The sequence below is a fragment of the Neptunicoccus sediminis genome (assembly GCF_001719615.1).
Lineage (GTDB): Bacteria > Pseudomonadota > Alphaproteobacteria > Rhodobacterales > Rhodobacteraceae > Amylibacter > Amylibacter sediminis.
The window spans coordinates 172,580-230,250 of sequence record NZ_MDVX01000008.1 but is presented as its reverse complement, the minus strand read 5'-3'; the positions used below and the strand labels follow the sequence as shown (position 1 = coordinate 230,250).

Below are 57,671 nucleotides of genomic sequence, written 5' to 3'. Positions count from 1 at the left end.
GGTGCCGCTGATCGGTTTTGCCGGTTCGCCGTGGACCGTGGCGACCTATATGATTGCAGGGCAGGGCACGCCCGATCAGGGGCCGGCCCATGCGTTGATGAAAGAGAACACGGCGCTGTTTGAAAAGTTGATTGATCTAATCACCGAAGCAACGATCCTCTATCTGTCCAAACAGGTTGAGGCCGGTGCAGAAGTGGTTAAGCTGTTTGACAGTTGGGCGGGATCTCTCGACGGGTTGTCTTATGCGAAATACTGTATCCGCCCCACGGCCAAAATTGTGTCCCGCCTGCGCGAACGCTGGCCCGATCTGGCCATCATCGGTTTCCCGCGCGGTGCGGCGCCGGACGGATACGCGGCCTATGCCAAACACACCGAAGTGGATGGTCTGGCAATTGGCGGCGAAATGGATGCTGACTGGGCGGTAGAGAACCTGCAACCCTTTGTTTGCGTTCAGGGAAATCTTGACCAGACCCTATTGGTAGAGGGCGGCCCGCGTCTGGTCTCCGAAACCAAACGCATTGTCAAAGCCTTCTCCCGCGGTCCCCATATCTTTAACCTCGGTCACGGGATCACGCCGGATGCGGACCCTGACAACGTCAAACGGATGATTGCTGCGGTCCGCGGGGGTTAAAACCGGCGCATCAACCAGTCGGGCGCCGGAGCGTCCGGCCGGTTCCGCCCCAGGCCTGCGCCTGGCTCGGGGATATTTATCTGCCAGAAGAAGCGGGGCGGCGCGGTCCGTCCTGTGTTTGGATCCACTCTGTCGAATGCGATTGACGGGTTTTGAACTGTCGCGCTAACGTCGCGGCAAATCGCCCGTAATGCTTTGAAGGAGTGAATATGAAACGGATTGACAACCACCTGCCCACAGCCGACCTGCAGCGGTTGGATGCGGCCCATCACGTCCATCCTTTCACCCACGGCGCGGAACTGGCCGAGAAGGGTGCGCGGGTGATCACGCGGGCCGATGGTGTCATGCTGACCGATAGCGAAGGGATTGAGATCCTCGACGGTATGGCCGGATTGTGGTGCGTCAATCTGGGCTACGGGCGCAAGGAACTGGCCGAGGTTGCTGCGGCGCAAATGGCGCAACTTCCTTATTACAATACGTTTTTTCAAACCACCCATCCCCCTGTAGTGGCCCTGTCCGCGCGGCTTGCCGAACTGGCGCCGGGTGATCTGAACCATGTGTTCTTTGCCGGATCAGGGTCGGAAGCCAATGACACCAACATCCGTCTGGTGCGCCATTACTGGGCGTTGAAGGGCAAGCCCGAGAAGAAAACCATCATCAGCCGGAAGAACGCCTATCACGGCTCGTCAATGGGCAGCGGCTCGCTTGGCGGTATGGTGGGGATGCATGCGCAGGGTGGGATGCCGATCCCTGACATCACCCACATCGACCAGCCCTACTGGTACGGGGAAGGCGGCGATATGGACCCTGCGGAATTCGGTCTGGCCCGCGCCCGTGCGCTGGAGGCAGAGATCGACCGGATCGGGGAAGACAAGGTTGCCGCCTTTATTGCCGAGCCGATCCAAGGGGCGGGCGCGGTGATTATTCCGCCGGAAACCTACTGGCCGGAAATCCAGCGCATCTGTGACGAGCGTGACATCCTGCTGATTGCGGATGAGGTGATCTGCGGTTTCGGGCGCACTGGTAACTGGTTCGGGTCCCAAACTTTCGGCATCCGGCCCGACATCATGACCATCGCCAAGGGACTGTCGAGCGGCTACCAACCGATTGGCGGTTCTATCCTGAGTGATGAGGTGGCCGGGGTGATCAGCTCGGATGAGTTCAACCACGGCTACACCTATTCGGGTCATCCGGTGGCCTGTGCCGTGGCACTGGAGAACCTGCGCCTTCTTGAAGAAGAAAAAGTGATCGAGCATGTGCGCGACACGGCCGCGCCCTATCTGGCGCAGAAATGGCGCGAGATCAGCGATCATCCGATGGTTGGCGAAGCGCGCATTATCGGAATGATGGGGGCGCTGGAACTGTCACCGGACAAGGCCAGTCGTGCACCGTTCAAAGCGGAGAAAGGCACCGTGGGACTGCGTTGCCGCGAAAGATGTTTCGCCAACGGTCTTGTGATGCGTCATGTGGGAGATACGATGATTATTTCACCGCCGCTGATCATGACCAAAGACAATATTGACCAGTTGTTCGAGCGGGCGGTGAAATCGCTGGATGAGACCCTTGCGGGTCTCAAATCCGACGGTTTATGGGCCTGATAGCGCTGTTTCAGGGGACCAGTTTGTCACGGAAAACGAATGATACGATCTGGTCCCGTGAAATATTGTAGCGGCTGCGCAGGGTGTCGTCGTCCATATCCTGCATTGCGGTGATGGTATCGGCGCGGGATGCGGCGAGTGTCAGATCTTCAAAGAAGCGCAGCACAGCGGCGCCGGCGGTTTGCAGGGCGGACCAGATAGCGCCGCCGAGGGTTGGTTTGGTGTCTGAAATATAAGCCATGTTCGTTCCTTTCACTCCGTGTCAGGAGCCTGTCATACTGTTGGGGTTTAAATGGGAGCTGGAAGGCGTTTGGACAACGGACAATCTGTTAAAGCCGATATGTGTCTCGTGCATGGCTCTGGCGGAATTTCCGGATAAACGCGGGAACGGGTTGAGCCTGACGCATGGATGCGGCAGGGAGGGCGCAAAGGAGACAGCGCATGCTGGAAGCAGGAATCAAGGCCATTCTGAACGCGCTGGGCGTTGCGGTATTTGTGGTGGACAGCGACCAGACCATTGTGTTTCGCAATGAATCCGCGGTCAGCCTGTTCGGGACCGGCACGCAGGGGCGCAAACTGGCCCATTACGTGCCGAACAAACGCTGTATCCGCGCGGTCGAAAGTACGATCGACGAAGGCGGTCAGGCCAAAGTGGACGTGCGGTTGCAACTGGTTGTGCCCACGACGTTTTCCATGTCGGCGGTGCGGGTTGATCCGGATGCCAGCCGCTCTGACGCGCTGGTTGTTGTCAGCTTTGAGGATGTCAGCCACATTGAGGAAGCCGAGCAGATGCGTTCTGAATTTGTGGCAAATGTCAGCCACGAGTTGCGATCACCGCTTACGGCGCTCTATGGATTTATTGAGACACTTCAAGGGCCTGCACGGTCTGATCCAAAGGCGTCGGACAGGTTTCTTTACCTGATGGAGAAAGAAGCGGCGCGGATGGCGCGGTTGATTGATGATCTGTTATCCCTGTCCAAACTGCAATCCGAAGAGAAATATGCGCCGACAACGGTGGTCGATTTGCGCCCTATTCTGGAACGGCTGAGCGCCTCTCTCGAACCGATACTGGACCGCGAGCAAACTACGGTCAGGCTTGATATTCCGTCCGATCTGCCAGAGGTGATCGGGATCACGGACGAGCTGACACAGGTTTTTGCCAATCTGATCGAAAACGCCGCGAAATATTCCCGAAACGGTGCTGTGGTGTCCATTGAGGCCGGCGTGGACGAGATGGAGCCGGACATGGTGCGTGTGACCGTCAGCGATCAGGGCGAAGGTATCGCGCCAGAGCATATCGCCCGTCTGACAGAGCGGTTTTACCGGATCGACAAGGGGCGGTCCCGCGACAAGGGCGGCACCGGATTGGGGCTGGCGATTGTAAAGCACATCCTGATGCGCCACCGCAGCCGGTTGCAAATTGACAGTACTGTTGGTGTCGGAAGCCGGTTTTCCGTGGTGATCCCCCGCGCGATCTGACTTTGCCATGCAGGGTGTGAATAATCCGTTAATCGCGCCGCGGCCGATAACTTGTGTTTGACACAAATGCCGGTTCTACCGTCTGATACTCCGTATTAAGCGCAATTTTTATTGTTTACGGAGGTATCGGGATGGATTTCAGCTGGGGCACACCGCAGGAAACGTCTGTGGTGGACGGGTATCTCGACTGGTTCGATCACGTTTACCAGCCTGCGGGTGGCGGGGCGCTTGGCTATCGGCCTCTGCTGGTTCGGGTGAAACCGACAGGACGACCGGCGACCTTGCTAAAAACCCTGCGCTGGATCAAACGTAAACTCGACGCTGCGGGGCAGGGTGCGGATTTTCTGATAGACGGGATCGAACGGGCACATCTCGACCGGTTGCTGGCGCATCCTCCGGCGGAAGATGCAGCGCCTGATCTTTTCTTGCATGTCTCCAAATCGCTCGGGGATTTTGCCGCGGTCTACGGCAGATGGCTGGAGCCGCTCCCAAACGGGGGGGCGCGCCCGCCAGAACCATCCACCCGCGCCCCCGCTGGCGGCGCCCCCCATCCTGCACCTGTTGTGGCGGTGATTGACGATGCGATTGGCTATCTCAATGCGCGGTTCACCACCGGAACCGCGCCCCAACGCAAGACGCGGCTGGCGGCAATCTGGTTGCAATGCGAGGACAGCATCACCGACACCGATGGCCAGATCGGGATAAACTGCGGGCGGGTTTTGCAGGCGGGCGACATCGACGCGCTGCTGGCGCAGGGTGACAGGCTGGACGAGCCCGCGGAATACAGCGCGATGAACAAGGCGCTATACGACCGGCAGATCAGCCCGGTCTGGCATGGCATCACAGCGGGGGGCGGCTCCGAACTGGCCAGCACGCACGGCACGATTGTCGCGGATATTGCGGCGGGGGCCGATCCGCTGGACGGGGCGGACACCCTGTGCGCCTGTCCGATGCTGGCCGCGCAACTGCCCCCCCAAGCGGTAGAGGATACCTCTGGTGCCACATTGCAGCCCTATGTGCTGCGGGCCTTGCGCTGGATAATCTGGCAGGCGGACAGGTTGCAGGTGGACGGGCAGCACCGCCCGCTGGTGGTAAATATCTCGCTTGGTGTGCTGGCAGGGTCCAAGGACGGAACCAGCCTGATCGAACGGCAGATCGCCGCCGAGGTCTACCGGCGGGAAGCCCGCACAGGCCGTCCGATGCGGGTGGTGTTTGCCTTTGGCAATGACGGGCTGACGCGGCAGGTCGGCACCTTTGATCTGGAACCGGAGGCACCGCAATCGGTGACTTTGCGGGTGCAATCAGAGGATTACACCCCGAGTTTCGTTGAACTTCGCCCCGAAGATCCCGACGCCCTGTTGATCGGGATGGACAGTCTTTTGTCCCAACCTCTTGTGCTCGGGACAGTTCCGCTTGGTCACAGTGTTTCACTGGCGCGCGGATCGGCGCCGGCGGTGGCCCGCATCTATGCAATTGCGCCGCAGCAACTGGACGGGGGCGGGCAAACCTCTGCGTCTTATCTGCTGGCAATCGCCCCGACCGCCGCGTTTGAGGCGGGCAAACCGCTCGCCCCGAGCGGACCGTGGCAGATCACGCTCGGGACCAACGCAGCCGCGCAAACAGTGCGGATCGAAGTGCAGCGGGACGACCGGCCCTTGGGGTTTCAGGCACTGGCGCGGCAGTCCTATCTGGACGACACGGCGTTATGGGTCTGGAAACCGCCAGTAAAAACCAAATACGCCCCCAAAGCAGACGGGCCGGTGACGCGGATCGGGACGGAATCCGGCTGGCTGTCGGCAGGGATGCCCGAACAGGTTTATTGTGTCGGTGCGGCCCTGTGCGATACGGGATTTGCCGCGCCATATTGCGCAACGGGCGGTCCTTTGTCTGCCAGAGAACCCGGTGTTTCGGCCATTGGGGACAGTAGCTGGACCCTGCGCGGCGTCTTGGCGAGCGGCACGCTCAGCGGTAGTGCGACGGTCATGTCAGGCACATCGGTTGCGGCGCCCCAGATCACGCGGCAACTGGCTGTTTTGTTTGCCAGTGGTGCGGACATCGGGCCGTGGCATCCGCCATCAATCAATGCAAAGCGGGAGATGGCCGCGCTGTCAGCGCTCGACTGGTCTTATGTGCCGCAATACGAGCTGGACCAGCTCGGCCCGCTGGCTGTGTCAGCCGAAGCAGGGCTGCGTGCGCGTCTGGATAACGGCTATCGCCCCTGATCGGGCAGGGCGGTTAGGCCCATTCCTTTGCGGCGGCATCCCAGAGCTTTGACAACAGGTTTTCCCGACCGGCTGCGGGCAGCGAAATTTCGGTGCGGGTGATGGTGGGATCACTGCTGCCGGGCATGGTTTCCCCAAGCAGCGACAGGTTGAAATCCCCCCGAAACGCGCCGCCGTTAAAGGCGTATGCGGATGTTTTATCCGCCTGACTGCAATAGTTGATGATGAATTCTGCAAGCGCGATGCCAAGGGTGGCACCGGCTACGCTGTCCGTGGGAAAGTGGACGCCAGCCACCGTGCGGTTCAATGCAATCCGCGCTGACAGCCGGTAGGCGGGCAACTGGTCCTGCACGCCTTGCACGGGCGTCTGAAACTCCGGATCGCTAAGCCGGGCAAGCAGGGTGGCGGCGGCGAAACTTTCGGTGGCGTGACCGCTTGGCCATGCGGGGTGGTCCGGTGAGGTAATCATCGGCTGGACCTCTTGTGCAAAGGCAATCGGGCGGGGACAGTCAAACAACTGCTTCAGCCGCATTTCGCAGACCTGACAGGTCCGCTGCACCAGCGCCAGCAGTTCCAGCGTCCATTTATGGGTGTCGTTGGACAAATAGCTGAGCGCACCGAAATAAGGGGTCAGATCCCCCACTTGCGACAGGATTTCCGCCTGTCGGTCAAAACGCAGGTCAGCAGCGGTGCGCAGGTAGTAAAGCTGTTCCTTGAATTGGGTGAGACTCGGACGTGTCAGCGTGACCAGCGGGGTATGGATGGTCCCGCCCTGAAAGCTGACGCCGGCCTCATTGTGGGCAACGGTGTTATCGACCCGCAAAAGCCCCATGATCTCTGCAAGAATGGCAGCGGAGCGGGGGTAGCTGCCCATCTTTTTGAAGGTGCGCCATTGCCGATCGGCGGTGCTGCCATTGCCGGTTTCATAGGACACAGGGCGTTTCGGGGTGCCGTCCCAGAACCGCTGCGTGCCGTCCCGCGTAGTGATCAGTCCGGTGCTGAGATAGGGGGAACCGCCTTGGCCTTGTGGTCCCTGTGGACCTTGGGGCCCTTGTGGACCCTGAGGCGTTTGCGGCCCCTGCGGACCTTGTGGTCCCTGCGGGCCTTGTGGACCCTGCGGACCTTGAGGGCCTTGTGGTGTATAGATCGCCATAAACCAAACTCCTTCAATCAATGGCTACATTGAATGAACTGAGGAGGATTATGTCAAATCATCGCTGCAAAATGCCGGATATATTCACGATTAATTCACATTATCGCGAAACTCCTGCTAAGATACCACCATTGGGTGCAGGCTCTGACGGTGGGGGCGTGTCCGAGGGGAATTAAAGGCGAATTTTAGTGTTGTGACCAATCCATTAGCGATCCAGACCATAGGGCCACTGCAAATTACCGGCCCGAACGGAGAGAATCTGACACCCAAAGGGGCAAAGTCCTGCGCTTTGCTGGCGATACTGGCGTTAACCGATGGAAAGGCGCGGCCAAGGCGGTTTCTGGAGGAAAAGCTGTGGAGCGGGCGGGATCCCGAGCAGGCCGGACAAAGCCTGCGCCAGGAGCTGACCCAGATCCGCAAGGCGCTCGGGGCGTATAAATCCTGCTTTGTCGTGGATCGCACCACCGCCTGTCTGGATGTGAATGCGGTGGTCGTTGACTGGGACAATGCAGAGATCCGCACAGATGAAACACGCGAATTGCTGGAAGGGCTCAGCGTGCGCGACCCTGCCTTTGAAGACTGGCTGGCGGAATTGCGTGACGCATTTGAACGTCGCAAGACAGCCTATGCTGCGCGCAACCACGGCTTGACCCTGCGCACCCGCAGAAGCGAAGGGCTGGGCGGCTCTCAGAGCATCCTGAGCGATGTTCTTGCGGATCAGATCGGTCAGAACATTGCCGAGCAAGTAAGGGCATGGCGTCAGGTCGATGTGCGCATGGCCGAAAGCGATCACGACGAGGCCGAGATCGAAATAACCGCCCATGTCGCAGAGGAAGACGGCAAGAGTCTAGCCTTCATCCGTTTGATCCATCCCGGAACAGGGCGGGTGCTGCACACGCAAAAGGCGCTGGTCAACAGTGGCGCACTAAAGGCGGCGAGCGAGGATTTACTGGCCGACATCACCATTGAAGCAGCAGAGAAAACCCTTGATGCGATGGGTAAGGCGTTCCCGTCCGAACGCCCGGAGCTGGCCTCTGCTGCGATGGCGCGGCGGGCCGTGCGCGAGATGGAAAGCTTTGAGGCGGGTCGTCTCGACGTTGCGGACCGCCTGTTCCAGAATGCCTTTGATATTGACCGCAACGGGTTGTTTCTGGCGTGGCAGAGCCTGTTGAAAACCATCCGCCTGACCGAACTCCTTAGCCGGGACGCGCAGGCCGATCTGGACCAGATCGAAGAATTGAACCGCAAGGCGATGGAACTGGACGGGGAAAACCCGCTGGTGCAGGCGCTGGTCAGTCAGGTTCAGGTCTTGATGTTTGCCGACCTCGGGGCGGCCAATGCGGTGGCGCAGCAGCGGCTCGACCCGAACCTGTCGGGTGCGTTTTCAATGGTGTCTCTGGCCAGTGCAAATATGTGGGACGGTGACAGCGAAGCCGCCTATGCCCTGACCAAAAAGGCCACTTCAGTTGCGGGGCGTTCCAGTTTTCACCACTGGTGGGACACCTTCCATTGCATCAGTTGCATTGCCTCGGGGCGGTATGACGAGGCGATCCTCTTCGGGGAATCCGCGCGCAAGGCCGCGCCGAACTTCCGTCCGCCGCTGCGCCATCTGCTGGCCCTTTTCGCCCATACCGGAGAACGGGAAAAGATGCACATCGTTGCCGATCAACTGAAGCGGCTGGAGCCTGATTTTTCGCTGGAGAAATTCAAATCGGACGAAGCCTATCCGGTGCGTACCCTGCGCCATGCCAACCTGCTGGACTTCCCGACCGACGAGTGATGGTGCGCATTTTCTGACGCTGGGGAATTTCCGGCTTTGGTGGCAAAGCGGGCTTGTTTTTTGTGTGCCTTGTGCAAATGCTGTGGCAAACACACGAAAGGCGCATCATGGCACTGGAAGACGCAGCAAAAGTCATTGACGAAGGCATCACGCGACAGGGGTATAAGGGACACGGGTTTGAAGCAACCTACGCCGGTGTGACCTCATTTTTGCGCCGGACCTACAGCAAGGATCTGACCGGGGTTGATCTGGCAGTGACGGGCATTCCTTTTGATTGCGCTGTGACCAACCGCCCCGGAACAAGGCTTGGCCCTCGCGCCATCCGCGAGGCATCCAGCCTGCAATCCCCCGATGCACCCTATGGCTGGGATGTGGACCCACTGGTGGAATTTAACGTGGCCGATTATGGTGATGTGGCTTTTGATCATGCTAAAACGTGGGAATTTCCCAAGGCGTTACAGGCCCATATCGCCGGTATTCTGGCGACGGATACCGCCTGCCTGTCCCTTGGCGGTGATCACTATGTGACCTATCCGATCCTCAAGGCCCACGTGGAAAAACACGGGCCGGTGTCCTTGCTGCAATTTGATGCCCATAGCGACACTTGGGTTGATGACGATCCGGAACGCATCGACCACGGCACCATGTTTTACAAGGCCGTGAAAGAGGGTTTGGTTATTCCCGAACGCTCTGTTCAGGTGGGCATCCGCACCACCAATGAAGACACGCTTGGCGTCAATATCATCGACGCGCCCGAGGTGCACCGCATCGGTCCCGAAGCGACCGTGGCGCGGATCAAAGAGGTTCTGGGCGATCATAAAACCTATGTGACCTTTGACATCGACGCCCTTGATCCTGCCTTTGCACCGGGAACCGGCACACCCGTCTGGGGCGGCTTGTCGAGCGCACAGGCCGCAGCGATCCTGCGCGGACTGGCAGGAATCAATGTCATCGGTATGGATGTCGTCGAAGTCTCGCCCCAATATGACGTTAGCGGCGCGACAGCCATCGCAGGTGCCCATGTTGCCGTTGAACTGATGTGCCTCTGGGCCCATCGCCAGAAATTCGGAGCGTAAGATGTATAATCAACCGATGGGTGGAAACGAAATGCCCCGCTTCGGCGGGCCGGGGACTTTTATGCGCCTGCCTGTGGCGGACACCGCCGAGGGGCTGGATGTAGGGTTTATCGGCATTCCGATGGACATCGGCACAAGCTGGCGGTCGGGCACGCGGTTCGGCCCCAAGCAGATACGCGCCGAAAGCAACATGCTGCGCCCCTATAATATGTGGACCAAAGCCGCCCCGTTTGAACATCTGCAATGTGCCGATCTGGGGGATGTGGCGATCAATACCTTTGATCTAAAGGACACGGTCCGCCGGATCACCGCCTATTACGACGATGTGTTGCAGCATGATGTGATCCCAATGACCCTTGGCGGGGATCACACGCTCAGCCTGCCGGTGCTGCGGGCGATTGCCAAAAAACACGGGCCAGTGGCGCTGGTGCATGTGGATGCCCATGCGGACATTAACGAACATATGTTTGGCGAGGACATCGCCCACGGCACCCCGTTCCGCCGCGCCCATGAAGAAGGGCTGTTACAGGATGACAAAGTGTTCCAGATCGGCCTGCGCGGCACAGGCTATGCCGCTGACGATTTTGACGAGGCGCGGCGCTGGGGGTTCACGGTGGTTCAGGCCGAAGAAATCTGGCACAAATCCCTCTCACCGCTGGCGAAACGCATCCGCGAAAAGATTGGCGATACGCCCTGTTACATCACCTATGACATCGACAGCCTCGATCCGGCCTATGCGCCGGGAACCGGCACGCCGGAAATCTGCGGGTTGACCCCGCCACAGGCCGTGGAGCTGATCCGCGGGTTGAAAGGGCTGAATATCGTAGGCACCGATCTGGTTGAGGTCTCGCCCCCCTATGACCCGAGCGGGAACACCGCGCTGGTGGCGGCGAACCTGATTTATGAAATGCTGTGCATCCTGCCCGGCGTTTCTGCAAAATACTGACACAAAAGGATAATTCCCATGAAAGCTGCCGTCTGCCGTGAATTTGGCCAGAATCTGAGCATCGAAGAAATCACGCTGTTGCCCCCCGAGGCGGGGCAAGTGCAGGTGAAACTCGAAGCCTGTGCCATCTGCCATTCGGATATTTCCTATATCGAAGGCGCTTGGGGCGGGCATTTGCCTGCTGTCTACGGACATGAGGCCGCGGGCCGCATCTCGGCAATCGGGTCGGGGGTGGCAGGCTACAGCATCGGAGATCCGGTGTTGGTGACGCTGATCAAATCCTGTGGCACCTGTCCCACCTGTGCGGACGGCCATCCGGTGAATTGCGAAACCGGAACCGACCGCGTGGCGCAATCCCCGATCCGACTGGAAGAAGGCGAAGTGGCGGAACACGGGTTGCTAACAGGCGCTTTTGCCGAAGAGGTAGTGGTGGATCAGAGTCAGATCGCCCCGCTGCCCGATGACATCCCGATGGATGTGGCCAGCCTGCTGTCCTGCGGTGTGATCACCGGCCTTGGCGCCGTGGTGAACACCGCTGGCGTGCGGCCAGGCGCATCTGTGGTGGTGATTGGCGCGGGCGGTGTCGGGCTGAACACCATTCAGGGCGCGCGGATCGCGGGGGCCAGCACGATCATCGCGCTGGATCTGGAAGACGAGAAACTGGACGGAGCGCTGGAATTCGGCGCGACCCATGCGCTGAATGCAGGGACTGACGGGCTGGTGAAACGGGTGCGCACCATAACCGGCGGGCGCGGGGCGGATTACGTCTTTATCACTGTGGGCGCCATCAAGGTCTTTGAAACCGCGCCCCGCTATCTGGCGGCACGGGGGCAAATGGTGATGGTCGGCATGCCGCCCTCTGGCGCAAAGGCGAGCTATGAACCCGTCGTGCTCTCGGCGCTCAGCCAGTCGATCACAGGGTCGTTGATGGGGGGCACGGTGCTGAAACGGGACATTCCGTGGATGATTGATCTCTACCGGCAGGGCGGTCTCAAACTCGACGAATTAATCACCAACCGCTACCCGCTCGACCGGATCAACGAGGCGATTGCAGACACGAAAGCCGGAAAATCCCGGCGCAATGTGATTGTATTTTAGGAGGAGTTGCCACCCAAGCGCGAGGGGCTGATGCCCCCCACGTTTTAAGGGGTTAAGCCGCCTCCAGACGCCACGCCGGTAGGCGAATGACGGCTCTGGTATAGTCGTCGCTTTTCTCTACTTCAAACTCGCCGCCGTGCAGTTCCACCAGCTTGCGGGTCAGCGGCAGCCCCAATCCAAGCCCGCCGCGGGTGTCGCGGTTCTGGATGTCTCCGCCAACAAAAAACGGTTCGTAAAGCGCGCTCAGTTCAACGCTTTCATCCAGTTGGCCGTTGTCCGTCACCAAGAGTTCGACATTCCCTTCCGCATCCTGACGGCTGCCCACTGTGATCTCTGCACCACCGTGATTGATCGCATTCAGCGCAAGCGCGTGCAGCGCGATTTTGATCTGGTTCGGGTCAAGCAGGATCGGGGCGACGAAGCGGTTTTCCTCCATCGAGATCGTTTTCAGCGTGCCATCCTGACCGGGCAAAACCAGATCGGCTGTGTCTTCAAGAAGACTGTTCAGATCGCAGGTTTGTTCATTCAAACGAAGTTCGCCGGTGGCTGCGTTACTGAACTGGATCACTTTTTCGACCAGTTCCGTCAGATGGGCGGCGGACTTGCTTGCGGAACTGATCAGTGACGTGTTGACCCCCCGCTGTGCTGTCGCCTCTAGCAGTTTGATACTGCCGAGCAGAACAGAAAGCGGGGTGCGCAATTCATGTCCGACAAGGGTGATGAATGTCGATTGAACAGAAGGATCTTCGCTCCGGTCCACCGGCGTGGGCGGCACCCCTTCAAGCGCTGCGACAACGGCGCGGCCCAAATCCTCCAGCACGGCCATCTGCTCTTCGGCAGGGGCGTCATGGGGCACAAAATCCAGACCGCAGAGGCTGCCGAATCGCTGGCCGGATGACAGGATCAGCGGCACACCGGCGTAAAAACGGGCACCCGGACCGCCCTCTACCACCATCGGATGTTTCGCAAATCTGGGATCCTTGCTGAGATCGGGAATGACCATCGGCTCACCGGACATGATGGTATGGGTGCAGAAACTGTTGTTCTTCGGCATCCGTTCAAGCTCTATTCCGACAACGGATTTATACCACTGGGTCTCTTCCTCAACAACGCTGATATGGGCGACCGGACAGCCCAGAATTTTTCGGGTCGCATCGCAAATTGCGTCGAAAACCTTGTCGTTCGCCTCTTGCATGCCCGGCACCGCATGCACCGAGCGAACCCGCGCTTCTTCGTTGAATGGTATGGGATATGTCCGCACCTAAACCTCTCCGTGTTAATATTTAACAAGTTGTAGACTCGCGAGAGATTCCGACAAACGCCTGAGTGTCCGACATTCGCTAAATTTTGGTTAACAGCGGTAAACGTGTAACAGTAAAAGCCGCGGTGTTGTGGTGACCGTTCCGGTTGGCACCTTGCGAGGGGAGGGCTGTATTTCGGATAATGGTCACAAGAGTGCGGGAGTCACGCATTTCCGTTTCACGTTTGGTCATTACTAAATGGGGTGGCCATACTCGTTGCCAAGCCCGTTAAGAGACGGAATCCCTATCCGCGCTACGTGAGGGGTACCGCTCTCGGGGCAGTTGGTCGCGTCCCGCTACAATGCGGGACGCGGAAGCGCTCTTAGAATGTAAATTCACGCCATGACAGTTCTGCCAATTGGATTTCTTCAATCAACAATGAAGATTCCGGGCTGATTTCGATCAGGACCCCTCCATCGGTATCAATTGCAAAGTTTTTCGCCAGATCCCTGAAACTCTTAATATCCGCGCTTTCCGAAAGATCAATTTTTTCACGACCTTTGACACTGAAATCGGTGATCCTGTCATGCCCGAAGTCGCCGGCGAACACGAACTGATCAGCAGAGGAGCCACCAGTTAGGATGTCATTGCCGGCCCCGCCGTTGATCAGGTCGCGACCTTTTCCGCCGTCGATCAGATCATTGCCGCTCCCCCCGTAAAGCGCATCGTGGCCATTGCCACCTGACAGGGAATCATCGCCTGACCCACCGAAGATGTCGTCCTTGCCGCCGTCGCCCGAGAGGTTATCCTCACCATCGCCGCCATACAATCGGTCAGCGCCACCTCCTCCAAACAGGATGTCATTACCCGCTCCGGCGGACAATTCGTCTGCGCCTTTTCCGCCTTCAAGGGTGTCGTTGCCGGTTCCCCCGTCAAGCTGGTCCGAACCTTTCCCTCCGACAAGACGGTCGTCTTCAGTGCCGCCATTCAGACTGTCATTTCCGTTTAGTCCGCGGATTACATCTGCACCGCCGTATCCGAAATAGATGTCGCTACCTGTGTCACCTGACCAGATGTCGTTTTCAGACGTTCCATGCCAAGCCAGATCGTCTTGAACTATCACTGTAATGATTTCGTCGAGATAGCCATTATAGTAAATCTCAATCGTGAACTGCTCTTCAGGTTCGTCCGTCGTGTCAGCGCGTGCGCCGAAAGAATATGTCTTCGACGCCGTAATGTAACCGTTCACATTAGACATTGCGGAACTGATGACGGAACCGAGATACCCATCTGCCGATGTTGCAGTCCCAGCAACGAAGCGGACATCGATGCTAGGGTTGTAACCGTTATAAGAGTACGAAAACGCGGATGTTTCGCCTTCGCGAATAGTAAAAGTTGTCATGAAATTCTCAAGATTTATTAGTGGAGGGTTGCTGTCGTTGTTCGGTAGAGATGGTATCTTTTAGCGGGGTAAGTATCCTCAAACTGATTGTTAAAAATATATGGGTGACAATAGCTTAGGATGAAAGACGGACAGGCGCAATACTACTTTTGGTTGATATCCCCTGCGTTGCGTAAGGGGAGCAGGGGTCAGCGGTTCTTGGCGCCTAGTAATTAACGGGCTGGTTTAAAACACTGAACGGCAACTTTAACAGCAATTGATGGTTCAGTCTGTCGGCGCGTGTTCCAAACTCCGTTACCCGATCCTATCGTCATCCCCCTTACTCGAAAACAGTGCGAGTTTGTTGCCTTGGGGGTCTCTTAGGTAGCTGACGTAGAAATCCGGGCTGTAGGCAGCGCGATAGCCGGGCTGGCCTTCGTCTGTTCCCCCTGCGACAAGGGCGGCGGCGTGGAGGGTTCGGACGTCTGCATTGGTCTTTGCCTCGAATGCGATCATGCTGCCGTTTCCGGCAGAGGCGGGTTGCCCGTCAAACGGGGGTTTGACGTAAAAATCCGGCATATCCGGCGTCTGGCCTGTTGATACCGGCAGCGCATAGCTTAGACCTTCGGGGCCTTCCGTCAGGGTGTAGCCAAGGGCGGGCAGGAAGGCTTGGTAGAACCTCTTGGCGGCGGTCATATCATCGGCGCCAACTGTGACATAAGCGATCATTCGGGATACTCCTTTGGTCCCGAGCCTAGCGCAGTTCGGGCGGGCAGGTACAGCACATGAAAAAAGGCGCGGAGGGTGGTCCTCCGCGCCTTTTGTTTGTGTCGCCAACTGTCGTTCTAATGGCTGCCGATGCGGCCCAGTTGCACGTCGTAATCGACGCTCAGGCGGTAATCGGGGTCGTCGTCCGTATCCACCATCAACTGGCCCGCTTTGGTCAGCAACTGGTGACAATCGCGGCTGAGATGGCGCAGCATCAGGCGCTTGCCTGCGGCGTCGTATTTCTCGGCCACAGCCTCAATCGCTTGCAGGGCGGATTGGTCCACAACGCGGGAGCCTGCGAAATCAAGGATCACAATGTCGGGGTCCTCGGCAGGTTTGAACAACTCCTGAAACCGTGTGGCAGAGCCAAAGAACAGCGGACCTTTGATGTCGTAAACCCGCGCACCCGGTTCGGATTTGCTTTCGTGATGGGTGGCGGAAATCATAGATGCCGCATTCCATGCATAGACCAGCGCGGAAACGATCACGCCGACAACAACGGCGATGGCAAGGTCTTCGGCCACGGTGACGGCTGTGACCAGCAGGATCACAAAAGCGTCTGCGCGGGGCACGCGGGCCAGAATGCGCAGGGATTGCCATGCGAAAGTGCCGATCACCACCATGAACATCACACCCACAAGCGCGGCCAGCGGGATCATCTCGATGATCGAGGAACCGACGAGGATAAACGCCAGCAGGAACAGCGCGGCAGAGATACCCGAAAGCCGTCCGCGCCCGCCGGAGTTCACGTTGATCATGGACTGGCCGATCATTGCACAACCGCCCATACCGCCGAAAAATCCGGTTACGGTATTGGCCGCACCCTGTGCCAGACACTCGCGCGAGGCACCGCCACGCTGGTTAGTGATCTCACCCACAAGGTTCAGGGTCAGCAGGCTCTCGATCAGGCCGATGGCGGCCAGAATGATCGAATAGGGCAGGATGATCCAGAGGGTCTCAAGCGTGAAGGGAACGGCGGGAATGGCAAACGCGGGCAGGCCGCCTTCGACAGAAGCCATGTCACCAACGCGGGGGACGGGAATATCGAACAGGATCACCACCACCGCGACGATGCCAATAGCGGCCAGCGGTGCGGGAAAGGCGCGGGTCAGGCGCGGCGTGGCCCAGATGATCGCCATAGTCGCCGCCACCAGCGCCAGTGTGATCCACAGCGTAGAACCGGACATCCACGTATGGCCACCGGCCCCGTCCGGCACGCGGAACTGTTCCATCTGCGCCAGAAAGATCACAATGGCCAGACCGTTCACAAAGCCCAGCATCACCGGATGGGGCACCATGCGGATGAATTTGCCCAGCCGGAAGATACCGGCGGCAATCTGGATGATCCCCATCAGAACAACCGTGGCAAACAGATATTGCACCCCGTGTTGCGCCACGAGAGAGACCATCACAACCGCCAGCGCGCCGGTCGCACCGGAGATCATACCGGGGCGTCCGCCAAAGGCAGCCGTGATCAGGCCGACGATGAAGGCGGCGTAAAGGCCGACCAGTGGCTCGACACCGGCGACAAAGGCAAAGGCTACCGCTTCGGGGACCAGTGCCAGCGCAACCGTCAGACCGGACAGGATGTCCGTGCGGGTCTGGGGAAGGTTAAGCTCCCGGCTGCGGGAGAAATAGGTGCTCCCGCGCAGGCGGGAAGCAAAATCGGAGATTGGTGTGTTTTTCGTCACTTTGGCGGTTTCCTGCTATCGGTGCTTGGCCGTGGCTTAGGGGGTTCGGTGGAAAAGTGAAAGGGTGGTTTTGGGCTCGCCCCCTTCAAGAGCCGCAAATTGCGTTAAAAATCACGCAAACAGGCTGGAATCCTGCGGACAGGCGGGTCAGTGTGGCCGGAAACAACGGGGATTTTTGGAATATGAAACTGGCCGATCTGGAAATTTTTGTCGTAGGCAACCCGCCACCGGGCTGGGGCGGACGCTATTTCATCTTTGTGAAGCTGACGACGGATAACGGTATTGTAGGCTATGGCGAGGTTTACGCCGCCTCTGTCGGACCCGAGGCCATGTGCGCGGTGATCCGCGATGTGTTTGCGCGGCATATGGCTGGGGAGAACCCCGAGAATATCGAAATGATGTTTCGCCGCGTCTATTCCAGCGGCTTCACCCAGCGCCCCGACCCGACCACCATCGGCGCGTTCTCGGGGATGGAAATTGCCTGCTGGGATATTCTGGGCAAGGCCCATGACCGCCCCGCCTATGCGCTCATGGGCGGACTGATGAACAAGCGTATCCGCTCTTACACCTATCTTTATCCGATGGAGCATCACGACCAGACCAGCTTTTGGTCCGATCCCCATGCAGCCGCGGAATCCGCGGCGGAAATGGTGTCGCTCGGCTTTACGGCGGTAAAGTTCGATCCGGCCGGACCCTACACCCTGCGGGGCGGGCATATGCCTGCGATGGGGGATATTGCGCTCTCGGTTGCCTTTTCTAAGGAAATCCGCGCCGCTGTTGGGGACAGGGCGGACCTTTTGTTTGGCACCCACGGCCAGTTTTCCACAGCGGGCGCGATCCGGTTGGGGCAGGCGCTGGAACCGTATTCTCCGTTGTGGTTTGAAGAACCTGTGCCGCCGGATTGTGTGGAGGAGATGGCCCGTGTTGCGCAGGCGGTGCGCATCCCTGTCGCCACCGGAGAGCGTTTGACCACCAAGGCGGAGTTCGCCCCCGTCCTGCGCAGCGGGGCGGCCAGCATCCTGCAACCCGCCCTTGGCCGGGCGGGGGGCATCCTTGAAACCAAGAAAATCGCCGCCATTGCCGAAGTCTACAACGCCCAGATCGCCCCGCATCTGTATGCCGGACCCGTGGAATGGGCTGCAAATATCCAGCTTGCGGCGAATATCCCGAACCTGCTGATGGCTGAAACCATCCAGACCGGCGGGGAGTTCCATATGGACCTGATCAAGCATTCCATCACGTGGGAGGACGGCTTTATCCTTGCACCAACAGCCCCCGGACTAGGGATCGAATTTGACGAGGATCTCGCCCGCGCCCATCCTTGGACCGGAACAGGGTTGCATCTGGAAATGCAGGAAGCGCCTTGCAGTTATGACAGGCCGAACGGCTTTACCGGAGGGGCATCAGACAAAACAGGCTGACGCAAGGGAAGCACGAGGTTGCCATAAAACGGGGGCTATTTTCTTGTCAGGCTGCTTTGCATGGCCTAGAAAAATCCGACGCCGATCGGATTAGCACGCATGCCCCAAAACAGAGCCATTCACTTCATCCTGATAACGGTGGTGATTGATGCTATCGGGATCGGGCTGATTATGCCTGTCATGCCTGCGCTTTTGCTGGACCTCGGGGGCAGCACGCTGGCCAATGCCGCAATCTGGGGTGGTATCCTCTCTACGGTCTTTGCCGCGATGCAATTCCTGTTCGGCCCGCTGGTTGGCAACCTGTCGGACCGTTTCGGACGGCGCAAAATCCTGCTGGTGTCGATGACGGTCATGGCGATTGACTACGTTATTATGGGGCTGGCCCATGCGCTCTGGCTGCTGTTTCTGGCCCGTGTGCTTGGCGGGATCACGGCGGCGAACCATTCCACCGCTGGCGCGGTAATAGCGGATGTGTCCAAGCCCGAAGAAAAAGCCGCGAATTTCGGGTTGATGGGGGCGGCTTTCGGGATCGGGTTTATCCTTGGGCCGATGCTGGGCGGGCTGATGGCAGAATTTGGCCCCCGCGCACCGTTTTATCTGGCGGCTGTGATGGCAGGGGCGAACGCCGTTTTCGGCTATTTCGTCCTGCCCGAGACCGTCACCGACCGCAACCGCCGCGCCTTTGAGTGGCGCCGTGCGCTGCCCCACGGGGCGTTCCGGTCTGTTGCGGCCATACCGGGACAGGGGCGGATGATGATCGTGCTGTTCTTTCAGGAAATCGCCTTTGTGGTCTATCCGGTGATCTGGGCCTTTTACACCATTGGCAAATTCGGCTGGGAGCCGTGGCTGGTGGGTGTATCGCTCGGCGCATTCGGGGTGATGATGGCGCTCAGCCAAGGGCTGTTGATCCGGCTGGCAATCCCGCGTCTGGGGGAATACGGCACAGCAGTGCTGGGGCTGACGATGGAAATGCTGGCTTTTGTGGGGATTGCCCTTGCACCGGCTACTTGGGTGATATTCGCCCTTTTGCCGGTCAGTGCGCTCGGCATGCTGGCCGGTCCGGCCATGCAAGGAATCATGAGCCGCGCCGTGCCTGATGACGCACAGGGGGAATTGCAGGGCGTGGTCAGCAGCGTGCGGGCGATGGCGTCCATCATCGCGCCGTTGGTGATGACGGGGCTGTTCAGCTTGTTCACCCGCGAAGGCGCTGCCCTGTATTTTCCGGGGGCGCCGTTTATCGCTTCGGCCTTCCTGATCCTGATCGCCCTGTGGATATTCCGCGGCTGGCGGCGGGATGTATTTTAACGTTCAGGCTTCTTCCAGACGGTCCGTGGCAGGGGCAGGTTTCGCAGATAGGGCAGCAATCTCGGCGTAGTCTGCCGCGCTTAGCGGCGCTGTCATAGCCGCGAGTGACGGGCGCAGTTGGTCCACCGTACGGGCCGAGATGATCGGGGCGGTAACAGCGGGATGGGCGGCAACAAAGCCCACCGCCAAGACTGCCGGATCAACGCCTTTGTCCGCTGCCAGCGCTGCAAGTTCTTCTGCTGTCCGGTGCATCTGTTCCAGCCCGTAACGCGCTGCATAGCGGTGGTCCTTGGACAAACGCCCGTCTGCCTGTCTGCCTGCGGCGTATTTGCCCGTCAGCAAGCCGCCGCCCAGCGGCGAATAGGGTGTGACCTTGATGCCTTCGGACAGGCACATGGGCAGCAGTTCCACCTCTGCCTGACGCTTCACAAGGTTATACATCGGCTGGATTACGTCGATCTTTGTTCCGGCAGACGCGGCGATCCCTTGCGCCTTCATCACCTGCCACGCGGCATAGTTGGACACGCCGATGTAGCGGATCTGCCCTGCCTGTTGCATCGCGGCCAGTGTGTCGAAGGTTTCCTCCAAGGGGGTGTCATCATCAAAACGGTGAATGAAATAGATGTCCACATAATCCGTCTGCATGCGGCGCAGGCTCTCGTCCAGTTGCGCGGTCAGATTTTCGCAGCTGGACGGGCCGACGTATCCGCCCTTGCTGGTCAGGATCAGGGAGTACCGCTCTGCCTTGGCCAGTTTGCCGAGGATCGTTTCAGAGGCCCCGTTGGTATAAACCCAAGCGCTGTCAAAGAAATTGATGCCAGCGTCGCGGCAGGTTTTGAAGACAGCCTCACTTTCGGCTTCGTCAGAGCCGCCCCCGAATTGCATGGTGCCAAAGCAGAAAGGGGAGGCGGGCGCGCCGTTCAGGGTGGTAAATTCGGACATGGGGAAACTTTCAAACGACAGGATTTGCGCGCAGGGTAATCCGGAAGTTCAGGGTATGTAAACGAAAAGGCCCGCGCGGATGCACGGGCCTTTCGCAAATTATGGGCAGGGCTTAGTTGGGGATCTCTGCCTCGATACCTTCAACGTAGAAATCCATGCCAGCCAGCGTACCGTCATCAGCGGTTTCACCTTCGGCCAGCCAGGCGGAACCGTCCTGTTTGTTGATCGGACCTGTGAAGGCGTGAACCTCGCCAGAGGCCAGCTTGTCCGCCAGTTCCTGTGCGGAGGCGCGGACTTCGGCAGGGATGGCGTCGGTCATTTCACCGATTTCAACCATGCCTTCCTTGATACCGTGCCAAGTATCGGTGCTTTCCCAAGTGCCGTCCAGCATCGCCTGTGTACGTGCCACATAGTAGGGTGCCCAGTTGTCGATGATAGAGCTGACCCGTGGTTTAGGTGCGAACTGCCCCATGTCGGACGCCTGACCAAAACCGATGATGCCTTCGTGTTTCTTCATCTCGGACATAGGTGCTGTGGAATCGGTGTGCTGCATGATCACATCCGCACCCTGTTCGATCAGCGCGTTTGCCGCGTCGGCCTCTTTGCCCGGATCAAACCATGTGTAGGCCCAGACCACTTTGAATTTCACTTCGGGGTTCACCGCTTTGGCCGCCAGATAGGCAGAGTTGATGCCGCGGATCACTTCGGGGATCGGATAGGACGCAATGTAACCGATGGTGTTGGTCTTGGTCATATGTCCGGCGATGTGGCCGATAACCGCGCGGCCTTCATAAAAACGTGCGGAGTATGTGGACACGTTGTCGGCCCGTTTGAAGCCTGTGGCGTGTTCGAATTTTACGTCCGGAAACTTCTTCGCCACGTTCATCACGTGATCCATGTAGTTAAAGGATGTCGCAAAGATCAGCTTGTGGCCGGACAGGGCCATTTGCGTCATCACACGTTCGGAGTCTGCGGATTCCGGCACGTTTTCCACATAGGTGGTTTCGACTTTGTCGCCCAATGCTTCCTCGATCGCCTTGCGGCCCTGATCGTGTTCATAGGTCCAGCCCATGTCGCCCGGAGGCCCGATGTAGATGAAGCCGACTTTCAGTTTGTCTTCGGCAAACGCCGCACCGGCAAGGCCGGTGGCGACTGCTGCGCCTGCGAGCAGGGTTTTGATAAGATTCATGAGGGTCTTTCTCCTTGTTGGTCTTCGTGTGTCTGTCTTATGTGCCGCGCGATTGGCGACGGTTTTTGTTATGTGGATGCAAAGAAAGTCTTGCCCAGAGATGCGGGCGCATTCAGGGACTGACGCTTTTTGTCGGATGCCATGATAACCAGCACGATGATGGTTGCAAGATAGGGCGTCATGGACAGATAGGCCGGCGAAATCGCCAGACCTGCGGCCTGAAGGTTCAGTTGCAGCACGGTGACGCCGCCAAACAGATAGGCGCCGATGATCGCCCGTCCGGGTTTCCAGCTTGCGAAAACGACGATGGCCAGCGCGATCCAACCCGCACCTGCCGTCATGCCCTCGGCCCATTGGGGGACGCGCACCAGCGACAGATAGGCACCGCCCAGACCGGCACAGGCGCCGCCAAAGGCGATGGCCAGCATGCGGATGCGGATAACCTTGTAGCCAAGCGCATGGGCAGCGTCATGGCTTTCGCCCACAGCGCGCAGCACCAGCCCGCCCCGTGTACGGGTCAGGAAATACCAGATGCCAAAGGTCAGTGCCAAAGAGAAGTAGATCATCGGATCATGGCCAAAGACAATGCGCCCCACCACCGGCAGGTCGCTGAGAACCGGAATGTGGATTTGCGAAAAAGAAGGCGGGTTGATGCCGGTATAGCTGTGCCCGAGCAATGCAGCCAGCCCGAGCCCGAACATGGTAAGTCCCAACCCCGATGCCACCTGATTGGCCATCAGATACTGGGTCAACACGGCAAAGATCATCGACACCGCCGCGCCGCAGATCGCCCCAAACAGGAAGCCGAGCCACGGAGAGCCTGTGGTCACGGCCGCGATAAACCCGCACACCGCGCCGATAATCATCATCCCTTCAACGCCAAGGTTCAGGACGCCGGATTTCTCAACCACCAGCTCTCCCAGAGCGGCGAGCAGGATCGGGGTGGAGGCTGCCATCAGGCTGACAATCAGTGTGACGGGCGAAATAGAGGACAGGTCCATCAGTGGGCCTCCTTGGATTTGGTATCCCAGCGCAGGCGGAAATTAACCAGAATATCGACGCCTAGCAGGAAGAACAGCAACATGCCCTGAAACACCTGAATAGCGGCCGCCGGAATGGACATCTGGAACTGGGCCAGTTCTCCGCCGATATAGGTCAGCGCCATCAACAGCCCCGCCAGCAGGATGCCAACGGGGTGCAGTCGGCCCAGAAACGCCACGATAATCGCGGTGAACCCGTAGCCGAGCGGGAAGTTTGTGGACAGTTTGCCCGCAGGTCCGGTGACTTCGAACAATCCGGCTAGTCCTGCCAGCGCGCCCGAAATACCAAGGCACAGCGCAACGGTGGTGTGGGGATTGACCCCTGCGAATTTGGAGGCCCGTGCGGACTGTCCCGAAACGCGGATCTGGAAGCCGAAGATGTGACGGGTCAGGAAGATATAGCCTAAAACCACCACAGCCATCATCACCAGAACGCCAAAATGCAGTCCGGTGTTGGACAAGAGTTCTGCGTTAAAGGCGGATTGGTATTCGTTGAAATTGCGCGACACCGGAAAGCCCATGCCCACAGGAGATTTCATCGGCCCCGTGACCATCGCCGCCAGAAACTGTGCCGCCACATAAACCAGCATCAGGGAAACAAGGATCTCATTCGCGTTAAAGCGGATTTTCAGGATCGCGGGGATCATCGCCCATAAAAACCCGCCAAGCCCGCCCATGATAATGATCAGGGGGAAAACCAAGGGGCTTTCCAGCGGATAAAGCGCCAGTGCCGTGCCGCCGCCAATGACAGCGCCCATGATGAACTGACCCTCTGCACCGATATTCCAGACATTGGCGCGAAAGCCGAAGGACAGGCCGATCGCCATCAGGATCAGCGGTGCAGCCTTCACCAGCAGTTGCGGACGGGTATAGCTCGCCACCATATCGTTAAACAATGGGTCCCAGAAAATGATCCGGATCGCGGTAAACGGGTTGTTGCCGAGAAAGGCAAACAGGATGCCGCCTGCAATCATCGTGGCAACGACCGCAATGATCGGGGTCAGCATCACCATCGCGCGGGAAGGTTCGGGACGTGCTTCAAGCCGCAGCATGATCAACCTCCGTTCCGCCCATCAACAGGCCGATTTCTTCTATTGTGACGCCGGAAGCGGATCGCACGCGGGACAGCCGCCCTTCGGCAAGAACGGCAAATGTGTCGGATATTTCCATCAACTCGTCCAGATCCTGACTGATGACCAGAACGCCTGCACCCTGTTCGGCCAGTTCCAGCAAGGCTTCACGAATGAAGGCCGCTGCCGATGCGTCAACCCCCCACGTGGGTTGGTTCACCACCAGAACGTCGGGGCGCTGCATGATCTCGCGCCCGATGACAAATTTCTGCAGGTTGCCCCCCGACAGGGATTTGGCCGCGTGGCTGGCACCCGGCGTGCGCACATCGAATTTCTGGATGATGGCGCGGGCGAAATTTTGTGTCGCCTGCCATTTGACAAAGCCCTTGTTAGTCAGCCGTTGCCGCGCGTGACCTGTCAGCAGAGCATTCTCTGTCAGGGACATATCGGGCGCCGCCGCATGGCCGAGCCTTTCTTCCGGTGCGGCCAGCAATCCTTGCAGGCGGCGGTGGTTCGGTCCCTTGCTGCCAATCGTGGCCCCTTTCAGGGTTATGGCGGCGGTGTCGGTCAGTTCTTCACCCGACAGGGCCAGCAGCAGTTCGTCCTGTCCGTTCCCTGCGACACCGGCCACGCCCAGAACCTCCCCCGCATGCAGCGAGAAGCTGACATCGCGCAGGGAAGTGCCGAACGGGTCTTTGGACGGCAGTTGCAGGTTCTTTACCTCCAGCAGCACGCGGCCGGGTTTGTAGGGGCGTTTGGTCGGGGACTTTAACTCGGTTCCCACCATCATTTCCGCCATGGTGCGGGGGGTTTCCTCGGATGGCACACAGGTGCCAACCACCTTGCCCAGACGCAGAATGGTTGCGTTGTCACAAATGGTGCGGATTTCTTCCAGTTTGTGCGAAATATACAGGATCGACGTGCCCTCATCGCGCAGGCGGCGCAGGGTTTCAAACAGCACGTCCACTTCCTGCGGGGTCAGAACCGATGTCGGCTCGTCCATCACCAGCAGTTTGGGGTTCTGCAAAAGACAGCGCACGATTTCAACCCGCTGGCGTTCGCCTGCGGACAGATCCCCCACCATCCGGTCGGGATCAAGGGTCAGGCCGTATTTCTTGGAGACGCTGCGGATTTCATCGCTAAGCGCATCGGTTTCGGGCGCATCATCCATGCCAAGGGCGATGTTTTCCGCCACGCTCAGCGCCTCGAACAGGGAAAAATGCTGGAACACCATCGCAACGCCTGCCGCCCGCGCCGCGCGCGGTTCGTGCGGGGCAAACGGCTGCCCGTGGAGGCGCATTTCACCGCTGTCAGGGCGCACCAGACCGTAGATCATCTTGACCAGCGTGGATTTTCCCGCGCCGTTTTCCCCAAGCAGGGCGTGAACCTCTCCCGGGGCGATTTCAAATCCGACGTTATCATTGGCAACAACGCCCGGATAGGCTTTGGTCAGTCCGGACAGGTGCAACAGTGGGGTCATGCGGTGGCCTCTTGTTGTGCGGCATGTACCGCGTCAAAAGTTAATAATTCGCTGGCCACGCCAATTGCAATGGCTTTGGGCGTCTTGCCCAGTTCGCGCCGCCCGATCGGACAGATAATGCCTTCTATTTGGGCAGTTGTGTGGCCGAGTTCCGCCAGTCTGGAGGCAAATCGCCTGCGTTTGGTGGCAGAGCCGATCAGCCCCAACGTGCGGTGCGGGCGGGACAGGATTGCATGGCACAGGTCAAGATCAAGGGCATGGGAATAGGTCAGCACAAGATGATGTGCCTCCGCTGGCGCGTGTTTCACTGCATCCACCGGATTGGCCGCAACCAGCGGCGCGGCGTGGTCGGGGATCGTATCGGGGAAACGGTTCTGCGCGGTATCGACCCAAGTGATGTCAAACGGCAGCCCTTCCAGAGTATCGACCAGTGCGCGGCCCACATGCCCTGCGCCGTAAATCCACAGCGGTGTGTCGGGCTGCGTTAGCGGCTCCATCAACCAGCCCTGTTGCCACAGAAACGGTGCAGCCTGCCCGCCGCCACGCAGCGCCTTTTCAGCGCGGCGCAAGGCCAGCGGCTTTTCTGCGTCGGTGCCGACGGGACGGGTGTAGACCTCTCGCTCTTGGGGCAAGCTCTCTGGCGTGAAGGGTTCCAGCACCAGCGTCACCGCGCCGCCGCAACATTGCCCGAGCGCGGGACCAAGCGGCATTTTCAGCGCGGTCGGTCCGGTGATCTGTCGCGCCTGCTCCACAGCTTGCAATTCCAGTGCGCCGCCGCCGATTGTCCTGCTTTGCCCTGCGGCCCAGACCAGCATCGAGGTTCCGGTTTCCCGCGGGGTTGATCCCTTATGTTCTGCGATCACGATGCGCACCACACGCCCGTGGGCGTTTGCAGCAGCGCGGAGGGCAGGGAGGTTCAGTCCCACGACTGGCCCCTTTGCGCCATGACCGCACGCAAGACTTCTTCGGCGGTGGCAGGAGCTTGCAGATCGGGATAGATCGACCCGTCACCACAGGCCGCAACCGCATCCGAAAGGGCCAGAAACGCCGAAATCCCCAGCATCAGAGGCGGTTCGCCCACCGCTTTGGATTTGTAGATGGTGTCACTGACGTTTTCGCCCTTGTTCCACAGCGCCACGTTGAACACATCGGGGCGATCCGAACAGGCAGGGATTTTATAGGTGCTTGGCGCATGGGTGCGCAATGCGCCTTTGTCGTCCCAGACCAGTTCTTCGGTCGTCAGCCAGCCCGCGCCCTGCACATAACCGCCTTCAATCTGGCCCAGATCAATCACCGGATTGAGCGATTTGCCAACGTCATGCAGGATATCCGTGCGCAGGATGCGGTTTTCTCCGGTCAGCGTGTCGATCACAACTTCTGTAACCGCCGCGCCATAAGCGAAGTAGAAAAACGGCGTGCCCCGTCCGGCAAAACGGTCCCATTCAATTCCGGGGGTGGCATAAAAACCCGTCGCGGACAGGGAAATGCGGTTCTGATAGGCCGCCGAGACCACTTCGGCAAAGGGCACAACCTGTGTGCCGATGGTCACGGCCCCGTCTTCAAACCGGATCTGGTCTTTCGGGGTTTGCCACTGCTCGGCGGCAAAATCCGTCAGGCGTTCGACGATTGTATCGCAGGCCGCCTTGACTGCCATACCGTTCAGATCCGACCCGCTAGAGGCCGCAGTGGCAGAGGTGTTGGGCACTTTGCCTGTATCTGTCGCGGTAATCTTCACGGCAGACAGCGGTTGTCCGAACCGGCTCGCCGCGACTTGGGCCACTTTGGTAAACAGGCCCTGACCCATTTCAGTGCCACCGTGGTTCATATGGATGGAACCATCGGAATAGACATGCACCAGCGCGCCCGCCTGATTGAGGTGTGTCAGCGTAAAGCTGATGCCGAATTTCACCGGCGTCATTGCCAGCCCCCGTTTCAGGCGGGGGTTTTCATGGTTGAACCATTTCACCTGCTCGCGCCGTTTGGAGTATTCGGCACTCTCCAGCAGCTCGATCGCGATCTGGTCCATCACGCTGTCACGCACTTCCATGTGATAGGGGGTGGTCTGTCCGGCATCCTGCGCCATCGGAGCATAAAAATTGGCCGTGCGGATATAGGTCGCGTCCACGTCAAGCGTATGGGCGATATGGTCGATCACCCGTTCGATCCCGACCACCCCTTGCGGTCCGCCAAAACCGCGAAAAGCGGTGTTGGACACGGTGTTGGTTTTCAGCCTGTGCGACACGATCCGCGCGTTGGGCAGGTGATAGGCGTTATCCGCGTGCAACATGGCGCGGTCCGCCACGGGCAGCGACAGGTCCTGCGCCCAGCCACAGCGGCAGTATTGGGTGAACTCCACCCCTTCGATCTGACCTGCGCCGTTAAAGCCAACGGTATAGTCGATGCGAAACTCGTGCCGCTTACCAGTCACAACCATATCGTCGTCGCGGTCATAGCGCATTTTGACAGGGCGTCCGGTTTTTGCGGCGGCCACCGCCGTTGCGCAGGCCAGCGCGTTGCCCTGACTCTCCTTGCCGCCAAACCCGCCGCCCATGCGCCGGACTTCCACCCGCACCGAATGAAACGGCAGGTTCAGCGCAGCAGCGACTTTATGCTGGATCTCGCTCGGGTGTTGGGTGGAGGAATGCACCACCATATCCCCGTTATCCTGCGGTAGGCTAAGGGCCGCCTGACCCTCTAGGTAAAAATGTTCCTGCCCGCCGATTTCGATAGAACCGCTGATCTTGTGCTCCGCCTGCTCAATTGCGCTGTCGGGATCGCCTTTCAGGAACTGTAACGGCTCCTCGAATTTGGTGCCGGCCTTGACCGCATCCTCGATGCTCAGGATTGCGGGTTTCTCGCGGACCTCTATCTTGCCCAGACGGGCCGCCTTACGTGCCGCCATATGTGATGTCGCGACCACCAGAAACAGCGGTTGGCCGAGGAAATGGATGGTGCCGTCAGCCAACAGCGGTTCGTCGTGGTTGGAGGGGGACACATCATTGTCGCCGGGCAGATCGGCGGCGGTCAGGACGCCGATTACACCGTCAGCAGAACGCACCGCGTCCAGATCCATCGAAATCAGATCGCCGTGGGCAATCTCGCTCAGTCCGAAGGCCAGATGCAGGCAGTTGGCCGGTGTCGGTATGTCATCCACATAGCGGGCAGCGCCGGTGACATGCAGGTTGGCGGCGTCATGGGGATTGGGTTTTGCAACGCTCATGCCGAGACCTCCAGAACCGATGTGGCAAGCCCGTTGTCTTCGTCAAAGTAACGTTGCAACAGGTTCTTGGCAGTGGTGGCCCGGTAGCTGGCAGAGGCCCGCATATCGCTGATCGGCTGGTAATCCTGCGCGAATTTCTTCATCGCCTTGGTGACTGTGCCTTGGGTCCAAGGCTTGCCGATCAGGGCGTTTTCCACCGATTTCGCCCGCTTCGGCGTGGCCGCCATACCACCAAAGGCGATGCGGGCGGTTGCCACTTTGCCGTTGCTCACGGTGATGTTGAAACAGCCGCAAAGCGCGGAAATATCCTGATCGAAGCGTTTGGAAATCTTGTAGCATTTCAATCTGTTCGGGGCGTTCGGTATGGTGATGCCACAGATGAATTCTCCCGGGTGGCGGTCCTGTTTTCCATAGTCGATGAAGAAGTCTTCTATCGCCATATCGCGGAAATCATCGCCTTTGCGCAGATGCACCCGTGCATCCAGCGCGATCAGGGCAGGCGGCCCGTCCCCGATGGGCGAGCCGTTGGCCACATTGCCCCCGATGGTGGCGGCATTGCGCACCTGATTGGATCCGTAGCGGCGGATCAATTCGGCAAAGCTCGGGTAGCGGTTCGCCACCGCCGCCCGCAGGGTGTTAAGCGTCACCGCCGCACCGATGGCGATGCCGTGGTCGTTTTCCTCTACCCCTTGCAGGTCTTCGATCTGGCCAACAAAGGCAACAGGGGTGATGTCGCGAAGGTCTTTGTTGACCCAAAGCCCCACATCCGTTGCACCGCCAACCAGCGTTGCGTCAGGGTGTTCTACATACCAGTCGGCCAGTTCGTCCGAACTGCGCGGCACAAAGGCATCGGCGGATTGCAAGGACTGAAGCAGATTTGACGGCGTGCCTGCCTCCTGTTGCAACCAATGGGGTTTCGGTTCGGTCTCTGCGACCTCGGCAGCGCGGATGATCGGGGCATATCCGGTGCAGCGACACAGATTGCCCGCCAGCAGGTCGTCGTGATCGGTTTCACCGTTTTGATGGGCCGTTGCCATCGACATGATAAAGCCCGGCGTGCAGTAGCCGCATTGTGATCCGTGCAGGTCTACCATTGTCTTTTGCACAGGGTGCATAGCCCCGTCCGGTCCCGCCAGCCCTTCGACGGTGCGAATGGATTTCCCGTGAAGCTGTGGCAGAAACAGAATACAGGCGTTCAGCGCCTTTGCCCCATCGCCGTCCGTCACCATCACGGTACAAGCGCCGCAATCGCCTTCGTTGCAGCCTTCCTTGGTGCCACACAGCCCGCGGGTCTCGCGCAGATACTCCAGCAGGGTGCGTGTGGGGTGGGCCTGATCTATCGCGACCGGCTCTCCGTTCAGAAGAAATTCGACCTTCATGTTGAAAATCCGCTAGCCTCTCTGTTGCGGGCACCAGCCGTCTTGCGCTGTGCCGAAAACCACTGGTGCAACCTTGTCAGACCAGCAGAACAACTCTCCCTTAACATAGCAAGATTTTTCTTGCCGGAGCGCCGTGCCCGTCTGTGGTCTACACCGTTCGAACTGCGTAAATAACCCGATTATCAACGGTTTGCGAGTGATTTTCTACAAAACGTTGAAAGTCTGTCAGGCTTAGAGCGCCAAAGCCCGTGGCCGTTCCGCGTAACACAAACCTTGCTACAAAATGGTGCGGTAATCCAGCGCCGCCATCACGTCGGCATCCACCTTGCGGTAGATATATTCCAGATCACGCTTTTTGTAATCCGCCTTCAGCTTGTGGTATTTGTAGCGGCGGGCGTAATCTTCAAACCGCAGATTGTCCGATGCTTTGATGGAGCGACGGATATTGGTGTAGCCGTTGGAAGTGGCCGGAATATATTCTGCAATCCGGTTCAGGGTCTCGTTAAAATCCGACAGCAGGTCTTCGTAGCGGATATGGATCACATTCTCAGCGGTTTCCATCAGGTCTACATAACCGCGCATTTTGCGGTTCCACAACTCTATCGGACTTTCAAGCGGTTTATCCCCCAGATTGTCCCGCTCCGACAGGGGCCAAGGCGTGGTCAGGAACTGGTCGAATGCCATGTCCTCCTGCGCCCAGAGCGGGTTTTCGGGTCGGTTGTGTAGGGAGGACAGGAAGAACACAGGATGTTTGGTGATCAGCAGAAACAAAGTGTCCTGCGCATGGGGCGCGGCGCGGATCACATCGACGGGCGGAGCGGCGTGTTTCAAGCCGAAATCGGAATAGAGAATCCGCTCGTGGTATTTGTCCTGAAGCCGGTTTGCCTCGGCGGGGCGCAGTTTGGGTTTATACTGCTGCAACACCAGCCGCATGACCCGTTTGTCCACGCCGAAATCCCCGCGCAACAGATCGGTTGCGAAGTTCTTGTTCACCAGTTTGGACAGGTAGGTGGCACCTGTATTACGCTCGCCATAAATCTTGGTGAATAGACAGGTCATCGGCTGCTCGGCTCTTGTTTTTTGCTGGGGACATTGTGCTACGGCTTTCGCCCCTTTGCAAGCTGCGATAGATTAACAGGATGAGCACATCCCCCCGATTCATCCACCTCCGTCTGCACTCTGCCTATTCCCTTCTGGAAGGGGCGATTCAGGTTAAGAAACTGCCCGATATGTGCGCCAAAGCCGGTATGCCGGCAGTGGCTGTCACCGACAGTGGCAATCTGTTTTCCGCGCTGGAATTTTCCGAAACGGCGGCCAAGGCGGGCATCCAGCCGATTGTCGGTTGTCAGATGGATCTGGCCTATGCAGCGGCGGCGCAACTGGGTGGTAAAACGCCCGCGCCCCGGCCCATTGTCCTGCTGGCGCAGAATGAAGCGGGCTATATGAACCTGATGAAGCTGAACTCCTGCGCGTTTCTCGAAAGCGGCGACCAGCTTCCCCATATCACGCTGGACGAACTGACCCGCCATTCCGAAGGATTGATCTGTCTGACGGGCGGGGCGCTCGGGCCGGTGGGGCAACTGGTGCAGGATGCGCAAGTAGATGCGGCCAAAGCGTTGCTGACCCGGATGGCAGAGATGTTTCCGAACCGCCTTTATGTGGAACTGCAACGTCATCCCGAAAACGGCGCGAAGGGCACGGCTGCGGAACTGGCGACCGAACCTTTCTTCGTGCAGACCGCCTATGGAATGGACCTGCCGCTGGTGGCCACCAATGACGTCTATTTCCCCAAGGCTGAAATGTATGACGCCCATGATGCGCTGATCTGCATTGCGGATGGTGCCTATGTGGATCAGCAGGAACCCCGCCGCCGCCTGACCCCGGAGCATTATTTCAAGACGCCGGATGAAATGGCCAAACTGTTTGCCGATGTGCCCGAAGCCATCGACAACACCATCGAAATCGCCAAGCGCTGCGGCTTTCGTGCGACGACCCGTGATCCGATCCTACCGAAATTTGCAGATGACGAGGTCGAGGAACTCCGCCGCCAAGCCAACGAGGGCCTACAGGCCCGTCTTGCGGTGATCCCCCATGCGGCCAGCGTTGAGGACTACCAGAAGCGGCTCGACTTTGAGCTCGACATTATTGAGGGCATGGGGTTTCCCGGCTACTTTCTGATCGTTGCGGATTTCATTAAATGGGCCAAGGACAACAGCATTCCAGTGGGGCCGGGGCGGGGGTCCGGTGCGGGCAGCCTTGTGGCCTATGCGCTGACGGTGACAGACCTTGATCCGCTGCGCTACTCGCTGCTGTTCGAGAGGTTCCTCAACCCCGAACGTGTCTCCATGCCCGACTTCGACATCGACTTCTGCATGGACCGCCGCGAAGAGGTGATCCGCTATGTGCAGCAGAAGTACGGTCGCGATAAGGTGGGTCAGATCATCACATTCGGTGCGCTGCTGTCCAAGGCGGCGGTGCGCGATATCGGGCGCGTGCTGCAGATGCCCTATGGTCAGGTGGACCGGCTGTCCAAGTTGATCCCGGTTGAGGGCGTTAAACCCGTATCCATCGAAAAGGCGCTGGCGGATGAGCCGCGCCTGCGGGAAGAGGCCAAGGCCGAACAGGTGGTGGACCGGATGCTCACCTATGCTCAGCAGGTTGAAGGCCTGTTGCGCAACGCATCGACCCACGCGGCGGGTGTTGTGATCGGGGATCGTCCGCTGGATGAACTCGTGCCGCTCTATCAGGATCCGCGATCCGATATGCCTGCGACCCAGTTCAATATGAAATGGGTGGAACAGGCCGGTCTGGTCAAATTCGACTTTCTCGGTCTGAAGACCCTGACCGTGATCCAGAACGCGATGGACCTGATCGAAGGGCAGGGGCGCCCGCTGCATATCGGGCCGGATGGCAACCAGCTTTATGATCCCCCCGAAGGTGCTGAAGGGGACATCGGGGCGATCCCGCTTGATGACGAAAAAACCTACAAACTGTATGCAGATGCGCGCACGGTTGCGGTGTTTCAGGTGGAATCCAGCGGTATGATGGACGCGCTGCGGCGTATGAAACCGGACTGTATCGAAGACATCATCGCGCTTGTGGCGCTGTATCGTCCCGGCCCGATGGAAAACATCCCCAAATTCTGTGAGGTGAAGAACGGTCTCTCGGAACGGGACAAGCTGCACCCCTCAATCGACCACATCCTTGATGAGACCCAAGGCATCATCGTCTATCAGGAACAGGTGATGCAGATCGCGCAGGAAATGGCGGGATATTCCCTTGGGGGCGCGGATTTGCTGCGCCGCGCGATGGGTAAGAAAATTCAGGAAGCGATGGACGCAGAGCGGCCCAAATTCCTTGAAGGCGCCGGCAAGAACGGGGTGGACAAGAAAAAGGCGATGGAGGTCTGGAACCTTCTGGATAAATTCGCCAACTACGGGTTCAACAAATCCCACGCGGCGGCCTATGCGGTGGTGTCCTACCAGACAGGCTGGCTGAAGGCGAACCATCCGGTGGAGTTCATGGCCGCTGTGATGAACTGCGATATTCACCTGACCGACAAGCTCGGCGTGTTTATCGAGGAAACCAAACGCCGGTTGAAAATCGACGTGGTGCCCCCCTGTGTGAACCAGTCACTGGCCACATTCTCCGTGTCCGAAGGCAAGATCCATTATGCGCTGGGCGCGTTGAAAAACGTTGGCGGCGAGGCGATGAAGCTGATCGTTGATGCACGTCTGGCGGATGGACCGTTTCAGGATCTGTTCGATCTGGCGCGGCGGGTTGATCTGAAACGGGTCGGTAAACGCCCGATGGAAATGCTGGCCCGTTCCGGCGCGTTCGACCAGCTGGATGCAAACCGGCGCAAATGTCTTGAAAGTGTCGATGCGCTGGTGGCCTATTCCGCCTCTACGTTCGAGCAAAAGAACAGCGCACAGGGCGGCTTGTTCGGGGACAGCGGCGAGGACCTGCCCGCACCGCGCCTGCCCATGCCCGAAGACTGGCTGCCCACGGAACGGCTGGCGCAGGAACATCAGGCGGTTGGTTTCTACCTGTCAGGGCATCCGCTGGATGATTACCTCGGCCCGCTGAAACGCAAGAATGTCCTCACCCTTGCAGAACTGGAACAAAAGGCCCGCGGCGGTGCTGTTGCCGCGAAAATCGCCGGTTCCATTTCGGGCAAACAGGAACGCAAATCCGCGCGGGGCAACCGCTTTGCTTTCGTGCAATGCTCCGACCCGACCGGCCTTTACGAAGTCACGGTTTTCTCTGACACGCTGGAAAAATTCCGCGACATGCTGATGCCCGGTGAAAACGTGGTGCTCACCGTAGAGGCGACGATGGAGGCGGACCAGCTGAAACTGCTCTGCCGTGGTGCGCAGGCCGTGGATGCAGCCGTGGCGGATGCGGCGTCGATGGGATTGAAGGTCTACATCGGGGAAGAGGATGCCATCGGCTCGGTTGCGACCCGACTGGAAGAAGCCAGCAAGGGGGGCAACCCGCGCAGTCGCGGTCCGGTGCATCTGGTGTTGATGCACCCCGAACTCCCCGGTGAGGTAGAGATCGCGCTGAAACAGGAATACGTCCTGAATCCGCAAATCAAAGGCGCCCTGAAACACGTCCCCGGCGTGCAACTGGTTGAGGAATTCTAAACGGGGAACATCGGGCTACCAGCTTCAATGTTCCCCAAATACTCAAATCCCGCCCTAAGCCGCCTTCTCAAACAGCGCCGGTAAATCCCCCAGCGCCTTTGCCTCGTCAATCGCGGCTTTCAGATCTGTCTCCAACAGCTTGGGCAGGTCTTCAAAACTGTCGATCACAAAATATTGCGGCTGAACGATGTCGATCCGGTAGGGCGTGCGTAGCATGGTCATCAGGTCCGCCGGCGTATAAACCGCTTTGCCGGAACAGGCGAAATCCGCTTCGGACGGGGAACTCGCCACCCCTGCGCCATAGCCGCGCAGCCCGTCTGGTGTGTTGATCATGCCGAACTCGATGGTGAACCAGAACAGGCGGAACAGGTGCCAGCGATAGCCCTTGCCCAGCTCCACAGCGATCTTGCCAAAGGCTTCGATAAAATCGGTGTAGGCCTGATTGGTCAGCAGTGGGCAATGACCAAAGACTTCGTGGAACAGGTCGGGTTCCTCAATATAATCCATATCCTCGCGGCGGCGCAGGAAGGTGGCCACGGGAAACTTGCGATCTGCCAGCAAGGTGTAGAACTGGCTTGGCGGGATGATGGCCGGCACGCCTTCCACGCCGAAATTGGTCAAGGCGCCCAGTCGTTTGTCCACATCACGCAATTGGGGAACGCTTGCGGCTTTCAATCCCAGCAGGTCGACCCCTTCAAGATATTCGGAACAAATCCGCCCCTTCAAAAAGGCAATCTGGCGCTCGAACAATTCCGCCCAGACAGCATGTTCGTCGGCGGTGTAGTCGTAAAAGCCGGTGTCATCGGCAAGTTTGGACGCATAAGCCATCGGTGTCTCCTTGTTTGGCACCAGTATACGCCGGTTGCGATGGAAAAACTTGCCTCACTGGGGCCGGATTGTTACAGTTTTGGATAGAATTTCCGTAGAGAGGCTTGCTTGTGGAATTTTCTGAGCAGGAAAAGGCGATATTGCGGCAAATACAGTCAGATGCGAGTCTGCCTCTGGCGCAGATTGCCCAGACGGTCGGCATGGCCCAAAGCACGGTCTGGCGTAAGATACAGGAGTTCGAGAGCCTCGGCCTGATTGACCGGCGGGTGACATTGCTTAATCCCAAGACGGCAGGGTTGGGGCTGTGCGTTCTGGCCCAAATCCGGATGCGCTCTCATACACAAGAGGCGGTGGACGGGTTTATTGCAATGGTGCGCAGTCACCCTGAAATCCTCGAATGTCATGCGATTTCCGGATCGGCGGATTATTTCATCAAGGTGCGGGTGGCGGATGTAGAAGCCTATGAAGCCTTTATGAGTCATAATCTTTTGCGCAGCGATCTGGTGAAAACGGTTGTGTCGAATTTCGTGTTGAAAGAGATCAAACACACGACAGAACTGCCGCTGTAACCGCTGCTGCCTGCGCATTTCTGGCGCCGCGTCAAATCCATGTCAAATCCATGTCACATCCACGCGACCGGCGCGGGCTTGTGCTTGTGTCTCCGGCGACCGGATGGTTTCATAGCTCGATGCAAGGAGAGCGTGTGATGAAGAGTGAGAAGTTTACCTTTGAGGGGCATTCCGGCGAAGAACTGGCCGCGCGGCTGGATCTTCCGGTGGGGCGGGTGCTGGCGACCGCAGTGTTTGCCCATTGTTTCACCTGCTCCAAGGATATTCCGGCGGCGCGGCGGTTGTCCCAGCGGCTCGCCGCGGCGGGGATCGCAGTGCTGCGGTTCGATTTTACCGGATTGGGTCATTCAAAGGGGGAGTTTTCCAACACGGATTTCACATCAAACGTGCAGGATCTGGTTCTCGCGGCCAAGGCGCTTGCAAAACATTTGCGGGCGCCCGGATTGCTTGTCGGGCATTCCCTTGGCGGGGCGGCGGTTTTGCGGGCGGCGGGGCAGCTTGACAGTGTGAAGGCGGTTGTGACCCTTGGCGCGCCTTATGATCCGGCCCATGTGCTGCATAACTTCGGCACTTCTCTGGCGGAAATCGAAAAGAACGGCGCAGCGGAAGTCACCCTAGGCGGGCGGCCCTTTACCATTCGCAGCGGGTTTGTTCAGGATGTGTCAGCGGTGAACCTAAAGGACGCCATCGGTAATCTGAAACGCGCCCTTCTGGTGCTGCATGCGCCTCTGGACCAGACGGTCGGGATTGAAAATGCCTCGCAGATTTTCGGGGCCGCAAAACACCCCAAAAGCTTTGTCACGCTCGACAATGCGGACCATCTGATCAGTGACGGCGCGGATGCGGAATATGCGGCAGAGGTGATCGCTTCATGGGCGGGCCGGTATCTGAAGCTCAGCAAACCTGCCGCCCCGATCGGGGCCCCCGAAGGGGTGGTGCGCAGCGATGAGGCCGATCCCGAAGGGTTTTTGCAGGACATAACGGCGGGACCGAACCACCATATCCTTGCGGATGAACCCGAAGCCTATGGCGGCAGCAATCTGGGCATGTCGCCTTATAACCTGCTGTCTGCGGGGCTGGCGGCCTGTACGTCCATGACCATCCGCATGTATGCGCGGCGCAAAGGCTGGCCGTTGAAAGATGTCAGCGTTGCTGTGACTCACGACAAAATCCACGCCAGCGCCTGTGCCTCCTGTGCCACCACCGAAGGCAAGGTGGACCAGTTCAACCGCCAGATCACCCTGACGGGAAATCTGGACGCAGATCAGCGTCAGAAACTGTTGGAGATCGCCAATAAATGTCCCGTCCATCGAACGTTGGAAAGCGAGATCAGCGTGACCACCGATCTGGCATGAACCGTGCTGGCTAGTAATGGGGCGGGGGCTGGTCCGAGAAGGTCACAGACCCGTCACCCTGTGACTGGTCACGGGCGAGTTCCAACAATGCTGCCACCTGTCGTTCCAGCAGGGCAATCCGCTTGGCCTGATCCGCCACCACATCCGACAGGTCCTCTGCCGTCTTGATGGTATGGGCAAGCCGCTCTTGCAGCTGGGTTATGGTCTGTTCATCGGTCATGTTTTTCCCTACCGCCAAACCCGCTGGCAAACAATTGGAAAAGGCGTGATTGCCACCGTGACAGGACCGGCCGTAGGGGAATTTCCCACAAAGCAGCGCATAAACCCTGCCGGTTGCTTGTCCCTGCATGGATTTTCCTTTATCGGGTGAGCCGAAATTAGGATCAATCCGATGGCCAAAGACAAGAAAAAGAAAATTCAACGCCCCAAGGCTTTGCCGCCCAAAGGGTTTCGCGACTATTTCGGGGCTGAAGTGGATGAACGCAGCGAGATGCTGCGTGAAATCACGGCTGTTTACCATCGTTACGGGTTCGATCCGCTGGAATCATCTGCCGTTGAAACGGTAGAGGCGCTGGGCAAGTTTCTCCCCGATGTGGACCGCCCCAATGAAGGTGTTTTTGCGTGGCAGGACGAAGACGACTCGTGGATGGCCTTGCGCTATGACCTGACTGCTCCACTGGCCCGTGTCTATGCCCAGCACCGCAATGATCTGCCGTCCCCTTACCGCCGCTTTGCGATGGGTCCGGTCTGGCGCAACGAAAAGCCGGGGCCGGGGCGCTATCGCCAGTTTTATCAATGCGATGCGGATACCGTTGGCACGGCGAGCATGGCAGCAGATGCGGAAATCTGCGCGATGCTGTCTGACACGCTGGAGGCTGTCGGCATCCCGCGCGGCGATTACATCATCCGTGTGAACAACCGAAAGGTTTTGAACGGTGTGCTGGAAGTTGCCGGTCTGTCCGGCGACGACAAGGAAACCGAGCGGGGCATCGTGCTGCGGGCCATCGACAAGCTGGACCGTCTGGGACTGGATGGCGTGCGGGCCTTGCTGGGTGAGGGGCGCAAGGATGCTTCGGGCGACTTCACCAAAGGGGCGGGCCTGTCGGACGAACAGGCCGATGTGGTCATGGGCTTCATGAGCGCCAAGCGCGATACAGGCGCTGAAACCTGCGCCCGGCTGTCCGAACTGGTTCAAGGCTCGGAGATCGGTGCAAAAGGTGTTGCCGAACTTGAAGAAATTGCCAGCCTGCTGGACGCGCAGGGCTATGGTCCTGACCGGATAGACATTGACCCCTCAGTGGTGCGCGGCCTTGGCTATTATACCGGCCCCGTCTACGAGGCTGAACTGACCTTTGAAATCCTCGACGAAAAGGGGCGCAAGCGGCAGTTCGGCTCTGTTGCGGGGGGCGGGCGTTATGACGATCTGGTCAAACGTTTCACCGGACAGGAAGTGCCTGCGACCGGCGTTTCTATCGGTGTGGACCGTCTGCTGGCCGCACTGCGCGAAAAGGGCCGGATCAACAGCACAGCCAAAGGGCCGGTGGTTGTGACCGTGATGGACCGCGACCGCATGTCGGATTATCAGGCGATGGTGTCAGAACTGCGCAACGCGGGCATCCGCGCCGAAGTTTATCTCGGCAATCCCAAGAATTTCGGCAACCAGTTGAAATACGCCGACAAACGCCAAAGCCCTGTGGCGATTATCGAGGGCGGCGACGAGAAGGATCGCGGCGTGGTGCAGATCAAGGATCTGGCCCTTGGGGCGCGGCTGGCGGCGGAAATCGAGACCTCGGAAGAATGGAAAGCCCAGCCTGCGCAAAAGGAAATCGCGCGCACTGATCTGGTGGCCGAAGTCAAAGCCATGATCGCACGGGCGGCGGAGTGATGAAGAACGACAGACGCGCCCGCATCAAGGAAGTGGCCGACAGGCTCTCGGCGGGGTTTGTTTCGGCGGGGGCCTTGCCGGTAGAAACCGACAGTCTGCTGCCTGCGGATGTACTGTTGGATCTTTACGGCGAGGATATTCGCGCACGGGCCTATGTGACCCATGATCCCTTGCAGGGTGAACAGATGTTGCGGCCCGATTTTACTGTGCCCATCGTGCAGCGCCATATGGCCGAGGGCGCGGAACCGGCGCGATATACCTATAACGGCAATGTCTGGCGCAAACAGTCCGGCGGTCGTCCTGCGGAATATACCCAAGTCGGATACGAGCTTTTTGACCGCACCGATCCTGCCGGTGCCGATGCCGAAGTCTTTGCAATGTTTTCCGGAATGCTCGCAGGGTATCCCCTGAAGGTGACAACGGGGGATATGGGGGTTTTGCTGGCCGCGGTGGACGGATTGAAAACCACCGACCGCCGCCGCGCCGCGCTGCGCCGTCATGTCTGGCGTCCGGTGCGCTTTGTGCGATTGCTGGAACGCTATGGCGGGATGACGCCGCCACCCGAAACCCGCAGCGCGCTGCTGGCGCAGGTTGCGGAACTTGGAGCGGAAAAAGTGCTGGAACAGGCCGGAACACCGCAGGGATTACGCTCTGAACAAGAGGTTCTGGCGCGGATTGCTCTGTTACAACAGGACAGTGCAGCCGGTCCGGTCTCTGCCGAAGAGGTTCAGATGCTGGAACAGGTGCTGGCGCTGAAGGACACCTCGACCGCCGCCTTAGACCAGTTGCGGGACATGGCCGCCAGCTTTCCGGCACTTCAGGCGCCTGCGGATGCGATGGAGGATCGTCTCAAGGCAATGGCCGCCCGCCGTGTGGATGTGGACAACCTGCCGTTTGAGGTCTCTTTCGGGCGCACATCTATGGAATATTACGACGGTTTCGTTTTCGGCTTTACCGCACCCGACCGCCCCGACCTGCCGGTGGTGGCCAGCGGCGGGCGCTATGATGCGCTGACCCGCGTGTTGGGGCAGGGACGCTCTATCGCTGCTGTCGGTGGGGTGATCCGCCCCGAAACGCTGGTGGCCGTGCAGGAGGGTGCAGTATGAACCTGAAGCTCGGGATTCCGTCCAAGGGGCGGTTGCAGGACAAGACCATCGACTGGTTTGCCCAGCATGGCATCACTGTTCAGCGCACCGGATCGGACCGCGAATATGCCGGTCAGGTGCTGGGGGTGGATAATGTCGAACTGGTGTTGCTCTCGGCGGGGGAAATCCCCAAGGAACTGGCCGCAGGGCGTATCCATCTGGGGGTGACGGGCACCGATCTCGTCCGTGAAAAAATGCCCCGTTGGTCCGACATTGTGGCCGAGGTGGAACCGCTTGGCTTTGGACATGCGGATCTGGTGATCGCTGTACCCGATTGTTGGGTCGATGTGACCACGGTGGACGATCTGGATGCAGCGGCGGCGCAGTTTCGCGCCGATCACGGCTTTCGCCTGCGCATTGCCACCAAATATCACGGCTTGGTGCGCAATTATCTAAGCGGCGAAGGCGTGGCAGATTACCAATTGGTAGACAGTCAGGGCGCAACCGAAGGCACGGTCAAGAACCTGACCGCCGAAGCGATTGCCGACATCACGTCAACGGGCGACACGCTGCGGGCCAACGGTCTGCGCATCCTGTCAGACGGTCTGATCCTGCAATCACAGGCCACGATGTATGCCAGCAAAACAGCCGAATGGGACGCCGATGCGCTGTCTGCATGGGGCGGTTTTGCCAAAGGCTGTGGCTGGGCCGAAACGCCCTTCTAAGGGTCTTCAAGTTTTCCGCGTTACGGCGCGGGATGCTTAACTGGACGCCTGATCGACACAACTGCCGGTTTTAGCGTCCCAGCTTTGCCCTGTCGGGCAGGATGCTGCGGTGTCGTGAGAACTGTTGCAGCCGGCTGCAAAGGCCAGTGCCGGTGCCAGCGTCAACAGGGTGGAAAGTAGAATTGTTTTCATATTCAAACCTCCTAATCCGGTAAACATAGCAGATTTTTTAAGGTTTTTCGATGGAAACCTGACAGGGTCGCAGTACCGGCACTAACGCAGGCCAATATCCGCCAGTGCCAGCGCCAGTTCCTTGGGCAGTTCATCGTCGGATTTGCGCGAATCCGGCAGGTCGGCGGGGGCGTCCTCTGGCTTGAGATACCGCCAGCCCTGAAACGGGCGGCGCAGGGCGCTAGAGGTGCGGATCAGTTTCGGCTCCATCAGAATGGCACAGCGGCGCACACCGTCCGCGCCCGTAACCTCGTCCAGACGCACGATATTCTGACGGGCCTGCACAAAGCCCTTGATCACCCAATAGAGCGATCCGCCATTAAGCAGCGCCTCCTCCTGTTTGGGCCACATGCGGGTGATGTGGCTGGGCAGATAGGTGCCGCCGCCGGATTTCGCCCGCAGCGCGATTGCTGTTTCCAGATCCTCGTAGCTGTCGATGCCGACGCAAAGCTTGATCAAGTTGATGTGTTTTTTTGACATGGTATCGCTAGATATAGTATGGTTAACGTCAGATTAAAGCGATTCCTTTGCAGGTGAAAGCGTATTAACTGCCCAGAATCGTTTGACGCCTCGTGACACAACATCTAGGAACGGGGCTCCGCCAAACAACCACGCGACCGAACACAAGGCTTACTGATATGACCTCTTTTTCAGCTCCGATTGCCGAGCAAATCTGGGATATGAAATACCGTTTCAAAGACGCATCGGGAAAACCGATCGACGAAACTGTAGAGGATAGCTGGCGCCGTGTGGCCCGTGCGCTGGCCAAGGTTGAAGATACGCCGGACGTCTGGGAAGAGCGGTTTTATGATGCGCTTGAGGGCTTCAAATTCCTGCCAGCAGGCCGGATTCTCGCCGGTGCGGGAACCCAGCGCTCTGTGACGCTGTTCAACTGCTTCGTGATGGGCACGATTCCCGACAGTATGGCCGGTATTTTCGATATGCTGAAAGAGGCCGCGCTGACCATGCAGCAGGGCGGGGGGATCGGCTATGATTTCTCTCCGATCCGACCCAAAGGGGCCGAAGTGAAAGGCGTGGCGGCGGATGCGTCCGGCCCGTTGTCTTTCATGGATGTCTGGGACGCCATGTGCCGCACCATCATGTCTGCGGGTTCGCGCCGCGGCGCAATGATGGCAACCATGCGGTGTGACCATCCCGATGTAGAAGACTTCATCACCGCCAAACAGGACAGCGCCCGCCTGCGCATGTTCAACCTTTCTGTGCTGGTCACTGACCCCTTTATGGAAGCGGTGAAAGAGGACGGCCCATGGGAACTGACATGGGGTGACAAGGTCTACAAAACCGTGCAGGCGCGGGATTTGTGGAACCGGATCATGCAGTCCACCTATGATTATGCCGAACCGGGTGTGATTTTCATCGACCGGATCAACCAGAAGAACAACCTCAACTATTGCGAATCCATTGCCGCCACCAACCCTTGCGGCGAACAGCCTCTGCCGCCTTATGGTGCCTGTCTGCTTGGCTCGATCAATCTGGCGACAATGATCGAGAACGCCTTTGAGGGCAACGCCGCGCTGAACGAAAAGGCGCTGGATGAACTGGTAGCGACCGCCGTGCGGATGATGGACAACGTGGTGGATGCCAGCCAGTTCCCGTTGGAAGAACAACGGGTTGAGGCCCATGCCAAGCGCCGGATCGGTCTGGGCGTGACCGGACTTGCCGATGCCCTGCTGATGGTTGGCGCGCGTTATGGCTCTGAAGAGGGGGCCGCGCTGACCGAAGACTGGATGGGGCGCATTGCCCGTGCCGCCTATCGCGCCTCTGCCCGTCTGGCCGAAGAGAAGGGGGCCTTTCCGCTCTATGACGCCAAGGCGTTTCTGGACAACGATTCCATGCTGTCGATGGACGAAGAAACCCGCGCACTGGTGGCCGAGCACGGCATCCGCAACGCACTGCTGACCAGTGTTGCCCCGACCGGAACCATCAGCCTTTATGCGGGCAATGTTTCCAGCGGTATCGAACCGGTGTTTGCCTATTCCTACACCCGCAAAGTGTTGCAAAACGACGGGTCGCGTTCCGAAGAAGAAGTGGTGGATTACGCGGTGGACCTGTGGCGTCAGAAATTCGGGGACAAGGAACTGCCGGATTATTTTGTGAACGCCCAGACGCTCGCCCCGCTGGATCACGTCCGTATGCAGGCGGCAGCGCAGAAATGGATCGACAGTTCGATTTCCAAAACCATCAACTGCCCCGAAGATATTTCATTTGAGGATTTTAAAGAGGTCTATATGGCCGCTTGGGATCAGGGCTGTAAGGGCTGCACAACCTACCGCCCCAATGATGTAACCGGCTCGGTCCTAAGCGTGTCCGAAGAGACAGAGACCGCGCCGGAAATCGACACAGGCGCAGATGTTGTCTACATCGCAGAGCCGCTCGACCGGCCCGAGGCGCTGGACGGTCACACCTACAAGATGAAATGGCCCGAATCCGAACATGCCATCTACATCACCATCAACGACATCATCCAGAACGAGCAGCGCCGTCCGTTTGAAGTGTTCATCAACTCCAAAAACATGGAGCATTACGCATGGACACTGGCGCTGACACGGATGATCTCCGCTGTCTTCCGGCGCGGTGGCGATGTCTCCTTTGTGGTCGAGGAACTGAAAGCCGTGTTCGATCCGCGCGGTGGTGCCTGGGTGCGGGGGAAATACATCCCCTCCATGCTGGCCGCGATCGGCAGTGTGATCGAGGAACACATGATCCGCATCGGCTTTATAAACGGGGAAGGCCAGCACCTGAAAACCGACCCTCACGCCGAGATCATCCAGATGAACAGCCCCGCCCGCGGCAAAAGCTGCCCAAGCTGCGGCGGCATGGGCCTGCAAATGGTCGAAGGCTGCATGACCTGTCTGGACTGCGGCCACTCTAAATGCGGCTGAACGAGCGGCTGTGGGTATTGTTCTGACTACTAATAAACAGCCATCGGCCGGGTTAAAATGGCCATTTTACAAGCAAAATAAGTCAATCGGGCGGAAACGCCCGATTTTTGCGTTTTCGGGGGCGGTCAGGCTGGTGCGCGTTTGCCTCGGGTCAGGGCTAGCGCGACGCCGGTTGCGACCATTGCCAGTCCTGCGGCCTCGGCCATGCGGTCCGGTACCATCAGTCCAACCGCACCGCATCCGATGATCCCGCGTTCAAGGTAGGTGATTACGCCGACCTTGTAGAAATACCCCTCTAGTGCGCAGGACAGTGCGACCAGCGCCGAGATTGCGCTGCCGATGGCCAGAACGGTGGCAAGGACATCGCTGCTTTGCAACAGGAGCGCGGGTTCATAGACAAAGACGAACGGCAGGATAAACAGTGCAGCGCCAAGCCGCATCGAGGTAAATCCGGTCGCCATGCCCTTTGCTCCGGCAATCTGCGACGCGGCAATAGAGGCCAGCGCAACGGGTGGCGTGATATAGGACAGCATGCCCCAATAAAGCACGAACAAATGCGAACCGATGGGGGACAGACCCAACTTTACCAAAGCGGGCGCAAGGACGGTGGCCAGAAAAATATAACAGGCCGATACCGTCATCCCCATGCCCAGCACAAAGCTGGTGATCGCCCCCAGAACAAGCAGCAACAGGGTGCTTTGCCCGCCATATTGCACCAGCTCGCGCGAGAAAGCACCGCCAACGCCGGTGATCGCAAGAGAACCAACCACAAGCCCGACACCGCAAAGGGTTGCGATCAGATAGGAGATGTCTTTGGTCACGCCTTCAACCAGTCCCCGCGCTGCCGAAAGATCCGGAAGGCGGCGGTATCGCAGCAGAGAGAACACCAACATCAGCGCGGTCGCGTAATAGGCTGCGCGGGCGGGGCTGATCACGAACAACAGGACCACCAGTGCGGCCAGCGAAATAAGATGATGCCAGCCTTCGCGCACGACGGCGCTGACGAGAGGGATGTCTTGATCCTGTGTCGCGGCCAGCCCGTTGCGGGCTGCAAACAGGTCAACCTGCAGCAAAAGCGCAAAATAATAGAGCGCCGAAGGCACAATCGCGGCTACGATGATTGTGGTGTAGGGCATGTCGAGAAACGAGGCCATGATAAAGGCCACAGCCCCCATCACCGGCGGCATCAAGGTCCCGCCGGTGGAGGCACAGGCCTCGACCGCTCCGGCGTATCGGGGCGGATAGCCGGATTTCTTCATCGCAGAGATCGTCATGCGGCCTGTGGACAGCACGTTGGAGATGACCGAACCCGACAGCGACCCGAAAAGCGCACTGGACAGGATGGCGACCTTGGCCGATCCGCCACGCCGCCGCCCCATAAGCGCCGTTGACAGTTCCATGAAAAACCGCGCACCTCCGACAGTGTTCAGAACCGCCCCGAAGATGATGAAGCCCACAAGTGTATCGGCAACCACACGCAAGGGAATACCGATCAGGCTCTCCATGCCCATAACATGGGCTGCTGCGGTTTCCTGAAGGCTGAGCGACGGTCCCCAGAGAAAGCCCGGCATGTAATCGGCAAACAGCGGGTAGGCAGCGAAGAAGGCACAGATCGCCAGCAACAAAGAGCCGCTGGACCGGCGCAGGGATTCCAGCGCCAGCACCACCATCACGGTCGAGATTATCGCAGCCGTAAGGGGGGCCACCACATCCCAGCCTTGGGTGATGATCGACTCGGCGTGATAGGCCAGATAGCCGCCCGAGCCGAGCGCCAGTGCCGCCAGTCCCCAATCAAGCGGGCTGACGGCGGGATCGCCGTCTTGGGTCCGCGCCGGTATCAACAGAAAGGACGCGGCGAGGAAAAGCGCAACGATACTATAGTAGTAGCGGTTGGAGAGCAGTGGGAATATTCCCAGAACCGGCAGGTTGAAGGTTTGCAGCACGATGCCGGTAAGGCCGATGACCCCGAGCACACTGACAGCGATCCGCGCCGCACCCTTCAGGCGCTGTGGCGGATGCGGGCGCGGCGGGAGGGCCGTCTTGGTCGGGGTCTCGCTCATTACAGATCACCTTCATGACTCAAAGGCTCCCCCGCAGGCAGATGCACACGGGAGAGCAAAACCGCGCTGATCAGTTCAGCGCCTTACTGCGGTGTTCGGCCCAGAATGCAGGCCAGTCTTTGGCGGAAACGCCCTGATCATGGGCCGCATCCGTGGCAGCCTCCCAAGCGGCCTGAACTTTTTCCATCCGTGCAAGACGGGTCTCATGCCAGCTTTGGTCCTTGTCGGTCCAGACGCCGATTTCCTTCAGGTAGCGGATGGCGCCGGGGTGAAAGGGCGCGTCTTGCGGCGTGGTGCCGGCTTTTGCGATGTCCCAGTTGGGCATGGCCGCTGTTGCATCCTTGTAAAGACCAAAGGTGCCGTCGAGCGCCTTGATGAAGTTGTAAACCTCGTCTTCGTCGGCTTCTGCATAGACCGTCACCATCGGGTAGCGCACCGCAAAGATTTCTGCGGGACTGTCGCCCGTGATGCCTGCACCCGCGGTGGCTGTTGTGGGGGCAAAGAAGCTTGCAACATTGGTCACGGCTTCCCAGCCCTCGGCGTTGTCCTTGGGCAGCGGCACCCATGCAAGCCCGCGTGATGTGCCTTCCAGTTCATAAAGCGCAGAGGCGGTGGGGGTGGTGCCTGCCACATCGGCCTGACCGTCTACCAAAGCCCGCAGCGCCGCGCCATAAGAGGCGACTTCGACAACCTCCACATCGTCCCAGGACAGGCCGCCGAATGCCAGCATGGCCTCAACCTTGATGTTGATGGAGGGGTTCGCCTTGATGCGGGGCACCCGTTTGCCGCGAATGTCAGCGATGCTTTGAATGCCGCTGTCCTTTGATGTGGCCATCCCGAATGTGGAAGGACGTCCGGCCACGATCCGAAGATCCTGTGGTCCCCATTCCCGCACCTCAAAGTCGTAAATCGCTTCGGTTGCAAAAAAGACCTCATTGGCGAGCCAGCCGTATTGGACGCGGCCGGTTTTCAGCGGCAGCAGGCGGCCGATAGACGTACCTGATGGCATGATCCGCACTCTGGTGCCAAATTCCTTGCCAAAAGCATCCGCGATGGCGGAGGCTTCGGCATAGCCGCTAGAGCCAACATCATAGGTGGACCACAGCAACGAGCGCGGCAGTTCCGGTCCTTGCGCGGCGGCGGGCAACGCGCCTGCCAATGCCAGAGCCGCAGCCCCGAACAGGGTTTTTACAATCGGTTTCATAATACTCTCTCCCTTGGGTTTGGTGAATCGCGGTGACTTATCCGGTGCGCGTGTCAGGGGTGATGCCCTGTGCGGCCAGATCGTCAATTTCGGCGGTTGAAAATCCCGCTTCGGTCAGGATTTCGCTTCGGTGTTCGGCAAATTTCGGCGGCTGGCTGCGGAAACTGGCCGGCGTGTCGGCGGGTTTCACCGGCGATCCGAGGCCGCGGTAGGGGCCGATGTCCACGGTCATCTCGCGGTGTGCGGTGTGGGGATGGGTCAGCGCCTCTGCGATGTCAAGCACGGGTCCGGCGGGCACCCCCGAACGGATCAGATCATGGGCCAGTTCCGCGCCGTCGAAATCTTCCAGTGCGGTTTCCAGCGCGACCCGCAGGTCGGCGCGGTTGCGTACCCGTAACTCGTTCGAGGTAAAGCGGGGATCCGCCAGAATTTCGGGTGCGCCGATCACATCGCAAAGCCGCGCGAACTGGCGGTTGTTGCCAACGGACAGATAGACCGGACGCCCGCCTGTCGCATAGGTCGAATAGGGCGAGATATTGGGATGGTCGTTGCCGGTGCGGCTCGGCAATTTGCCTGACATGGCATAGTTTGCTGCATGGGGATGCAGCAGCGACAAGGCACTGTCATACAGCGCCGCCTCTACGAACTGGCCTTTGCCGCTGGTGCTGCGATGGTGCAGCGCCAGCAGGATGCCCTGAACCGCGTTCAGACCAGTGACCATATCAACCACCGGCAGGCCGACGCGGGTGGGTCCGCTGTCCTGCGTGCCGTTAACGCTCATCAAGCCGCCCATAGCCTGTAAAATTGCGTCATATCCCGGCAGGCCACCCAAGGGGCCGTCGGCGCCAAACCCGCTGACGCGGCAATGAATGAGGGCCGGAAACCGTTCTGACAGGACGTCATAGCCGATGCCCCATTTCTCAAGTGTTCCGGTTTTGAAATTCTCCAGCAAGATGTCCGCATCTTCCAGCAGCCGCAGCAGCACCGAACGGCCTTCCTCGCGGCCAAGATCAAGCGCAAGGGCGCGTTTGTTGCGGTTCAACCCCATGAAATAAGAGGCGGTTTCCTCGTGGAACGGTGGCCCCCAAGCGCGGGTTTCATCGCCCGCCGGAGGCTCCACCTTGATCACATCCGCGCCGTGATCGCCCAGTATCTGACCGGCAAACGGTCCACCCAACACGCGGGACAGATCAATGACCTTCAGCCCTTTCAGCGCGCCCGTGTTCACTGCGGCGCTCATTGTGCTGCCACTTTCTGGGCCGCCGCCAAAACGTCTCCCGCCAGAGCACGCTCCAGCAGTGCGGCGATCTGGTCGTCGTCCAGTGCAGCATCAGGGGTGTGGCCGAGCGGGTCCCGCGGGCTAAGTTTGTGTGCGATCACCGCCTGCGCCAGCAGATGCCGGTCCCCGCTATAGGTGCCGCGCTGTTGCAGCATGGCGTGTTCCCAGATCAGAAACACCGCTGAGGTGGCATTGTAGACCGCCGTTGCCGCGACACGGACGTCGTTCTCGCTGTCTCTGCTGCCCGCCACGGCTTCCAGAAAATCGGCAGCACGGGTAAAGATTTCGCGGATGTCCTCGGTGGAGGTTCCCTTGTCTTGCGCTTCGTCCAGCAACAGCGTGGTGTAGCTGCGCAATGCCTCTAGTGATCCGGCACGCCGTACCGCCCGCGCCACGTCCAGCGCCACGATGTTGCTTGTGCCCTCCCAGATCGAACCGAGATGGGAATCCCGCAAAACCCGAGCATCGGACCATTCTTCGATGTAACCGCAACCCCCGCGCACTTCCATGCCGTCGCCGGCAACCTTGCGGGCATCACGGCAGGTGCGGAACTTGATAAGCGGTGTCAGGATGCGCAGCACCTTGGCCTGTTCGCTGTCCCCTGCATCCGCCGCCTGAAGCACTTTGGCGGTGTGGAAAGTCATGGAGCGGGCCTGCTCGGTGGTGACGTGCATTTTCATCAACTGACGGCGCATCAGCGGCAGATCAATCAGCCGTTTGCCAAAGGCGGTGCGGTTTTTTGAGATAAACAACGCTTCTGCAACTGCGCGGCGCATCATACCCGCAGAGCGCACGCCATTGGCCAGACGGGACATGTTGATCATATCGGTCATTTGCTTGAAGCCCTGACCGGGGTCCCCGACCAGAAACGCGGTGGCCTCATCGAGGGCAATCTCACCGCTGGCCATGGATTTGGTGCCCATTTTATCCTTCAGCCGCAGAATACGATAGCTGTTCTTGGTGCCATCGGGCAGCGTGCGGGGCAGCAGGAACAGCGAAAGCCCTTTGGTGCCGGTTTCGCCGCTTTCAGGGCGGGCCAGCACCATACCAAGTGCGGCATCGGGGTTGGAGCAGAACCATTTGTCGCCGGTGATTTTCCAGACCCCGTCCACCAGTTTCGCCGTGGTTTCAATCGCCCCCACATCCGAACCTGCCACCTGTTCGGTCATGAACATCGAGCCTTGGAAGAGCTGGTCCATATCCTGCGAGGTAAGTTGGTCGAAATATTGATCTACCAGTTCCTTATCCCCGAATTTCACCAGCGTTCTGGTCAGGGAGTCGGTCATGGAAAGCGGGCAGCACAGACCGAATTCGGCCTGCACAAACAGATAGACCAACGCGTATTTGATCATCGGCGGCAGCGGCGTTTCAGCGCCGAACACGCCCGCGCGGTGAGACATGGCGGCCAGTCCGAATTCCCCAAAGGCATAACGCTCCAGTTCCTCATAGGCGGGGTGTTTGTGGACGGCTTCGTGATCCGCCCCGTTGCGGGCGCGGATTTGCAGGGTCGGCGGGTTCTTATCCGCTGTTAGCGCCAGTTCCTCCAGACGCTCTCCCACCAATGCGCCCATGCGCTCCAGCTCGGGGAGGAAGCGGTCTTGGTCGTCTTGCGCAAGATAAAGCCACGCCAGATCCTGAAGGGCTGTGTCCACGTCATAGGCGTTCATGCCCGAACTATCCGGAATGTTCTTGTGAATTTGCGGTGTCATACTGGCTCCTTGCGCGGCGGCGGTCTGGCTGATCGTTGATTTCTTGCAGGTTGGCAGGAGGTGTATTTTATTTCCAATACAGATATGGTATTTTACGATAGTATAATTGATATGGGTGAGCCCTATGGCCATTACATTCCGCCAGCTTCAGCAGTTTCTCATTCTCAGTAAGGAACTGCACTTCGGTCGCGCGGCAGAGAAGCTGAACATCTCGCAGCCGCCGCTGAGTATCAGCATCAGAAATCTTGAGGAAACCTTGGGATTTCTGTTGCTTGAGCGCAGCAAGCAGGGGGTCCGCCTGACCCCTGCGGGTGCCGAATTTGCCGAACATTGCGCCCGCATTCTCGGGCAGCTTGATACCGCCTGTGCGCTGGCGGAACAAAAGGCCAAGGGTGCTGCCGGATCGCTGGGGGTGTCGTTCGTGCCCTCCATGCTGTTTCGCAATTTGCCGCGTACGCTGCGCAGTTTTGAAGAGGAAAACCCCACCGCAGCGCTAGATCTGCACGAAATGAACACCAACACCCAGATCGAAAGCCTGCTGCAAGGCAGGGCGGATGTCGGTTTCATCCACGCTGTCCCGCTGCCTGCGGAGCTGAACAGCTTTACCATCGAAACAGAGCGGCTGGTGTGCTGCGTGCCCCGTCAACACCGGCTTGCGCGGCGCAGCCGGATCTCGATTTCGGAAATGGCGGGCGAGAAAGTTCTGGTGTTTTCCCGCGAATTTGCAGCCCATTATCACGACCGGATCGTTGCGCTTTTGCGCACAGCCGATGTGCAACCCTATGCGCCCTATCGCGTGCAACACTGGCTGACCGTCATCGCGCTGGTGGCGCAGGGGATGGGAATTTCACTGGTGCCACGCTCGCTGTCGCGGTCTTCGATGGCGGATGTCATCTACATAGAGGTTGAAGAGCCAAGCGCAGAGCATGAGGTGCAGATGATCTGGCAATCGAGCAGCGATAACAGCCTTACACAGACCTTCGTAAATTACGTGCAGCGTCGCGGCGTGCTGTGACTGTCCCGCTGTGGTCCGCTTGTGGGGATAAACCGGCGCGGGCAATAGCATTTTTTCCTTGATCCCGACCATTTGAACCATTGCAAACGGCGTTATTTGCGGCCTAGACACCGGCACGAAACCGACGTTAATTCCCAAGGATACGCCCATGCGCACTTATGCCCTTACAGTCACCTGCCAGTCCCGTCGTGGGATCGTCGCGGCCATTGCGGGGTATCTCGCGGAGCAGGGGTGCAACATCACCGACTCTGCCCAGTTTGACGACAAAGAGACCGGAAACTTCTTCATGCGGGTCAGCTTTGACGCAGAGGGCAGCGCCGGATTGGACGAACTGTCCGATGGGTTCAAAGATGCTGCGGCAAGTTTCAACATGAGCTATCAATTCCATGACGAGGCGGTCAAGATGAAGGTCGTGATCATGGTGTCCCGTTTCGGTCACTGCCTGAACGATCTGCTGTATCGCTGGCGCATCGGTGCGCTACCGATCGACATTGTGGCGGTGATTTCCAATCATATGGATTATCAGAAAGTAGTGGTGAACCACGATATTCCGTTCCACTGCATCAAGGTGATGAAAGAAAACAAGCCGGACGCAGAAGCGCGGATTATGGGCGTGGTCGAAGACACAGGCGCGGAACTGATCGTGCTGGCCCGCTACATGCAGATCCTTTCGGATGAGATGTGTCAGAAGATGTCCGGCCGGATCATCAACATCCACCATTCCTTCCTGCCGAGTTTCAAGGGCGCGAACCCCTACAAACAGGCGTTCCAGCGCGGTGTGAAACTGATCGGAGCGACGTCCCATTATGTGACCGCCGATCTTGATGAAGGTCCGATCATCGAACAGGATATTGTCCGTGTGACCCATGCCCAATCGCCAGAAGATTATGTCTCGCTCGGGCGGGATGTGGAAAGTCAGGTGCTCGCCCGTGCGATCCACGCCCATATCCACCAACGGGTGTTCCTGAACGGCACGAAAACCGTCGTCTTCCCTGCATCTCCCGGTTCCTATGCCTCAGAGCGCATGGGATAAGAGCGATCCAGACGGGGCAGAGCGGCCCGCTGCCACGTCAGGATCGGCGGGCCGTATTTGATGTGCGGCTTACTTTTTGAGGCGGAAATCCTGATGGCAGGCAGCGCAGGTTTTGGCGGTCAGGGTGAACAACTCGTCCACCGGCAGGACGGCATAGGATTTGAGATTATGGGGAACTGCCGCCGGTGTCTGACCCGAAGGCGGGTTTGCAGCGGCAAGGATCAAACCTTCGCCCTGTAGGGCAAGCCGTTCGGCCAGTTCAGAAAACCGCGCCCAGTCCTGCCAGATTTCAGGCCGCGCTTCGCTCGGGCCGTCAATGGAATCTTCGGGGAAGCCTTCCAGCATCGCAGCGCCGGCATGATCCCGCAGCGCCTGTGCTGCCACTGCAATCGCGTCCGGATCGGGGTTTTTGCTTTTGACCTGTCGGGCAATGGCCTTCATGGAACCTGCCAGCATAACCATGCCATCCATCCGCTCTTTGACCACGCCGGTGGCTTTGTCATGGGCCTGCGCGGGTATTGCAGCGGTCAGTAGCGCCATAAGAACTGCACCTGCAAGGCGCGATTGCGCTGCTTTTGTCGTCTGTGAAAAGGGCCGTGCGCCCTGGTATTTCCTGCGTTTCATAGGGTCTCCCTGATGTTGATTTTTGTGTCGATAGGGCGTCCAGCAGGGGGAATGTCAAGAATAAAGGCCGTGGTGCAACACCTGTGCGAAAAGCGGCCTGCTGCGGGTTTTGCTACTGTCTTGGCGTGGCTGATGGTTTTAGAACGGGCAAAACGAATAAAAGCAGAGACTAAATGATGCGGGTCGCAATTCTTGCAGCACTGGGCGTGATGCACGCCGGACAGGTACAGGCCGAAGGTTTTGCCTGGCCGAAACTGGATAATATCGTGGGCGTGTCGCGCCTGTTTAACAACGATTTTCTGGGCGATGGCAACGACCGCTGGCGCACCGGGTCTTATGAGGTCTCGGTGACGTTCGGGGAACAGGTGCTTGACGGGATGCCGGATACGCCGTTTGCCCTGATGCAATACCGGCTGCGCAGCGAAATCCTTGCGCCTGCGGATCTTTCGGTGCCATCGGCCTTTCCGGATCGTCCCTATGCGGGCGTCATCGGTCTGGGGGCTTTTACCCATTATGAAAAGGGCGGGTTCAACCTGTCGTATGGGGGCGAGCTGGTGTTTGTGGGCCCATCTACAGGTGTCGGGCGGTTCCAGAAATGGGCGCACAAGCAGATCGGCGCACAACAGCCCGCAATGCTCGGGGAGCAGCTGGGGGATCGGGTCTATCCAACGGTGCAGGGCGAAATCTCTAGGGATCTGCGGGCAGGGGATGCCCTGTTCCGTCCCTTCGCAGAGGCGCAGGCCGGTGTGGAAAGCTATGCCCGTATCGGCATGGATGCCGTATTTGGCCGGAACCTGTCGCGCAACTTTTTCGTACGCGAACCGGTTACGGGCCATCTGGTGTCCAATGTGCGCAGCAGTGACGCGCGCAGCTTCGGCTTTATGATGGGCGGGGATGTCGCCTATGTAAGTGACAGCAAGCTGCTGCCCGAGAGCCGTGGCTATACCGTTGAAAACATGCGCCCCCGCGCCCGTGCCGGATTTGTCTATGAAGGCGAAAGTGCCGGTCTGTTCTATGGTCTGACGTGGCTTGGCAAGGAATTTGAAGGCCAAAGCGACAGTCAGGTGACGGGTTCCCTCAACGTGAAATTCAATTTTTGAGAATTTGGCGGGCAGGGGCTGTTGACTCCGCCCGCACAAGGCTTATAAGCCGCCCATCCGCGCAAGCGGTTCATTGGTGTTGGTGGCCCCCGCAAGGGGATGCCTGTCGGGCTTCGGGAAACCGGATAAGACCAAAGGACAACGCCCTTCGAAACCTTAGAAGGAGAACAGCCGTGACAAAACGTACAGCTGCCAAATACAAAATTGACCGCCGCATGGGCGAAAACATCTGGGGTCGTCCTAAATCCCCGGTGAACCGTCGTGAATACGGACCCGGTGTACATGGTCAACGCCGCAAACAAAAACTGTCCGATTTCGGTATCCAGCTGCGCGCCAAGCAAAAGCTGAAAGGCTACTACGGCGATCTGACAGAAAAGCAATTCCGTCGCATCTACTCCGAAGCCGAGCGTGTAAAAGGCGACACAGGTGAAAACTTGATCGGTCTGCTGGAGCGTCGTCTGGACGCGGTTGTATACCGTGCGAAATTCGTTCCAACCGTATTCGCTGCCCGTCAGTTCGTGAACCACGGCCACGTGACAGTGAACGGCAAGAAAGTGAACATCCCGTCCTACCGCGTTCAAGAAGGTGACGTGATCGAAGTACGTGAGCGTTCCAAGCAAATGGCGCTGGTCATGGAAGCACTGGGCAGCAACGAGCGTGACTTTGCAGAATACCTGACTGTAGACGCCAGCAAAATGCGCGCCGAGTTCGTTCGCACCCCAGGGCTGGCCGATGTGCCTTACCCTGTTGTGATGGAACCGAACCTGGTGGTGGAATTCTACGCGAAGAACTAATCTTCGCCGCACCATTCAGAATTCAAGGCCGTTCCCTTCGGGAGCGGCCTTTTTCGTTGGCGCGGTGGTCGGGCGGAGATATGCAAACCGACCGCCCCTGCCGTACAGCGAGCCGCTGTTACCGGCGCTTACGCGCACTGCGGCCTGCCTTTGAGGGGCGCTTAGTCGTCGCCGCAGATGGATTGCAGGGCGATCCATTCCGCGTCGTTCAGTTCCAGCCGGTAGTTTTCAGGGTAGGGGTCGCGGGCAATCAGCTCTGCGGTGGTTTTTCCGCTGTTGTCCAGAGCATAGGCATAGGGCGTAGAGGTCATCTGCGCCTCCTTAAAGACGGCCAGCAGGGTTTCCGTGTCTGCCCGCATCAAAGGTGCAGTCAGTTCCTGACGGGCATAGCCGGCCAACGCTTGGTCGGGGAGATCCCCGTTCGCGATAAAGGTCAGGGTGCGCCGCGTGCCGATTTTGCGGAACATCCGCTTCATCGGATCATCCTGCGCGGCAATCGCCCGTTCGCGCAGCACGAAACCGGCTGCGATTTCGGGACCGGCGTTTTCCTCGATCAGCACACGGTTCAGCAAGATATTACCACCGGGCAGATGGGCCGCGAACCGCGCCCCCAGATCGACGATATGAATTTCACCGCCATCGGGCAGCAGCCAGTTCTGGAACTTCTCCAATGCCGCCCGTCCCAGAGGGTCCTGACAGGCTGTTCCGGTCAGAACATCAGTCTGGAGCAGCACTTTTTGCCCGATCTGATGGGCTTTGGCCGCCGGAAGGATGCGCGTTGCGTAATCTGCCGAGATCGACGGCAGCCAGAACAGCAAAATACCAAGGCTTAGCGCCAGAAATACCGCGCCAAGCCCCCAGCGTAACCGGCCGGGGTGGGGCCCGGTCTTGCGAATGGCGCGGCGCACCTCTTCGATGGCGCCATTCATTGTTTCGTCGTCGATTTCCAGCGTCTCCGAACCGCTTTGATCCGGACTGTAGAGACGGGGACCATCGCCCGCTGTCAGGCTGCGCACGGCGGCAAGGGACCAATGGGTCAGCGGTTTGCCATTCGCATCAGACAACACCAGTGAGGACGCACCAAAGGACACGATCACCTCGCGTCGTTGATCCGCTTCGGATTCCCTCCAAAGCCCGATTGCCTCGAGCCGTTGATATTTCTTGAGCGCTGTCACTGCGTGCCTATATCGGCCTGTGGCCTGTTTTTTCAAGAATCATACACCGTCTTGTTGCATGTGTGTAGGCAATTCTCGGGCTTGCACAGAATCAGCTGTCAGCAGGGCTTTGACGCGAAATATCCCCTTTGCGCCGCCCTGCGCGGGCAGAGTCGCCCCTTATCAGGCCAGTGGGCGATTATTTGCGGGCCAGTAAGCTTTGCCTTGGTGCCAAAGATTGCAATACTGGGGCAAGAGGCGTAGGGGCTGACCTACACCCTTCCTTTTTGTTCCTGATGCCCGGAAGCTGTCATGCGTTATTCAGAGTATTTTCCGCCCCTTGAATGGTATACCCGCGTCAATAAAAACACAGTTGCAGCGGATGCCTATGCGGGGCTGATTAACGCGGCACTGGTGCTGCCCCAAGGCGTGGCCTTTGCAACGATTGCCGGGCTTCCACCGCAATACGGGCTGTTTACGGCGATTATCACGGCGATTGTGGCGGCTTTGTTCGGCTCTTCGATGATCATGATCTCGGGGCCGACAACGGCGATTTCGGCGGTTTTGTTTACCACCCTGTCAGATTTCGCAGCCCCCGGAACCATGCAGTATATCGAGATGGCTCTCACGTTGACGATCCTTGTGGGGCTGTTCCAGATCGCTGGGGGATTTGCGCGGCTCGGGGGGCTGGTCTCATTTGTGTCCCACTCGGTCATGACGGCCTTTACTATGGCGGCGGCGTTGTTGATCGCGGTCAGCCAGTTGGCGGGCGTGACGGGGATTGTGGTAGAGCGGGGCGGCAATATCGCAGAGCGACTGATGCGGCTGGCGGAGCATTGGGGGGATGTTAACCTTTATGCGCTGTTGATTGCAGGCACCACGCTTGCGCTGGCTGTCTTGATGCAGAAGTTCACGCCCAAACTGCCGGGGTTCCTGATTGCGCTGCTGGCAGGGTCCGCGCTGGCCTACGGGATTGATGCGGTCAATCACGGGGTAGAAATGGTCGGTGCCCTGCCCAGCATGATGCCACAACTGGCCCCGCCTACACCCAGTGTGCGGGACGTGGTGCAACTGGCCCCCGGTGCGGCTGCGATTGCCCTTGTCGGCGCGTTGGAGGCGATTTCGATCGGTCGCGCCTTTGCGGTGCGGCGGCGGGAGACCTTTGATACCAGTCAGGAAATGATCGGGCAGGGCCTGTCCAATGTGGTTGGCGGCTTTTTCCAGTGCTATGCGGGATCCGGTTCCTTCACCCGCAGCGGCGTGAATGCTACCGCAGGCGCCGTGACGCCCTTGTCCGGCATCTTTGCCAGCGGCTTTTTGTTGTTGATCCTGATCTTCATCGCCCCTTGGGTCGCCTAT

At 58.9% G+C, this 57,671-nt stretch carries 47 protein-coding genes (2 of these 47 running past the window's edge); 22 read left to right on the top strand and 25 right to left on the bottom strand.

Annotated elements, in window-relative coordinates; genetic code table 11:
- Both hemE and BFV97_RS09915 read left to right on the top strand, forming a co-directional pair.
- A protein-coding gene (hemE, locus tag BFV97_RS09920) for a uroporphyrinogen decarboxylase (protein ID WP_069300195.1) crosses the window boundary here: on the top strand, positions 1-631 show its 3' portion. Its footprint begins 410 nt before the window's first position; the window shows 631 of its 1,041 coding nt (coding positions 411-1,041); its start codon lies beyond the left edge, outside the window; it ends in the stop codon at positions 629-631.
- A 209-nt stretch (positions 632-840) separates the two neighbouring features.
- On the top strand, positions 841-2,229 hold the full coding sequence (locus BFV97_RS09915) for an aspartate aminotransferase family protein (RefSeq protein WP_069300194.1): 1,389 nt from the start codon (positions 841-843) through the stop codon (positions 2,227-2,229).
- A gap of 10 nt (positions 2,230-2,239) precedes the next feature.
- Here BFV97_RS09915 and BFV97_RS09910 read toward each other — a convergent pair whose 3' ends face one another.
- Complete coding sequence (locus BFV97_RS09910) at positions 2,240-2,470, bottom strand: hypothetical protein (RefSeq protein ID WP_069300193.1); 231 nt, start codon at positions 2,468-2,470, stop codon at positions 2,240-2,242.
- Positions 2,471-2,670: 200 nt separating this feature from the next.
- Between BFV97_RS09910 and BFV97_RS09905 the strand changes: the two genes are divergently transcribed.
- Both BFV97_RS09905 and BFV97_RS09900 read left to right on the top strand, forming a co-directional pair.
- Complete coding sequence (locus BFV97_RS09905) at positions 2,671-3,708, top strand: ATP-binding protein (protein ID WP_069300192.1); 1,038 nt, start codon at positions 2,671-2,673, stop codon at positions 3,706-3,708.
- Between the two features lie 131 nt (positions 3,709-3,839).
- The gene (locus tag BFV97_RS09900) at positions 3,840-5,930 is read left to right on the top strand and encodes a S8 family serine peptidase (RefSeq protein WP_069300191.1); all 2,091 of its coding nucleotides are present in this window, start codon (positions 3,840-3,842) and stop codon (positions 5,928-5,930) included.
- Between the two features lie 13 nt (positions 5,931-5,943).
- On the opposite strand, the gene BFV97_RS09895 is transcribed toward BFV97_RS09900, so the two are convergent.
- Positions 5,944-7,083: a phosphatase PAP2 family protein gene (locus BFV97_RS09895; protein WP_069300190.1), complete on the bottom strand. Its 1,140-nt coding sequence runs from the start codon at positions 7,081-7,083 to the stop codon at positions 5,944-5,946.
- Positions 7,084-7,276: 193 nt separating this feature from the next.
- Between BFV97_RS09895 and BFV97_RS09890 the strand changes: the two genes are divergently transcribed.
- From BFV97_RS09890 to BFV97_RS09875, 4 genes are all read left to right on the top strand, one after another.
- Positions 7,277-8,863, top strand: coding sequence for an AfsR/SARP family transcriptional regulator (locus BFV97_RS09890; protein WP_157888307.1), 1,587 nt, complete (start codon positions 7,277-7,279; stop codon positions 8,861-8,863).
- 107 nt (positions 8,864-8,970) lie between these two features.
- Positions 8,971-9,939, top strand: coding sequence for an agmatinase (speB, locus tag BFV97_RS09885; RefSeq protein ID WP_069300188.1), 969 nt, complete (start codon positions 8,971-8,973; stop codon positions 9,937-9,939).
- Between the two features lies 1 nt (position 9,940).
- Complete coding sequence (gene speB / locus BFV97_RS09880) at positions 9,941-10,885, top strand: agmatinase (protein ID WP_069300187.1); 945 nt, start codon at positions 9,941-9,943, stop codon at positions 10,883-10,885.
- A gap of 9 nt (positions 10,886-10,894) precedes the next feature.
- Positions 10,895-11,983 carry a Zn-dependent alcohol dehydrogenase gene (locus BFV97_RS09875; RefSeq protein ID WP_108721667.1) on the top strand — a complete coding sequence of 363 codons (1,089 nt, stop codon included), beginning with the start codon at positions 10,895-10,897 and terminating at the stop codon, positions 11,981-11,983.
- A 52-nt stretch (positions 11,984-12,035) separates the two neighbouring features.
- On the opposite strand, the gene BFV97_RS09870 is transcribed toward BFV97_RS09875, so the two are convergent.
- The 4 genes from BFV97_RS09870 to BFV97_RS09855 all read right to left on the bottom strand — a co-directional run bounded on the left by BFV97_RS09870 (position 12,036) and on the right by BFV97_RS09855 (position 17,025).
- Positions 12,036-13,244 carry a GAF domain-containing sensor histidine kinase gene (locus BFV97_RS09870; protein ID WP_069300185.1) on the bottom strand — a complete coding sequence of 403 codons (1,209 nt, stop codon included), beginning with the start codon at positions 13,242-13,244 and terminating at the stop codon, positions 12,036-12,038.
- A 362-nt stretch (positions 13,245-13,606) separates the two neighbouring features.
- Positions 13,607-14,626: a calcium-binding protein gene (locus BFV97_RS09865; RefSeq protein WP_083225587.1), complete on the bottom strand. Its 1,020-nt coding sequence runs from the start codon at positions 14,624-14,626 to the stop codon at positions 13,607-13,609.
- 294 nt (positions 14,627-14,920) lie between these two features.
- Complete coding sequence (locus tag BFV97_RS09860) at positions 14,921-15,334, bottom strand: VOC family protein (protein WP_069300184.1); 414 nt, start codon at positions 15,332-15,334, stop codon at positions 14,921-14,923.
- A gap of 116 nt (positions 15,335-15,450) precedes the next feature.
- On the bottom strand, positions 15,451-17,025 hold the full coding sequence (locus BFV97_RS09855; protein WP_069300294.1) for a SulP family inorganic anion transporter: 1,575 nt from the start codon (positions 17,023-17,025) through the stop codon (positions 15,451-15,453).
- A gap of 221 nt (positions 17,026-17,246) precedes the next feature.
- Between BFV97_RS09855 and BFV97_RS09850 the strand changes: the two genes are divergently transcribed.
- A complete protein-coding gene (locus BFV97_RS09850; protein ID WP_069300293.1) occupies positions 17,247-18,485 on the top strand; it encodes a mandelate racemase/muconate lactonizing enzyme family protein in 1,239 nt (412 codons plus the stop codon).
- Positions 18,486-18,584: 99 nt separating this feature from the next.
- Positions 18,585-19,790: a TCR/Tet family MFS transporter gene (locus tag BFV97_RS09845; protein WP_069300183.1), complete on the top strand. Its 1,206-nt coding sequence runs from the start codon at positions 18,585-18,587 to the stop codon at positions 19,788-19,790.
- Positions 19,791-19,793: 3 nt separating this feature from the next.
- Here the strand turns inward: BFV97_RS09845 and BFV97_RS09840 are convergent, their stop codons facing one another.
- From BFV97_RS09840 to BFV97_RS09800, 9 genes are all read right to left on the bottom strand, one after another.
- On the bottom strand, positions 19,794-20,732 hold the full coding sequence (locus BFV97_RS09840; protein ID WP_069300182.1) for an aldo/keto reductase: 939 nt from the start codon (positions 20,730-20,732) through the stop codon (positions 19,794-19,796).
- 112 nt (positions 20,733-20,844) lie between these two features.
- Positions 20,845-21,921: a BMP family ABC transporter substrate-binding protein gene (locus tag BFV97_RS09835; protein ID WP_069300181.1), complete on the bottom strand. Its 1,077-nt coding sequence runs from the start codon at positions 21,919-21,921 to the stop codon at positions 20,845-20,847.
- Positions 21,922-21,989: 68 nt separating this feature from the next.
- A complete protein-coding gene (locus BFV97_RS09830; protein WP_069300180.1) occupies positions 21,990-22,922 on the bottom strand; it encodes an ABC transporter permease in 933 nt (310 codons plus the stop codon).
- Positions 22,922-24,013, bottom strand: coding sequence for an ABC transporter permease (locus BFV97_RS09825; RefSeq protein ID WP_069300179.1), 1,092 nt, complete (start codon positions 24,011-24,013; stop codon positions 22,922-22,924). The genes BFV97_RS09830 and BFV97_RS09825 overlap by 1 nt, the downstream gene beginning before the upstream one ends.
- Positions 24,000-25,511, bottom strand: a complete 1,512-nt coding sequence (locus BFV97_RS09820) for an ABC transporter ATP-binding protein (RefSeq protein WP_069300178.1) — start codon at positions 25,509-25,511, stop codon at positions 24,000-24,002. Before BFV97_RS09820 ends, BFV97_RS09825 begins: the two co-directional genes overlap by 14 nt.
- Positions 25,508-26,437, bottom strand: coding sequence for a xanthine dehydrogenase accessory protein XdhC (gene xdhC / locus BFV97_RS09815; RefSeq protein ID WP_069300177.1), 930 nt, complete (start codon positions 26,435-26,437; stop codon positions 25,508-25,510). The genes BFV97_RS09820 and xdhC overlap by 4 nt, the downstream gene beginning before the upstream one ends.
- On the bottom strand, positions 26,428-28,731 hold the full coding sequence (gene xdhB / locus BFV97_RS09810) for a xanthine dehydrogenase molybdopterin binding subunit (RefSeq protein ID WP_069300176.1): 2,304 nt from the start codon (positions 28,729-28,731) through the stop codon (positions 26,428-26,430). Before xdhB ends, xdhC begins: the two co-directional genes overlap by 10 nt.
- The gene (gene xdhA, locus BFV97_RS09805; protein ID WP_069300175.1) at positions 28,728-30,110 is read right to left on the bottom strand and encodes a xanthine dehydrogenase small subunit; all 1,383 of its coding nucleotides are present in this window, start codon (positions 30,108-30,110) and stop codon (positions 28,728-28,730) included. Before xdhA ends, xdhB begins: the two co-directional genes overlap by 4 nt.
- Before the next feature lie 276 nt (positions 30,111-30,386).
- A complete protein-coding gene (locus tag BFV97_RS09800; protein ID WP_069300174.1) occupies positions 30,387-31,169 on the bottom strand; it encodes a sulfotransferase family protein in 783 nt (260 codons plus the stop codon).
- Between the two features lie 80 nt (positions 31,170-31,249).
- Between BFV97_RS09800 and dnaE the strand changes: the two genes are divergently transcribed.
- Positions 31,250-34,759 carry a DNA polymerase III subunit alpha gene (gene dnaE, locus BFV97_RS09795; RefSeq protein WP_069300173.1) on the top strand — a complete coding sequence of 1,170 codons (3,510 nt, stop codon included), beginning with the start codon at positions 31,250-31,252 and terminating at the stop codon, positions 34,757-34,759.
- Between the two features lie 54 nt (positions 34,760-34,813).
- Here dnaE and BFV97_RS09790 read toward each other — a convergent pair whose 3' ends face one another.
- The gene (locus BFV97_RS09790; RefSeq protein WP_069300172.1) at positions 34,814-35,587 is read right to left on the bottom strand and encodes a phenylalanine 4-monooxygenase; all 774 of its coding nucleotides are present in this window, start codon (positions 35,585-35,587) and stop codon (positions 34,814-34,816) included.
- A 110-nt stretch (positions 35,588-35,697) separates the two neighbouring features.
- Here BFV97_RS09790 and BFV97_RS09785 point away from each other — a divergent pair, with 110 nt between their 5' ends.
- Both BFV97_RS09785 and BFV97_RS09780 read left to right on the top strand, forming a co-directional pair.
- Complete coding sequence (locus BFV97_RS09785) at positions 35,698-36,156, top strand: Lrp/AsnC family transcriptional regulator (RefSeq protein ID WP_069300171.1); 459 nt, start codon at positions 35,698-35,700, stop codon at positions 36,154-36,156.
- A gap of 137 nt (positions 36,157-36,293) precedes the next feature.
- On the top strand, positions 36,294-37,511 hold the full coding sequence (locus tag BFV97_RS09780; protein ID WP_069300170.1) for a bifunctional alpha/beta hydrolase/OsmC family protein: 1,218 nt from the start codon (positions 36,294-36,296) through the stop codon (positions 37,509-37,511).
- A gap of 10 nt (positions 37,512-37,521) precedes the next feature.
- Here the strand turns inward: BFV97_RS09780 and BFV97_RS09775 are convergent, their stop codons facing one another.
- Positions 37,522-37,731 carry a SlyX family protein gene (locus BFV97_RS09775; protein ID WP_069300292.1) on the bottom strand — a complete coding sequence of 70 codons (210 nt, stop codon included), beginning with the start codon at positions 37,729-37,731 and terminating at the stop codon, positions 37,522-37,524.
- A 171-nt stretch (positions 37,732-37,902) separates the two neighbouring features.
- Here BFV97_RS09775 and hisS point away from each other — a divergent pair, with 171 nt between their 5' ends.
- The 3 genes from hisS to hisG are packed head-to-tail and all read left to right on the top strand — an operon-like array spanning position 37,903 to position 41,206.
- The gene (gene hisS, locus BFV97_RS09770) at positions 37,903-39,396 is read left to right on the top strand and encodes a histidine--tRNA ligase (protein WP_069300169.1); all 1,494 of its coding nucleotides are present in this window, start codon (positions 37,903-37,905) and stop codon (positions 39,394-39,396) included.
- Complete coding sequence (locus tag BFV97_RS09765; protein WP_069300168.1) at positions 39,396-40,502, top strand: ATP phosphoribosyltransferase regulatory subunit; 1,107 nt, start codon at positions 39,396-39,398, stop codon at positions 40,500-40,502. The genes hisS and BFV97_RS09765 overlap by 1 nt, the downstream gene beginning before the upstream one ends.
- Positions 40,499-41,206 carry an ATP phosphoribosyltransferase gene (hisG, locus tag BFV97_RS09760; protein WP_069300167.1) on the top strand — a complete coding sequence of 236 codons (708 nt, stop codon included), beginning with the start codon at positions 40,499-40,501 and terminating at the stop codon, positions 41,204-41,206. Before BFV97_RS09765 ends, hisG begins: the two co-directional genes overlap by 4 nt.
- 36 nt (positions 41,207-41,242) lie before the next feature.
- Here the strand turns inward: hisG and BFV97_RS18755 are convergent, their stop codons facing one another.
- Together BFV97_RS18755 and BFV97_RS09755 are read right to left on the bottom strand one after the other, a co-directional pair.
- A complete protein-coding gene (locus BFV97_RS18755; RefSeq protein ID WP_157888306.1) occupies positions 41,243-41,398 on the bottom strand; it encodes a hypothetical protein in 156 nt (51 codons plus the stop codon).
- 81 nt (positions 41,399-41,479) lie between these two features.
- Positions 41,480-41,917 carry a DUF1489 family protein gene (locus tag BFV97_RS09755; protein ID WP_069300166.1) on the bottom strand — a complete coding sequence of 146 codons (438 nt, stop codon included), beginning with the start codon at positions 41,915-41,917 and terminating at the stop codon, positions 41,480-41,482.
- Positions 41,918-42,075: 158 nt separating this feature from the next.
- On the opposite strand from BFV97_RS09755, the gene BFV97_RS09750 reads away from it, so the two are divergent.
- The gene (locus BFV97_RS09750; protein WP_069300165.1) at positions 42,076-44,340 is read left to right on the top strand and encodes an adenosylcobalamin-dependent ribonucleoside-diphosphate reductase; all 2,265 of its coding nucleotides are present in this window, start codon (positions 42,076-42,078) and stop codon (positions 44,338-44,340) included.
- Between the two features lie 125 nt (positions 44,341-44,465).
- Here BFV97_RS09750 and BFV97_RS09745 read toward each other — a convergent pair whose 3' ends face one another.
- From BFV97_RS09745 to BFV97_RS09730, 4 genes are all read right to left on the bottom strand, one after another.
- Positions 44,466-46,400, bottom strand: a complete 1,935-nt coding sequence (locus tag BFV97_RS09745; protein WP_069300164.1) for a TRAP transporter permease — start codon at positions 46,398-46,400, stop codon at positions 44,466-44,468.
- A gap of 70 nt (positions 46,401-46,470) precedes the next feature.
- Positions 46,471-47,604 (bottom strand): TAXI family TRAP transporter solute-binding subunit, encoded by a 1,134-nt coding sequence (locus BFV97_RS09740; RefSeq protein ID WP_069300163.1) that lies wholly within the window; start codon positions 47,602-47,604, stop codon positions 46,471-46,473.
- 37 nt (positions 47,605-47,641) lie between these two features.
- Positions 47,642-48,844 carry a CaiB/BaiF CoA transferase family protein gene (locus BFV97_RS09735; protein ID WP_069300162.1) on the bottom strand — a complete coding sequence of 401 codons (1,203 nt, stop codon included), beginning with the start codon at positions 48,842-48,844 and terminating at the stop codon, positions 47,642-47,644.
- Entirely contained in the window at positions 48,841-50,592 is a 1,752-nt protein-coding gene (locus tag BFV97_RS09730) for an acyl-CoA dehydrogenase family protein (protein ID WP_069300161.1), read from the bottom strand. Before BFV97_RS09730 ends, BFV97_RS09735 begins: the two co-directional genes overlap by 4 nt.
- A 124-nt stretch (positions 50,593-50,716) precedes the next feature.
- Here BFV97_RS09730 and BFV97_RS09725 point away from each other — a divergent pair, with 124 nt between their 5' ends.
- Positions 50,717-51,607 (top strand): LysR family transcriptional regulator, encoded by an 891-nt coding sequence (locus BFV97_RS09725; RefSeq protein WP_083225585.1) that lies wholly within the window; start codon positions 50,717-50,719, stop codon positions 51,605-51,607.
- Positions 51,608-51,755: 148 nt separating this feature from the next.
- A complete protein-coding gene (gene purU, locus BFV97_RS09720) occupies positions 51,756-52,640 on the top strand; it encodes a formyltetrahydrofolate deformylase (RefSeq protein WP_069300160.1) in 885 nt (294 codons plus the stop codon).
- Between the two features lie 69 nt (positions 52,641-52,709).
- Here purU and BFV97_RS09715 read toward each other — a convergent pair whose 3' ends face one another.
- A complete protein-coding gene (locus tag BFV97_RS09715; RefSeq protein WP_069300290.1) occupies positions 52,710-53,180 on the bottom strand; it encodes a c-type cytochrome in 471 nt (156 codons plus the stop codon).
- Positions 53,181-53,437: 257 nt separating this feature from the next.
- On the opposite strand from BFV97_RS09715, the gene BFV97_RS09710 reads away from it, so the two are divergent.
- Together BFV97_RS09710 and rpsD are read left to right on the top strand one after the other, a co-directional pair.
- Positions 53,438-54,364, top strand: a complete 927-nt coding sequence (locus tag BFV97_RS09710) for a lipid A-modifier LpxR family protein (protein ID WP_083225583.1) — start codon at positions 53,438-53,440, stop codon at positions 54,362-54,364.
- Positions 54,365-54,537: 173 nt separating this feature from the next.
- Complete coding sequence (gene rpsD / locus BFV97_RS09705) at positions 54,538-55,158, top strand: 30S ribosomal protein S4 (protein WP_069300159.1); 621 nt, start codon at positions 54,538-54,540, stop codon at positions 55,156-55,158.
- Positions 55,159-55,319: 161 nt separating this feature from the next.
- Here rpsD and BFV97_RS09700 read toward each other — a convergent pair whose 3' ends face one another.
- Complete coding sequence (locus BFV97_RS09700; protein ID WP_069300158.1) at positions 55,320-56,333, bottom strand: hypothetical protein; 1,014 nt, start codon at positions 56,331-56,333, stop codon at positions 55,320-55,322.
- A 291-nt stretch (positions 56,334-56,624) separates the two neighbouring features.
- Here BFV97_RS09700 and BFV97_RS09695 point away from each other — a divergent pair, with 291 nt between their 5' ends.
- Positions 56,625-57,671, top strand: partial view of a SulP family inorganic anion transporter gene (locus BFV97_RS09695; RefSeq protein ID WP_069300157.1) — the 5' portion only. Its footprint extends 705 nt past the window's final position; only the first 1,047 of its 1,752 coding nucleotides appear in the window; it begins with the start codon at positions 56,625-56,627; the stop codon falls past the right edge of the window.

Bases quoted from the DNA above. Each gene is read 5' to 3' on its own strand.
- BFV97_RS09895 (WP_069300190.1), bottom strand. From the start codon at position 7,083: ATGGCGATCTATACACCACAAGGCCCTCAAGGTCCGCAGGGTCCACAA.
- hisS (WP_069300169.1), top strand. From the start codon at position 37,903: ATGGCCAAAGACAAGAAAAAGAAAATTCAACGCCCCAAGGCTTTGCCG.
- BFV97_RS09750 (WP_069300165.1), top strand. From the start codon at position 42,076: ATGACCTCTTTTTCAGCTCCGATTGCCGAGCAAATCTGGGATATGAAA.
- dnaE (WP_069300173.1), top strand. From the start codon at position 31,250: ATGAGCACATCCCCCCGATTCATCCACCTCCGTCTGCACTCTGCCTAT.
- BFV97_RS09800 (WP_069300174.1), bottom strand. From the start codon at position 31,169: ATGACCTGTCTATTCACCAAGATTTATGGCGAGCGTAATACAGGTGCC.
- BFV97_RS09780 (WP_069300170.1), top strand. From the start codon at position 36,294: ATGAAGAGTGAGAAGTTTACCTTTGAGGGGCATTCCGGCGAAGAACTG.
- BFV97_RS09775 (WP_069300292.1), bottom strand. From the start codon at position 37,731: ATGACCGATGAACAGACCATAACCCAGCTGCAAGAGCGGCTTGCCCAT.
- BFV97_RS09755 (WP_069300166.1), bottom strand. From the start codon at position 41,917: ATGTCAAAAAAACACATCAACTTGATCAAGCTTTGCGTCGGCATCGAC.
- BFV97_RS09840 (WP_069300182.1), bottom strand. From the start codon at position 20,732: ATGTCCGAATTTACCACCCTGAACGGCGCGCCCGCCTCCCCTTTCTGC.
- BFV97_RS09745 (WP_069300164.1), bottom strand. From the start codon at position 46,400: ATGAGCGAGACCCCGACCAAGACGGCCCTCCCGCCGCGCCCGCATCCG.
- xdhA (WP_069300175.1), bottom strand. From the start codon at position 30,110: ATGAAGGTCGAATTTCTTCTGAACGGAGAGCCGGTCGCGATAGATCAG.
- BFV97_RS09865 (WP_083225587.1), bottom strand. From the start codon at position 14,626: ATGACAACTTTTACTATTCGCGAAGGCGAAACATCCGCGTTTTCGTAC.
- xdhB (WP_069300176.1), bottom strand. From the start codon at position 28,731: ATGAGCGTTGCAAAACCCAATCCCCATGACGCCGCCAACCTGCATGTC.
- BFV97_RS09905 (WP_069300192.1), top strand. From the start codon at position 2,671: ATGCTGGAAGCAGGAATCAAGGCCATTCTGAACGCGCTGGGCGTTGCG.
- BFV97_RS09715 (WP_069300290.1), bottom strand. From the start codon at position 53,180: ATGGCGCTACTGACCGCTGCAATACCCGCGCAGGCCCATGACAAAGCC.
- BFV97_RS09900 (WP_069300191.1), top strand. From the start codon at position 3,840: ATGGATTTCAGCTGGGGCACACCGCAGGAAACGTCTGTGGTGGACGGG.
- BFV97_RS09910 (WP_069300193.1), bottom strand. From the start codon at position 2,470: ATGGCTTATATTTCAGACACCAAACCAACCCTCGGCGGCGCTATCTGG.
- hisG (WP_069300167.1), top strand. From the start codon at position 40,499: ATGAACCTGAAGCTCGGGATTCCGTCCAAGGGGCGGTTGCAGGACAAG.
- BFV97_RS09765 (WP_069300168.1), top strand. From the start codon at position 39,396: ATGAAGAACGACAGACGCGCCCGCATCAAGGAAGTGGCCGACAGGCTC.
- BFV97_RS09825 (WP_069300179.1), bottom strand. From the start codon at position 24,013: ATGCTGCGGCTTGAAGCACGTCCCGAACCTTCCCGCGCGATGGTGATG.
- purU (WP_069300160.1), top strand. From the start codon at position 51,756: ATGCGCACTTATGCCCTTACAGTCACCTGCCAGTCCCGTCGTGGGATC.
- BFV97_RS09735 (WP_069300162.1), bottom strand. From the start codon at position 48,844: ATGAGCGCCGCAGTGAACACGGGCGCGCTGAAAGGGCTGAAGGTCATT.
- BFV97_RS09845 (WP_069300183.1), top strand. From the start codon at position 18,585: ATGCCCCAAAACAGAGCCATTCACTTCATCCTGATAACGGTGGTGATT.
- BFV97_RS09740 (WP_069300163.1), bottom strand. From the start codon at position 47,604: ATGAAACCGATTGTAAAAACCCTGTTCGGGGCTGCGGCTCTGGCATTG.
- BFV97_RS09915 (WP_069300194.1), top strand. From the start codon at position 841: ATGAAACGGATTGACAACCACCTGCCCACAGCCGACCTGCAGCGGTTG.
- BFV97_RS09820 (WP_069300178.1), bottom strand. From the start codon at position 25,511: ATGACCCCACTGTTGCACCTGTCCGGACTGACCAAAGCCTATCCGGGC.
- speB (WP_069300187.1), top strand. From the start codon at position 9,941: ATGTATAATCAACCGATGGGTGGAAACGAAATGCCCCGCTTCGGCGGG.
- BFV97_RS09850 (WP_069300293.1), top strand. From the start codon at position 17,247: ATGAAACTGGCCGATCTGGAAATTTTTGTCGTAGGCAACCCGCCACCG.
- speB (WP_069300188.1), top strand. From the start codon at position 8,971: ATGGCACTGGAAGACGCAGCAAAAGTCATTGACGAAGGCATCACGCGA.
- BFV97_RS18755 (WP_157888306.1), bottom strand. From the start codon at position 41,398: ATGAAAACAATTCTACTTTCCACCCTGTTGACGCTGGCACCGGCACTG.
- BFV97_RS09860 (WP_069300184.1), bottom strand. From the start codon at position 15,334: ATGATCGCTTATGTCACAGTTGGCGCCGATGATATGACCGCCGCCAAG.
- BFV97_RS09835 (WP_069300181.1), bottom strand. From the start codon at position 21,921: ATGAATCTTATCAAAACCCTGCTCGCAGGCGCAGCAGTCGCCACCGGC.
- BFV97_RS09730 (WP_069300161.1), bottom strand. From the start codon at position 50,592: ATGACACCGCAAATTCACAAGAACATTCCGGATAGTTCGGGCATGAAC.
- BFV97_RS09725 (WP_083225585.1), top strand. From the start codon at position 50,717: ATGGCCATTACATTCCGCCAGCTTCAGCAGTTTCTCATTCTCAGTAAG.
- BFV97_RS09790 (WP_069300172.1), bottom strand. From the start codon at position 35,587: ATGGCTTATGCGTCCAAACTTGCCGATGACACCGGCTTTTACGACTAC.
- BFV97_RS09830 (WP_069300180.1), bottom strand. From the start codon at position 22,922: ATGGACCTGTCCTCTATTTCGCCCGTCACACTGATTGTCAGCCTGATG.
- BFV97_RS09710 (WP_083225583.1), top strand. From the start codon at position 53,438: ATGATGCGGGTCGCAATTCTTGCAGCACTGGGCGTGATGCACGCCGGA.